53 protein-coding genes and 1 riboswitch (2 of these 54 cut by a window edge) are annotated in these 56,248 nt (G+C 72.6%); of the genes, 38 read left to right on the top strand and 15 right to left on the bottom strand.

What is annotated here, in order from left to right; translation table 11 throughout:
• Window positions 1-222, bottom strand: the 5' end (the start) of a protein-coding gene (locus AB0M43_RS19105; RefSeq protein ID WP_363726370.1) for a LytR C-terminal domain-containing protein. It extends 315 nt beyond the left edge of the window; 222 of the gene's 537 nt are visible here — the first part of the coding sequence; the start codon lies at window positions 220-222; its stop codon lies off the left edge, out of view.
• A 290-nt stretch (window positions 223-512) separates the two neighbouring features.
• Here AB0M43_RS19105 and AB0M43_RS19100 point away from each other — a divergent pair, with 290 nt between their 5' ends.
• Together AB0M43_RS19100 and AB0M43_RS19095 are read left to right on the top strand one after the other, a co-directional pair.
• Window positions 513-815: a DUF4193 domain-containing protein gene (locus tag AB0M43_RS19100; protein WP_197004826.1), complete on the top strand. Its 303-nt coding sequence runs from the start codon at window positions 513-515 to the stop codon at window positions 813-815.
• A 1-nt stretch (window position 816) separates the two neighbouring features.
• A complete protein-coding gene (locus AB0M43_RS19095) occupies window positions 817-1,605 on the top strand; it encodes a hypothetical protein (protein ID WP_363726368.1) in 789 nt (262 codons plus the stop codon).
• Between the two features lie 20 nt (window positions 1,606-1,625).
• Here the strand turns inward: AB0M43_RS19095 and AB0M43_RS19090 are convergent, their stop codons facing one another.
• The gene (locus AB0M43_RS19090; protein ID WP_363726366.1) at window positions 1,626-2,123 is read right to left on the bottom strand and encodes a DUF3093 domain-containing protein; all 498 of its coding nucleotides are present in this window, start codon (window positions 2,121-2,123) and stop codon (window positions 1,626-1,628) included.
• Between AB0M43_RS19090 and dut the strand changes: the two genes are divergently transcribed.
• The 4 genes from dut to AB0M43_RS19070 are packed head-to-tail and all read left to right on the top strand — an operon-like array spanning window position 2,122 to window position 4,386.
• Complete coding sequence (dut, locus tag AB0M43_RS19085; RefSeq protein ID WP_363726980.1) at window positions 2,122-2,568, top strand: dUTP diphosphatase; 447 nt, start codon at window positions 2,122-2,124, stop codon at window positions 2,566-2,568. The genes AB0M43_RS19090 and dut overlap by 2 nt on opposite strands.
• 35 nt (window positions 2,569-2,603) lie before the next feature.
• On the top strand, window positions 2,604-3,278 hold the full coding sequence (locus AB0M43_RS19080; RefSeq protein WP_363726364.1) for a DUF3710 domain-containing protein: 675 nt from the start codon (window positions 2,604-2,606) through the stop codon (window positions 3,276-3,278).
• 41 nt (window positions 3,279-3,319) lie between these two features.
• The gene (locus AB0M43_RS19075; protein ID WP_363726362.1) at window positions 3,320-3,694 is read left to right on the top strand and encodes an OB-fold nucleic acid binding domain-containing protein; all 375 of its coding nucleotides are present in this window, start codon (window positions 3,320-3,322) and stop codon (window positions 3,692-3,694) included.
• Complete coding sequence (locus AB0M43_RS19070) at window positions 3,694-4,386, top strand: DUF3159 domain-containing protein (protein ID WP_363726360.1); 693 nt, start codon at window positions 3,694-3,696, stop codon at window positions 4,384-4,386. The genes AB0M43_RS19075 and AB0M43_RS19070 overlap by 1 nt, the downstream gene beginning before the upstream one ends.
• A gap of 253 nt (window positions 4,387-4,639) precedes the next feature.
• On the opposite strand, the gene AB0M43_RS19065 is transcribed toward AB0M43_RS19070, so the two are convergent.
• Together AB0M43_RS19065 and AB0M43_RS19060 are read right to left on the bottom strand one after the other, a co-directional pair.
• A complete protein-coding gene (locus AB0M43_RS19065; RefSeq protein WP_363726358.1) occupies window positions 4,640-5,302 on the bottom strand; it encodes a TrkA family potassium uptake protein in 663 nt (220 codons plus the stop codon).
• Window positions 5,302-5,967, bottom strand: coding sequence for a TrkA family potassium uptake protein (locus tag AB0M43_RS19060; protein WP_363726356.1), 666 nt, complete (start codon window positions 5,965-5,967; stop codon window positions 5,302-5,304). The genes AB0M43_RS19065 and AB0M43_RS19060 overlap by 1 nt, the downstream gene beginning before the upstream one ends.
• Window positions 5,968-6,076: 109 nt before the next feature.
• Here AB0M43_RS19060 and AB0M43_RS19055 point away from each other — a divergent pair, with 109 nt between their 5' ends.
• The 12 genes from AB0M43_RS19055 to AB0M43_RS19000 all read left to right on the top strand — a co-directional run bounded on the left by AB0M43_RS19055 (window position 6,077) and on the right by AB0M43_RS19000 (window position 23,363).
• Entirely contained in the window at window positions 6,077-8,083 is a 2,007-nt protein-coding gene (locus AB0M43_RS19055; RefSeq protein ID WP_363726354.1) for an APC family permease, read from the top strand.
• Window positions 8,080-9,258: a TRAM domain-containing protein gene (locus AB0M43_RS19050; protein WP_363726352.1), complete on the top strand. Its 1,179-nt coding sequence runs from the start codon at window positions 8,080-8,082 to the stop codon at window positions 9,256-9,258. The genes AB0M43_RS19055 and AB0M43_RS19050 overlap by 4 nt, the downstream gene beginning before the upstream one ends.
• Window positions 9,259-9,420: 162 nt before the next feature.
• Window positions 9,421-11,352, top strand: a complete 1,932-nt coding sequence (gene dxs / locus AB0M43_RS19045; protein ID WP_363726350.1) for a 1-deoxy-D-xylulose-5-phosphate synthase — start codon at window positions 9,421-9,423, stop codon at window positions 11,350-11,352.
• 253 nt (window positions 11,353-11,605) lie between these two features.
• Entirely contained in the window at window positions 11,606-13,405 is a 1,800-nt protein-coding gene (locus AB0M43_RS19040; RefSeq protein ID WP_363726348.1) for a hypothetical protein, read from the top strand.
• 8 nt (window positions 13,406-13,413) lie between these two features.
• Entirely contained in the window at window positions 13,414-15,222 is a 1,809-nt protein-coding gene (locus AB0M43_RS19035) for a hypothetical protein (protein ID WP_363726346.1), read from the top strand.
• A gap of 2 nt (window positions 15,223-15,224) precedes the next feature.
• Window positions 15,225-17,015 (top strand): hypothetical protein, encoded by a 1,791-nt coding sequence (locus AB0M43_RS19030; RefSeq protein WP_363726344.1) that lies wholly within the window; start codon window positions 15,225-15,227, stop codon window positions 17,013-17,015.
• 16 nt (window positions 17,016-17,031) lie between these two features.
• Window positions 17,032-18,828, top strand: a complete 1,797-nt coding sequence (locus AB0M43_RS19025; protein ID WP_363726342.1) for a hypothetical protein — start codon at window positions 17,032-17,034, stop codon at window positions 18,826-18,828.
• A gap of 38 nt (window positions 18,829-18,866) precedes the next feature.
• On the top strand, window positions 18,867-20,606 hold the full coding sequence (locus tag AB0M43_RS19020; RefSeq protein WP_363726340.1) for a hypothetical protein: 1,740 nt from the start codon (window positions 18,867-18,869) through the stop codon (window positions 20,604-20,606).
• Window positions 20,607-20,635: 29 nt separating this feature from the next.
• Window positions 20,636-21,295 (top strand): response regulator transcription factor, encoded by a 660-nt coding sequence (locus tag AB0M43_RS19015; RefSeq protein WP_363726338.1) that lies wholly within the window; start codon window positions 20,636-20,638, stop codon window positions 21,293-21,295.
• A gap of 76 nt (window positions 21,296-21,371) precedes the next feature.
• Window positions 21,372-22,457: a HAMP domain-containing sensor histidine kinase gene (locus tag AB0M43_RS19010; protein WP_363726336.1), complete on the top strand. Its 1,086-nt coding sequence runs from the start codon at window positions 21,372-21,374 to the stop codon at window positions 22,455-22,457.
• A gap of 157 nt (window positions 22,458-22,614) precedes the next feature.
• The gene (locus AB0M43_RS19005) at window positions 22,615-22,989 is read left to right on the top strand and encodes a VOC family protein (RefSeq protein ID WP_363726334.1); all 375 of its coding nucleotides are present in this window, start codon (window positions 22,615-22,617) and stop codon (window positions 22,987-22,989) included.
• A gap of 65 nt (window positions 22,990-23,054) precedes the next feature.
• Window positions 23,055-23,363: a hypothetical protein gene (locus tag AB0M43_RS19000; protein WP_363726332.1), complete on the top strand. Its 309-nt coding sequence runs from the start codon at window positions 23,055-23,057 to the stop codon at window positions 23,361-23,363.
• Between the two features lie 54 nt (window positions 23,364-23,417).
• Here the strand turns inward: AB0M43_RS19000 and AB0M43_RS18995 are convergent, their stop codons facing one another.
• From AB0M43_RS18995 to AB0M43_RS18985, 3 genes are all read right to left on the bottom strand, one after another.
• Entirely contained in the window at window positions 23,418-25,424 is a 2,007-nt protein-coding gene (locus AB0M43_RS18995; RefSeq protein ID WP_363726330.1) for a 3-hydroxyacyl-CoA dehydrogenase NAD-binding domain-containing protein, read from the bottom strand.
• On the bottom strand, window positions 25,421-26,614 hold the full coding sequence (locus AB0M43_RS18990; protein ID WP_363726328.1) for a thiolase family protein: 1,194 nt from the start codon (window positions 26,612-26,614) through the stop codon (window positions 25,421-25,423). Before AB0M43_RS18990 ends, AB0M43_RS18995 begins: the two co-directional genes overlap by 4 nt.
• 140 nt (window positions 26,615-26,754) lie before the next feature.
• Complete coding sequence (locus AB0M43_RS18985) at window positions 26,755-28,023, bottom strand: ribonuclease D (RefSeq protein WP_363726326.1); 1,269 nt, start codon at window positions 28,021-28,023, stop codon at window positions 26,755-26,757.
• A gap of 119 nt (window positions 28,024-28,142) precedes the next feature.
• Between AB0M43_RS18985 and AB0M43_RS18980 the strand changes: the two genes are divergently transcribed.
• The 3 genes from AB0M43_RS18980 (at window position 28,143) to AB0M43_RS18970 (ending at window position 30,640) form a co-directional block, all read left to right on the top strand.
• Window positions 28,143-28,952: a hypothetical protein gene (locus AB0M43_RS18980; protein ID WP_363726324.1), complete on the top strand. Its 810-nt coding sequence runs from the start codon at window positions 28,143-28,145 to the stop codon at window positions 28,950-28,952.
• An 80-nt stretch (window positions 28,953-29,032) separates the two neighbouring features.
• Window positions 29,033-29,830, top strand: a complete 798-nt coding sequence (locus tag AB0M43_RS18975; protein ID WP_363726322.1) for a trypsin-like peptidase domain-containing protein — start codon at window positions 29,033-29,035, stop codon at window positions 29,828-29,830.
• 30 nt (window positions 29,831-29,860) lie between these two features.
• Window positions 29,861-30,640, top strand: coding sequence for a hypothetical protein (locus AB0M43_RS18970; protein WP_363726320.1), 780 nt, complete (start codon window positions 29,861-29,863; stop codon window positions 30,638-30,640).
• A gap of 518 nt (window positions 30,641-31,158) precedes the next feature.
• On the opposite strand, the gene AB0M43_RS18965 is transcribed toward AB0M43_RS18970, so the two are convergent.
• Window positions 31,159-31,719 (bottom strand): DUF3000 domain-containing protein, encoded by a 561-nt coding sequence (locus AB0M43_RS18965; protein WP_363726319.1) that lies wholly within the window; start codon window positions 31,717-31,719, stop codon window positions 31,159-31,161.
• Window positions 31,720-31,778: 59 nt separating this feature from the next.
• Between AB0M43_RS18965 and hemE the strand changes: the two genes are divergently transcribed.
• A complete protein-coding gene (gene hemE, locus AB0M43_RS18960) occupies window positions 31,779-32,789 on the top strand; it encodes a uroporphyrinogen decarboxylase (protein ID WP_363726317.1) in 1,011 nt (336 codons plus the stop codon).
• A 369-nt stretch (window positions 32,790-33,158) separates the two neighbouring features.
• On the opposite strand, the gene AB0M43_RS18955 is transcribed toward hemE, so the two are convergent.
• Entirely contained in the window at window positions 33,159-33,959 is an 801-nt protein-coding gene (locus AB0M43_RS18955) for a HEAT repeat domain-containing protein (protein ID WP_363726315.1), read from the bottom strand.
• A gap of 64 nt (window positions 33,960-34,023) precedes the next feature.
• On the opposite strand from AB0M43_RS18955, the gene hemG reads away from it, so the two are divergent.
• The 3 genes from hemG (at window position 34,024) to hemQ (ending at window position 37,196) form a co-directional block, all read left to right on the top strand.
• Window positions 34,024-35,406: a protoporphyrinogen oxidase gene (hemG, locus tag AB0M43_RS18950; RefSeq protein WP_363726313.1), complete on the top strand. Its 1,383-nt coding sequence runs from the start codon at window positions 34,024-34,026 to the stop codon at window positions 35,404-35,406.
• 23 nt (window positions 35,407-35,429) lie between these two features.
• Complete coding sequence (locus AB0M43_RS18945; RefSeq protein WP_363726311.1) at window positions 35,430-36,368, top strand: MerR family transcriptional regulator; 939 nt, start codon at window positions 35,430-35,432, stop codon at window positions 36,366-36,368.
• 129 nt (window positions 36,369-36,497) lie between these two features.
• Window positions 36,498-37,196, top strand: a complete 699-nt coding sequence (hemQ, locus tag AB0M43_RS18940; protein ID WP_363726309.1) for a hydrogen peroxide-dependent heme synthase — start codon at window positions 36,498-36,500, stop codon at window positions 37,194-37,196.
• Between the two features lie 97 nt (window positions 37,197-37,293).
• On the opposite strand, the gene AB0M43_RS18935 is transcribed toward hemQ, so the two are convergent.
• Window positions 37,294-37,752: a GNAT family N-acetyltransferase gene (locus AB0M43_RS18935; RefSeq protein ID WP_363726307.1), complete on the bottom strand. Its 459-nt coding sequence runs from the start codon at window positions 37,750-37,752 to the stop codon at window positions 37,294-37,296.
• Window positions 37,753-37,808: 56 nt separating this feature from the next.
• On the opposite strand from AB0M43_RS18935, the gene AB0M43_RS18930 reads away from it, so the two are divergent.
• Genes AB0M43_RS18930 through cobM form a run of 4 tightly spaced genes read left to right on the top strand, consistent with a single transcriptional unit; the run spans window position 37,809 to window position 41,687 of the window.
• Window positions 37,809-39,113: an AMP-binding protein gene (locus AB0M43_RS18930; RefSeq protein ID WP_363726305.1), complete on the top strand. Its 1,305-nt coding sequence runs from the start codon at window positions 37,809-37,811 to the stop codon at window positions 39,111-39,113.
• Entirely contained in the window at window positions 39,104-39,493 is a 390-nt protein-coding gene (locus AB0M43_RS18925; protein ID WP_363726303.1) for a TIGR03618 family F420-dependent PPOX class oxidoreductase, read from the top strand. Before AB0M43_RS18930 ends, AB0M43_RS18925 begins: the two co-directional genes overlap by 10 nt.
• A complete protein-coding gene (gene cbiE, locus AB0M43_RS18920; protein WP_363726301.1) occupies window positions 39,490-40,947 on the top strand; it encodes a precorrin-6y C5,15-methyltransferase (decarboxylating) subunit CbiE in 1,458 nt (485 codons plus the stop codon). The genes AB0M43_RS18925 and cbiE overlap by 4 nt, the downstream gene beginning before the upstream one ends.
• Window positions 40,944-41,687 (top strand): precorrin-4 C(11)-methyltransferase, encoded by a 744-nt coding sequence (cobM, locus tag AB0M43_RS18915; RefSeq protein WP_363726299.1) that lies wholly within the window; start codon window positions 40,944-40,946, stop codon window positions 41,685-41,687. Before cbiE ends, cobM begins: the two co-directional genes overlap by 4 nt.
• Before the next feature lie 25 nt (window positions 41,688-41,712).
• Here the strand turns inward: cobM and AB0M43_RS18910 are convergent, their stop codons facing one another.
• Window positions 41,713-42,783, bottom strand: a complete 1,071-nt coding sequence (locus AB0M43_RS18910) for a cobalt-precorrin-5B (C(1))-methyltransferase (RefSeq protein ID WP_363726297.1) — start codon at window positions 42,781-42,783, stop codon at window positions 41,713-41,715.
• Between the two features lie 33 nt (window positions 42,784-42,816).
• Between AB0M43_RS18910 and AB0M43_RS18905 the strand changes: the two genes are divergently transcribed.
• The 7 genes from AB0M43_RS18905 to AB0M43_RS18875 all read left to right on the top strand — a co-directional run bounded on the left by AB0M43_RS18905 (window position 42,817) and on the right by AB0M43_RS18875 (window position 46,432).
• On the top strand, window positions 42,817-43,629 hold the full coding sequence (locus AB0M43_RS18905; RefSeq protein ID WP_363726295.1) for a cobalt-precorrin-6A reductase: 813 nt from the start codon (window positions 42,817-42,819) through the stop codon (window positions 43,627-43,629).
• A gap of 37 nt (window positions 43,630-43,666) precedes the next feature.
• The gene (locus tag AB0M43_RS18900) at window positions 43,667-44,194 is read left to right on the top strand and encodes a phosphoribosyltransferase family protein (protein WP_363726293.1); all 528 of its coding nucleotides are present in this window, start codon (window positions 43,667-43,669) and stop codon (window positions 44,192-44,194) included.
• A gap of 73 nt (window positions 44,195-44,267) precedes the next feature.
• Entirely contained in the window at window positions 44,268-44,690 is a 423-nt protein-coding gene (locus AB0M43_RS18895; RefSeq protein WP_363726291.1) for a YbaB/EbfC family nucleoid-associated protein, read from the top strand.
• Window positions 44,690-45,007: a hypothetical protein gene (locus tag AB0M43_RS18890; protein WP_363726289.1), complete on the top strand. Its 318-nt coding sequence runs from the start codon at window positions 44,690-44,692 to the stop codon at window positions 45,005-45,007. Before AB0M43_RS18895 ends, AB0M43_RS18890 begins: the two co-directional genes overlap by 1 nt.
• Window positions 45,008-45,009: 2 nt before the next feature.
• Window positions 45,010-45,504, top strand: a complete 495-nt coding sequence (locus AB0M43_RS18885; RefSeq protein WP_363726287.1) for a hypothetical protein — start codon at window positions 45,010-45,012, stop codon at window positions 45,502-45,504.
• 3 nt (window positions 45,505-45,507) lie between these two features.
• Window positions 45,508-46,017, top strand: a complete 510-nt coding sequence (locus AB0M43_RS18880; RefSeq protein ID WP_363726285.1) for an EndoU domain-containing protein — start codon at window positions 45,508-45,510, stop codon at window positions 46,015-46,017.
• A gap of 13 nt (window positions 46,018-46,030) precedes the next feature.
• Complete coding sequence (locus AB0M43_RS18875) at window positions 46,031-46,432, top strand: hypothetical protein (RefSeq protein WP_363726283.1); 402 nt, start codon at window positions 46,031-46,033, stop codon at window positions 46,430-46,432.
• Window positions 46,433-46,436: 4 nt separating this feature from the next.
• Here AB0M43_RS18875 and AB0M43_RS18870 read toward each other — a convergent pair whose 3' ends face one another.
• Genes AB0M43_RS18870 through cobG form a run of 3 tightly spaced genes read right to left on the bottom strand, consistent with a single transcriptional unit; the run spans window position 46,437 to window position 49,878 of the window.
• Window positions 46,437-48,023 carry a precorrin-2 C(20)-methyltransferase gene (locus AB0M43_RS18870; RefSeq protein WP_363726281.1) on the bottom strand — a complete coding sequence of 529 codons (1,587 nt, stop codon included), beginning with the start codon at window positions 48,021-48,023 and terminating at the stop codon, window positions 46,437-46,439.
• On the bottom strand, window positions 48,020-48,652 hold the full coding sequence (locus AB0M43_RS18865; protein WP_363726279.1) for a precorrin-8X methylmutase: 633 nt from the start codon (window positions 48,650-48,652) through the stop codon (window positions 48,020-48,022). The genes AB0M43_RS18870 and AB0M43_RS18865 overlap by 4 nt, the downstream gene beginning before the upstream one ends.
• A complete protein-coding gene (gene cobG, locus AB0M43_RS18860; protein WP_363726277.1) occupies window positions 48,649-49,878 on the bottom strand; it encodes a precorrin-3B synthase in 1,230 nt (409 codons plus the stop codon). The genes AB0M43_RS18865 and cobG overlap by 4 nt, the downstream gene beginning before the upstream one ends.
• Before the next feature lie 80 nt (window positions 49,879-49,958).
• A riboswitch (cobalamin riboswitch) is annotated at window positions 49,959-50,053 on the top strand.
• A gap of 49 nt (window positions 50,054-50,102) precedes the next feature.
• On the opposite strand from cobG, the gene cobN reads away from it, so the two are divergent.
• A complete protein-coding gene (gene cobN / locus AB0M43_RS18855; RefSeq protein WP_363726275.1) occupies window positions 50,103-53,702 on the top strand; it encodes a cobaltochelatase subunit CobN in 3,600 nt (1,199 codons plus the stop codon).
• Between the two features lie 76 nt (window positions 53,703-53,778).
• Entirely contained in the window at window positions 53,779-54,855 is a 1,077-nt protein-coding gene (locus AB0M43_RS18850) for a right-handed parallel beta-helix repeat-containing protein (protein ID WP_363726273.1), read from the top strand.
• Between the two features lie 39 nt (window positions 54,856-54,894).
• Here the strand turns inward: AB0M43_RS18850 and AB0M43_RS18845 are convergent, their stop codons facing one another.
• Window positions 54,895-56,248, bottom strand: the 3' portion of a protein-coding gene (locus AB0M43_RS18845; RefSeq protein WP_363726271.1) for an insulinase family protein. 326 nt of this gene lie beyond the right edge of the window; the window shows 1,354 of its 1,680 coding nt (coding positions 327-1,680); its start codon lies beyond the right edge, outside the window; its stop codon occupies window positions 54,895-54,897.

Here is a 56,248-nt window from a genome sequence, read left to right as displayed (position 1 = left end):
CTGGGCGAGCCCGACCTGGTCGGTACCGTTGAAGACGTTGACCTTGATGTCCGCCGGGGCGGGCAGGCTGAGGTCCACCACGACGTAGCCCTTCGGGCAGGCGGTGTTGCTCAGCCCGGACCGGGCCTGCCTGTCGTGGACCAGTGCCCAGGTGACTACGATGACGGCGACCAAGAGCAGCCCACCAAGGACGGCGAGTGCGCGTACTCGGGACAGACTCATGCTCGGCTCCCCGTGCTCAACATGCCGGGTAGGTTAGCGCGTGCCGCGCCCCAAAGAAGTGACCGCCTCGGCGCGCCGACGCCGTAACGGCCATCTTGACCCCTACTTTGATGTCGCCTCGATCACATCGGGAACATCTGACGGGTATTGGACGTACAACTACCCGCGAGGAGAGGTAAGGTACCGCGCTCGTCCGGGTACATTCTGCCGCGGATGGCTGCACGCGAATTGAACACGGCGACGCCCGGTTGCTACTCCGGGCTCGGAACAGATACGGGAGTGTGACACCGATGGCCACCGACTACGACGCCCCGCGTCGGGACGAGGTCGACGCCGACGGGGCCGACAGCCTCGAGGAGCTCAAGTCACGGCGGACCGACGCACAGTCGGGTGCCGTTGATGTTGACGAAGCCGAGGTCGCCGAGAGCTTCGAGTTGCCGGGGGCAGACCTCGCCGACGAAGAACTCACGGTGAAGGTCCTGCCGATGCAGGCCGACGAGTTCCGTTGCTCGAAGTGCTTCCTGGTGCATCACCGCAGCCAGCTGGCCTACGAGAAGAACGGCGAGCTCGTCTGCCGGGAGTGCGCGGCCTGACATGACGCCCGAGGAGCCCGGGGTTTCCTCGGGCGACACCCCTGATCCGGTCCAGCCTGAGCTGGACCGGTCCGGGACGGTCGCGGACACCGTGGCGGAACTCACCGGGGACGATCTCGCCCCCGAGGAGCGCCGCCGCCTGCTGCGCCGGCTCGCCGGCCAGACAGCGAAGACGTGGAAGACCGTCTGGCGGCCCAAGGAGGCCGTCAACTGGTTGACCAGCACGGCGACCGACATCGCGCCGTACATCACGGTGCGCGATCTGGCGACCCTGCGTCGCCACCACCCCGGCCTGACCGGGGACGCGCTGGCCGAGCGGTTGATCCGCAACGCCGCGCGCACCACGGCCGGGATCGGCGCGGCCGGCGGCGGGATCGCCACCGTCGAGTGGGCGGCCCCGCCGACCCTGCTCACGGCGCCGGTGCTGCTCACGGCCGAGACGCTGGCGGTGGTCGCCGTCGAGCTCAAGCTCATCGGCGAGCTGCACGAGGTCTACAACCAGCCCATTCCGGGTACGGGCACCCAGCGCGCGACCGCGATGCTCGCCTCCTGGGCCGGCCGGCGCGGCGTGAACCCGCTGGCCGGGGTCCGGGGAATGGCGGCGGTGCTCGGCACGGGGGCCCGCAAGGAGCTCCGGGACCGGATCGCCAAGCGGTTCGGCCGCAACCTGACGACGCTGGGCCCGTTCCTGTCCGGGGCGGCCGTCGCCGGCTACCTCAACCGCAGGGCCACCCGCCAGTTGGGCGACGCGATCCGCAAGGACCTGGGCCGCCGGGCGATCGAGGGCTAGGTCGTGGCGCGTGGGGCCCGCTAGCGGGCGGCCGTGATGGCCGCGGCCAGGGCCTCGGGCCGGCGGGTGCTGACCACCCAGTACGGCGTGGGGTCGGCCGGGTCGACCAGGGTGACCATGACCGCGCCGCCGATCCAGGGCCGCTGCACGACGAACGCGAGCGGGTGCGCGTGCACGCCGAGGACGTCGCGCCGGGCGGCCGCGTCGAGCGCGGTGACGTCCCCGATGTACTTCACCGGCAGCCGGGCGTCGTCGACCCGCAGTTCGCCCTCGGCCACCGACACCTTCAGTCGGCCCAGCCAGGCCGCGCCGAGGACGGTGAGGGGCAGGACGACCGCGTACGGCAGCCACTCGCGCAGGCCGGGGGCGCCCATGTGCAGCTCCGCCGCGAGAATCGTCGCGAGCCCGAGGGCCGCGACCCATAACCACCAGGGTAGGAAGAGCCGTTCAACGTAGGGGGATCTTGACGCCACCCTGCGAGAGTACTGCGTGACGAGACGAGGGTTTTTCGTGACCATGGAAGTCCGGTTGAGGCAGCTCGACGCCGACCTGCCCGTGCCCGCCTACGCCCACCCGGGCGACGCGGGCGCCGATCTGCTGGCCGCCGAGTCCGTGGAGCTGCCCCCGGGCGGCCGGGCCGTGATCCCCACCGGGATCGCGATCGCACTGCCCGACGGGTACGTCGGCCTGGTGCACCCGAGGTCCGGGCTCGCCGCCCGGCTGGGGGTCACCGTGGCCAACGCGCCGGGCACCGTCGACGCGGGGTACCGGGGCGAGATCAAGGTCTGCCTGATCAACCACGGTCAGGAACCGGCGAAGATCGAGCGGGGCGACCGGATCGCCCAGCTGCTGGTCCAGCGGGTCGAGCGGGTCAGCTTCGTGGTCGTGACCGACCTCGACGACACCGCCCGGGGCGCGGGTGGGCACGGGTCCACCGGCGGGCACGCGGCTCTGGCAGAGTAGAGGCCGGTAACGACCACAGGACGGGAGCATCGATCATGTTCGGACGGCGCGACAAGGACGCGGTGGCGGAGTCGGCGGCGGTGGAGGCCGTGACCCCCGGCACCGGCCCGTACGACGCGGCGCACGCCCCGACCGATGACGGCATCCAGCGTCTCGACCTGGGCAGTCTCCTGCTGCCGGCCCTGCCCGACCTCGAACTGCGGATGCAGGCCAACGACGACGGTTCCATCGCCGCGGTGATCATCGCGAGCCCGGACAGCGCCCTGCAGCTCGGCGTGTTCGCGGCCCCGCGGACCGAGTCGATCTGGGACGACGTCCGCGCGGACATCGCGGAGTCGGTCGTCGGCGACGGCGGCAAGTCCGAGGAGGTCGACGGGGAGTTCGGCACGGAGCTGATCGCCCGGGTGCCCACCCCCGAGGGGGAGGCGGAGCTGCGCTTCATCGGCGTGGACGGGCCCAAGTGGTTCCTGCGCGGCCTGTTCCAGGGCAAGGCGGTGACCGACGACGCGGCCGCCGAGCCGCTGGTGGAGGCGCTGCGGCACCTGGTCGTGGTCCGCGACCGCGAGGCCCGGCCGGTCCGCGAGCCGCTGCCGCTGCGGCTGCCGAAGGAGTTCGCCGAGCAGGCGGCCCAGCAGCAGGCCGCCCAGCAGGAGGCCCCGGCCACCGGGGGCACCGAACGCCGGCCTTCGCCGAACCCGCGGAACGCGTGACTCCGGGTACCCTTGGGGCTCCGGGAGGTGTTACGTAGGTCATGGCGACCAGTGCTCAGGAGTCTGGATTCCGGCGGTTCCTCCGCCGGTTGACGGCGAGCGAGGCAGAGCTCGACGCCGAGGAGTTGCAGCGCGAGTCGGCCGAGTCGGGCGCCCACCACGTGGGCGACTGCCGGCGCGGCCAGCTCGTGACGGTCACCGGCCGGCTCAAGACCGTGGTCTACACCCCCCGGACGAACCTGCCGACCCTGGAGGCCGACCTCTACGACGGCACCGACGTGGTCACGCTCGTCTGGCTGGGCCGGCGGCACATCGTCGGCATCGAGCCGGGCCGGCAGCTGGAGGCCCGGGGGCGGATCGCCGTCCGGGACGGACGTAAAGTCATTTACAACCCGTTCTATGAGATTGAGATGTAATGACCGATACGTCTGAGAAGGAAGCCGCCGAGAAGGAGCTCCCGCCCTTCTCCGAGCAGCTCGCCGGCCAGCTCGGCGGCGTCCGTGGTCTCATCGAGTCCGGCATCCCGGTCGTGGTGTTCGTCCTCGGCAACGTGCTGTTCGGCTACTTCAAGACCCCGCACGCGCTGAACTGGGCGATCGGCTCGGCCGTGGCCAGCGCGCTCCTGATCGCCGGCTACCGGTTGTACCGCAAGGAGACCGTCCGGCACGCCGTCAACGGCCTGGTCGGGATCGGGATCGGCGCGTTCCTCGCCTACCGCACCGGGGACGCGAAGAACTTCTACCTCCCCGGCATCATCACCAACGGCGTCTACGCGGCGGCCCTGCTCGGCTCGGTGCTGGTGAACAAGCCCATCATCGGGTACCTGTGGTCGGTCGTCGCCAACGGCGGCAAGCAGGACTGGATCGGCCGCCCCGAGCTGACGCGCACCTTCCGCTGGCTCACCTGCTTCTGGGCCGGCATCTTCCTGTTCAAGGGCCTCGTGCAGTACCTGATCTACCTCGACGGCAACGCCACGTACCTCGGCGTGGCCCGGCTCGCGCTCGGCTACCCGCCGTGGCTGCTGGGCCTGGCGATCACCGGCTGGGCGGTGCGGCGGACCACCCGGCGCGCGCAGCCGGACCCCGACCCGGTGCCGGACCCGGCCTGACATCCGGCCGCAACCGAATCGACCAGCGGGAACCTGACGCGCGGACCACCACCCGGTGGGCCGCGCGTCGTGTCGTGCACCGGGGACTCGCCCAGGGAGCCGCGAGGATGCCCGGCGGCCCGGCCGGGAGGCGAGCCCGACGGGGGAGAAGGCGTTGTGCGCCGGTGCCGGGAAACGACCCGGAGTCGCGGGTGGACTCCGGGTCGGGACGGCGCCGATCGGGCCGGGTGTCCCCGGTACCCGTCGGAGGGTTCTAGTCGAGGCCCAGGATGACGTGCCGGACCGCGTCCTCGACATCGGCGGTGCACACGAAGACCGCCTCGTCGCCGGCCTCGAGCGGATCGTCGGGGCTCGGCGCGATCACCCGGCTGCCGCGCACGATCGCCACCAGGGCGCTGTCGTGCGGCAGCGGGATGTCGCGGACCGGCCGGCCGACGTAGGGCGCGTCCGGCGGCAGGGTGATCTCGACCAGGTTCGCCTGGCCCTGGCGGAACGTCATCAGCCGGACCAGCTCGCCGACGGTGACGGCCTCCTCGACGAGGGCGGCCATCATCCGCGGCTTGGACACCGACACGTCGACGCCCCACTGCTCGGTGAACAGCCACTCGTTCTCGGCCCGGTTGACGCGGGCCACCACCCGGGGCACCGCGAACTCGGTCTTCGCCAGCAGCGACACGACCAGGTTCGTCTTGTCGTCGCCGGTGGCCGCGACCACGACGTCGCAGCTGGCCAGCTCGGCGTTCTGCAGGCTGGACAGCTCGCAGGCGTCGGCCAGCACCCACTCGGCGTCGGGCACCCGCTCCGGGCGCAGCATGTTGGGCTGCTTGTCGATCAGGAGCACCTGGTGCCCGTTGTCGATCAGCTCCGTGGCGATGGACCGGCCGACGTTGCCCGCTCCGGCGATGGCGATCCGCATCAGTGCGCTCCCTCGGGGGCGGTGCCGGTGATCTTCGAGATCGTGGGGAACATGGTGTCGGTGAGCAGCATGAACACCTGGTCGCCGTCCTGGAGGGTCATCGACGCGGTCGGCAGGGTGCCGATCCCGAACCGCATGACGTACGCGACCCGGGTGCCGGTCGTCTCCTCCAGCGTCCGCAGCGGCTTGCCGACCCAGCCGGCGTGCAGCGGCACCTCGACCATCGCGAGGGTGCTCGTCGGGTCGCGCCACAGCTCGGGGCTGGACTCGGGGACCAGGTGCCGGAGCATCCGGTCGGCCGTCCAGCGCACGGTGGCGACGGTGGGGATGCCGAGCCGCTCGTACACCTCGGCGCGCTTGGAGTCGTAGATCCGGGCGACGACCCGCTGGACGCCGAACGTCTCCCGCGCCACCCGGGCCGAGATGATGTTGGAGTTGTCGCCGCTGGAGACGGCGGCGAACGCGTCGGCCCGGTCGATGCCGGCCTGGCGCAGGACCTCCTGGTCGAAGCCGACCCCGGTAACAGTCAGCCCGCCGAACTCGGGGCCCAACCTGCGGAAGGCCTCGGGATTCTGGTCGATGACGGCCACCTCGTGGCCGCGGGTTTCCAGGCTCTGGGCGAGAGTCGATCCGACCCGTCCGCAACCCATGATCACGATGTGCACTCGGGTCCTCCCACGAACACGCCTACTGTCCGGGACGGTACACGATGCCCGTCGTGATGATCGGCCGGTCGGTCCGCACGGGTGGCGGTGTCCACGTACGCTGTCGGGCGTGCCCAGCCCGACTTCGCTCCTGAAACGCCTGCTTGTCGGTCGCCCCGTCAAGTCCGACCACCTCGCGCACAGCCTGTTGCCGAAGCGGATCGCGCTCCCCGTGTTCGCCTCGGACGCGCTGTCGTCGGTCGCCTACGCGCCCGACGAGATCCTGCTGACCCTGTCGATCGCGGGCGCGGCGGCGTTCATCTACTCCCCGTGGGTCGCCCTCGCCGTGGCGCTGGTGATGGTCGTCGTGGTGGCCAGCTACCGGCAGAACGTGCACGCGTACCCGTCGGGCGGCGGCGACTACGAGGTCGCGACGGTGAACCTGGGCCCGAAGGCCGGCCTGGGCGTGGCCAGCGCCCTGCTCGTCGACTACGTGCTGACGGTCGCCGTGTCGGTGTCCTCGGGCGTGAAGAACTTCGGGTCGGCCGTGCCGTGGGTGGCCGAGCACAAGGTGCTGATCGCGGTCGCGGCCGTGGTGATCCTCACCGCGATGAACCTGCGGGGCATCCGCGAGTCGGGCAGCGCGTTCGCCATCCCCACCTACGGGTTCATGATCGTGATCATCGGCATGATCGGCTGGGGCTTCTTCAAGATCTTCGTGCTGGGGGAGCCGATCACGGCGGAGAGCTCCGAGGCGCACGGGGTCAAGGTGCTCGCCGAGCACGACACCATGACCCAGGCCGCGTTCGCGTTCCTGCTGCTGCGGACCTTCTCCTCCGGGTGCACGGCGCTGACCGGCGTCGAGGCCATCTCCAACGGCGTGCCCGCGTTCAAGACGCCGAAGAGCAAGAACGCGGCCACGACCCTGGCGCTGCTCGGCGGCATCTCGATCGCCATGCTGCTCGGCATCGTGGTGCTGGCCCGCAAGATCGGGCTGCAGTACGTGGAGGACCCGGACAAGCAGATCGTGGCCCCGGCGGGGTACGAGCAGAAGACGGTCACCACCCAGATCGCCGACGCCGTGTTCGGCACCGACTCGATCGGCCTGTACATCGTGGCCGCCATGACCGCCCTGATCCTGTTCCTCGCGGCCAACACCGCGTTCAACGGCTTCCCGGTGCTCGGCTCGATCCTCGCCCAGGACCGCTGGCTGCCCCGCCAGCTGCACACCCGGGGCGACCGGCTGGCGTTCTCCAACGGCATCGTGTTCCTGTCGGTGTTCGCGATCGTGCTGATCGTGGCGTTCGAGGCGGAGCCCACCCGGCTGATCCAGCTGTACATCGTGGGCGTGTTCGTGTCCTTCACCCTGTCCCAGACGGGCATGGTCCGGCACTGGAACCGGCTGCTGCGCACCGAACGCGACCCGGTCGGCCGGCGGCGGATGTTCCGGTCCCGCACGATCAACATGATCGGCCTGATGCTGACCGGCGTCGTGCTGGTCATCGTGCTGATCACCAAGTTCCTCGCCGGGGCCTGGATCGCCCTGGCCGCGATGGCCGCGCTCTTCCTGATCATGATGGGCATCCGCCGGCACTACGACCGGGTCGCCGCCGAGCTGGTGCCCACCGAGGAGCACTACACCCTGCCGGCCCGCAACCACGTGGTCGTCCTGGTCAGCAAGGTGCACCTGCCGGCCCTGCGCGCGGTGGCCTACGCGCGGGCGATGCGGCCCGACAGCATCACCGCCGTCACGGTCAACGTGGACGAGAAGGACACCCGGGCGTTGCAGGCCGACTGGGAGGCGCACAACATCCCGGTGCCGCTGACCGTGGTCGACTCGCCGTACCGGGAGATCACCAAGCCGATCGTCGACTACGTGAAGTCGCTGCGCCAGGACGCGCCCCGCGACATCGTGACCGTGTTCATCCCGGAGTACGTGGTCGGCCGGTGGTGGGAGAACCTGCTGCACAACCAGAGCGCCCTGCGGCTCAAGGGCCGGCTGCTGTTCGAGCCGGGCGTCATGGTCACCAGCGTGCCGTGGCAGCTGCACTCCAGCGAGACCAAGAACCTGAACAAGCTCGACCAGCGGCTCGGTGCCGGCGTGGTCCGGGGTCCGCGGAACGAGGGCGAAGAGTGAGCGTCGGCGACCTGGTGGTCCTGGACGTCGGGGCCGTCGCGCACGGCGGGCACTGCGTGGCCCGGCTCGACGAGCTCGTGGTGTTCGTCCGGCACTCGCTGCCCGGCGAACGGGTCCGGGCGAAGATCACCGAGGAGCGCAAGGGCTACCTGCGCGCCGACGCCGTCGAGATCCTGGAGGCCTCGCCCGACCGGGTGGAGCCGCCCTGCTTCTACGCCGGCCCCGGCGCGTGCGGCGGCTGCGACTTCCAGCACGCCACCCCGGCCGCGCAGCGCAGACTCAAGGCCGACGTGGTCCGCGAGCAGCTCACCCGGCTCGGCGGGCTGCCCGACCACCCGGTCGAGGTCGAGGAGCTGCCCGGCGGGCCGCTCGGCTGGCGGACCCGGGTGCAGTACGCGGTGGCCCCCGACGGCCGGCTCGGGTTCCATCCGGCCCGGTCGTCGCGGGTGCTGCCGATCGCGGAGTGCCTGATCGCGGCGCCCGCCGTCCGGGAGTCCGGGGTCACGGAGCGCCGGTGGACCGGGGTGGACGCCGTCGAGGTCGTGGCCCCGTCGATCGGGGACGTGTCGATCCTCACCCGGCGCGGCCGGGGCCGGCCCCGGGTGGTCGCCGGGCCCTCGACCGTCCGGGAACAGGCCGCCGGCCGGACCTGGAAGCTGCCCGCCGAGGCGTTCTGGCAGGTGCACCCGGCCGCCGCCGACACCCTGGTCGAGGCGGTCCTCGACCTGCTCAAGCCCCAGCACGGCGAGCGGGCCTTCGACCTCTACGGCGGCGCGGGCCTGTTCGCCGCGCCGTTGGCCGAGGCCGTGGGCATCACCGGCTCCGTGGTGCTGGTCGAGGCCGACCCGGCGGGCACGGCCGGCGCGGTGAAGGCCCTGGTCGACCTGCCGCAGGTCAGCGTCGTGACCAACCGGGTCGAGCGGGCCCTGACGGAGCTCGGCGAGGCCGACATCGTGGTGCTCGACCCGCCCCGGGCGGGGGCCGGCGCGGCCGTGATCGAGGAGATCGTGGCCACGGGTGCCCGGGCCGTGGCGTATGTCGCGTGCGACCCGGCGGCGCTCGCCAGGGACGTGAGGACGTTCCGGTCGTTCCGCTGGGAGCTGGCCGGGCTGCGGGCCTTCGACGCGTTCCCGATGACCCACCATGTGGAGTGCGTGGCCCTGTTCGTGCCGTAGGACACCTTTCGACGGGTACGCGGTCCCGCGATCCGGGACGGTTCCGGCAGCCCGTCGAACGCGTCACATATCCGACGGCTGAGCGCGGGGAATGTAGCGGATCCTGTGAAGGATCCCCGCTCGACGGAGTCCGGACCCGCCCGGTCGATAGACTGGCCCGTTATGAGCACCAGTGAAGGCACCGGCATCCTCGCGTCCGTCACCGGCCCGCACGATCTGCGCGGCCTGACCACGGAGCAGCTGGCCGTGCTGGCGACCGAGATCCGCGATTTCCTCGTCGACAAGGTGTCGAGGACGGGCGGGCACCTCGGGCCGAACCTGGGCGTGGTCGAGATGACCATCGCCATGCACCGCGTCTTCGACTCGCCGAAGGACCGGGTCCTGTTCGACACCGGGCACCAGGCGTACGTGCACAAGATGCTCACCGGCCGGCAGGCGGGCTTCGACCAGCTCCGCCAGCGCGGCGGCCTCACCGGCTACCCGTCGCAGGCGGAGAGCGAGCACGACCTCATCGAGAACTCGCACGCCTCCACCGCCCTGTCCTACGCCGACGGCCTGGCCAAGGCCTTCGAGCTGCGCGGCGAGCACGACCGGCACGTCGTCGCGGTCGTCGGGGACGGCGCGCTCACCGGCGGCATGTGCTGGGAGGCGCTGAACAACATCGCCGCCGGCCGGGACCGGTCCGTGGTGATCGTGGTCAACGACAACGGCCGCTCCTACGCGCCGACGATCGGCGGGCTCGCCGACCACCTGGCCACGCTGCGGCTCAACCCGTCCTACGAGAAGGTGCTCGACCTCGTCAAGGACGCCCTCGGCCGCACGCCGCTGGTCGGCGCCCCGCTGTTCGAGGCCCTGCACGCCGTCAAGCGCGGGCTGAAGGACGCCATCGCCCCGCAGGCCATGTTCGAGGACCTCGGCCTGAAGTACTTCGGCCCGGTCGACGGCCACGACCTCGCCGCCATGGAGAAGGCCCTGGAGCGGGCCAAGCGGTTCGGCGGCCCCGTGATCGTGCACGCGGTCACCCGCAAGGGCTACGGCTACCGGCCGGCCGAGGACGACGAGGCCGACATGATGCACGGCCCGGGCGCCTTCGACAAGATCACCGGCAAGCTGACCGCCGCGCCCAGCCTGAAGTGGACCTCCGTCTTCGGCGACGAGCTGGTCGAGCTGGCCGGCGAGCGCCCCGACATCGTCGGCATCACGGCCGCGATGGCCGAGCCGACCGGGATCGCGAAGCTGATGCGCGCGTACCCGTCCCGGGCCTACGACGTGGGCATCGCCGAGCAGCACGCCGTCACCTCGGCCGCGGGCCTGGCGATGGGCGGCGCGCACCCGGTCGTCGCCGTCTACGCCACGTTCCTCAACCGCGCGTTCGACCAGGTCCTCCTCGACGTGGCGATGCACAAGCTGGGCGTGACGTTCGTCCTCGACCGGGCGGGCATCACCGGCCCGGACGGCCCGAGCCACTACGGCATCTGGGACATGTCCGTCTTCGGGGTGGTGCCGGGCCTGCGCCTGGCCGCGCCGCGCGACGCGCAGACCCTCCGCGAGGAGCTCCGCGAGGCGGTGGCCGTGACCGACGGGCCGACGATCGTGCGCTTCCCGACCGGTACGGTGCCGGCGGCCCTGCCCGCGCTGCGTTCCGTGGGCGGCGTGGACGTGCTCGCCGAGGCCTCCCGCAAGGACGTGCTGCTCGTCGGCGTGGGCTCCTTCGCGCACCTGGCCGTGGAGGCCGCCACCCGGATCAGCGAGCACGGCTACGGCGTGACCGTGGTCGACCCGCGCTGGGTCCGCCCCGTGCCGGAGGTCCTGGCCGAGCTGGCCGCCGGGCACCGGCTCGTCGTCACCGTCGAGGACGGGGTGCGCACCGGCGGCGTGGGCGAGGCCGTGGCCACCAGCCTGCGCGAGGCCGGGGTCACCGCCCCGGTGCACGTGCTGGGCGTCCCGGCCGACTGGCACCCGCACGGCACCCGCAACGAGATCCTCGCGGACCTGGGCCTCACCGCCCAGGACGTCGCCCGGGACGTGACGGGCTGGCTGTCGGAACTCGACGAGCGCGCCATCCCCGGCGAGCTGAGCAACTTCACCGCCTGACCGACCGGGAGGGGACGACAGCGCGCTGTCGTCCCTTTTCCGCGCGCGTGGGCGATAGCGGGACGTACATGTCGGGTGTCCGGCCCGCGTAAGGGTGGCTCCGGGCGTGAAGCACCAGGTGTCGTATCATGTTGTCCGTCCAGCGCCTGGCCTTGGTTGCCGAGGTGGAACGCCCTGCGGGTCCGCACGGTTCGCGTGTGTGGGCGGGCGCCGATGCGCGTGGAAGCGCAGCGATCGGGAGGGGAAGCGCCAGATGGCGACGCTTGCGTCGAGTGTTGATGCCCGGACGGAGTCGACGGACGGGCAGGTCGACAGCGGCGCGCGCCGCCGGCGGTTGTACGACCTCGGCGCGGTCCTGGTCTACGTGCTGGGCGCGTTCTACGTGACCTCCCGGCTCTGGCTGGACCTGGACAAGCGGATCCAGGCGAGCAACGAGCAGGACCACGGCTTCTTCCAGTTCGTGCTGACGAACGCCGCGCGGTCCCTCGTACACCTCGAGAATCCGCTCTTCAGCTCGCAGGTCAACGTGCCCGACGGCGTGAACATGATGGCCAACACGTCCATCCTGGGCCTGGCCATCCCGCTGGCCCCGGTCACCCTGCTGTTCGGGGTGAACGTCTCCTACGCGCTGCTCGTCGTGATCGCGCTGTCGGGGACGGCCATCGCCTGGTACTGGCTGTTCTCCCGGCACCTCGTCACCTCGCGGGCCGCGGCCTTCGTCGCAGCCCTGTTCTGCGGCTTCGCCCCGGCCTTCGTGTCCCAGGCCAACGGGCACCCGAACATCGCGGGCCAGTTCATGGTCCCGATCATCCTGTACTGGGTGGCCAAGCTCCGGACCACCGAACGCCCCGTGCGCACCGGGCTCGTGCTGGGCCTGCTGATCACCTACCAGGCGTTCATCAACGAAGAGGTGCTCCTCTTCATCGCGATCTGCGGCCTGATCATGACCCTGGTCTACGGGGTCTCGCACCGGGCCGAGTTCCGCGCCGCGTTCAAGCGCGCCGCCACCGGGCTGGGCGTCGCGGCGGGCCTCGCGTTCGCGCTGCTCGCGTACCCGCTGTGGTTCCAGTTCTTCGGCCCGCAGCACTACGGCGCGGTGCCCGCCCTCTCGGTGACCTACTACAGCGACCTGGGCTCCTACTTCGCCTACGCGTCCGAGTCGCTCGCCGGCGCGCCGTTCCGCGACCGGGGCCTGCACGCGCACCCGGCCGAGGAGAACGCCTACTTCGGCTGGCCGCTGATCCTGCTGTGCCTGGCCACGCTGGTGCTGCTCTGGCGCAACACGCTGGTCCGGATCGCCGCCGCCGTCGCGCTGGTCTTCGGTTCGCTGTCCCTCGGCCCCGTCATCAAGATCTACGGGTACAACACGGGCCTGCACAGTCCGTTCAGCCTGATCAACGAGATCCCGGTGCTCGAGTCGGTCGTGCCCGTCCGGTTCGCGGTCATGGTGACCCCGGCGCTCGCGGTGCTGCTCGCGATCGCGCTGGACAAGGTGATCACCGCGCCCCGGCTGGCCGGCACGCCGCGCCTGCTCTGGTACGCGGGCTTCGCCGCCGCGCTGCTGCCGATCATGCCGACCCCGCTGCCCGCCCGGGAGGTCCCGCCCGCCCCGGCGTTCGTGACCCAGGGGCTGTGGAAGCAGTACGTCGGGCCCGGCGACAGCATCGTGACCGTGCCGCTGGGCAACATCGGCAACCTCGAGGCCCAGCGCTGGTCCGCCCAGGTGGACCTCGACATGCCCGTCGCGGGCGGCTACTTCCTCGGCCCCGCCCAGAGCGACGACCCCCGGGCCCGCGCGCTGTACGGCCAGCCGTCCCGGCCCACCTCGGACCTCCTGAACACCGCGTCGATGACGGGCAAGGCCCCGGTGATCACCGACCAGAACCGGCGCGACGCCGTCACGGACCTCAAGCACTGGCACGCCGGCGCCGTCATTCTCGGCCCCGTCAAGAACAAGGACATCCTGCTGCCCATCATGCGGGAGCTGCTCGGAGAGCCGCGGTTCATCGGCGGCGTGTGGGTGTGGGACGTACGGTCAATGGTCAAGGGCTGAGGACGGTCATGGCAGTGAAGTCAGTCGCCACGACGGAAGACACCGTGGCGCCGGAGTCGCGGGCGCGGGGGATCAGCGGGCTGCGCGGGTGGGCGGCCCGGCACCGGTTCGGGCTCCTCGCGAGCCTGGCGTACACCCTCGGCGGGATCTGGGTCTACGCCCGGCTGTGGGTGAACCCGCAGGTCCGGCTCGTCGGCGACGGCCAGGACCACCAGCTGTTCATCTGGATGCTGGGGCACGCGGCCCGTGCGGTCACGCACCTGGAGAACCCGCTGTTCAGCACCCGGCTCAACGCCCCCGAGGGCGTCAGCATGATGGCGAACACCTCGGTGCTCGGCCTCGGCATCCCGATGACCCCGATCACGCTGCTGTTCGGCGCGACGGTCAGCTTCGGGGTGCTCGGCGTGCTGTCCCTGGCCGGCACCGCCGCCGCCTGGTACTACGTGTTCTCCCGGCACCTGGTGTCGTCGAAGGTCGCGGCGGCCGTGGCGGGCGCGCTGTGCGGGTTCTCGCCCGGCCAGATCTCGCACTCGCCGGGTCACCTGCACATCATCGCCCAGTTCGTGCTGCCGTTCATCGTGCTGTACGTGCTCCGGCTGGCGAAACCCGGCGCGCGGACCGTGCGCGACGGGGTGATCCTCGGGCTGCTCATCACCTACCAGGTGTTCGTCAGCGAGGAGATGCTGCTCCTGACGGCCATCGGCTGCGCCGGACTCGCCGCCGTGTACTCGATCCTGCAGCGCAAGGACGCGCGCGCGGCGTTCATGCCCATGTTGCGCGGGCTGACCGTGGCCGGGCTGGTGTCGCTGGCGTTCCTCGCGTACCCGCTGTGGCTGCAGTTCTTCGGCCGGCAGTACTCCCGGGGCCTGCCCTTCAACGCCGTCAACTACATCTCCAACGCGCTGGCCTACTTCACCTACCCGGGCCAGTCCGTCGCGGGCGACCAGCTCCAGGCCGTGCGCCTCGCCTCGAACTACGGCGAGCAGAACTCGTTCTTCGGCTGGCCGCTGATGTTCCTGACGTTCGCGATCGTGATCTGGCTGTGGAAGAAGAACCCGACGGTGCGGCTGCTCGCGGTGACCGCCGTCGGCTTCGTGCTGCTGTCGCTCGGCAAGCAGGTCGTGGTCGGCTCGCACGGCACCGGCATCCCGATGCCCTTCCGGGTGCTGCAGCACGTGCCGGTCCTCGACATGGCCCTGCCGACCCGGTTCTCGCTGATCGTCGTCCCGCTGATCGCGGCGCTGCTCGCCATCGCCGGTGACAAGCTCGTCGCGGCGAAGGACGGCGGGCTGCCGGTCCGCTGGCTGTGGGGGACCGCGCTCGCGATGGCGCTGATCCCGATCGCGCCGATCCCGCTGCCCGGGTTCGACCCGAAGCCGGTCCCGGAGTTCATCACCTCGGGCCAGTGGCGCGGGTACGTGCCGGAGGGCCGGACCCTGGTGCCCGTGCCGCTGCCGCGCAACGACGCGATGGACGGCATGCGCTGGGCCGCCGCCGAGAACGTGGCCTTCGCGGTGCCCCGGGGCTTCTCGATCGTCCCGGACGGCACCGAGAAGCGCTCCGGCGTGTTCGACGCCCGGCCCCGGCACACCTCCGACCTGCTCCGCTCGGTGGCCAGCACCGGCACCTCGGCGGTCGTGACCGACGTGGACAAGCGGGAGGTCGTCAACGACCTGCGGTACTGGAAGGGCTCCGTCGTCGTCCTCGGCGAGCACAAGCACCAGGCGGCGTTGAAGACGACCCTCGACGCGCTCCTCGGCCCGGGCCAGCTGATCGGTGGCGCCTGGGTCTGGGACGTCCGGACCCTGGTGGGTTGAGGGTGACTGTGGACAGTGTCGACGCGGGAGCGCCGACCACGCCCGACGGCCCGGCCACCGTGCCGCCGCCGGTACGGGAGAGCTTCGCCCAGCGGTGCGTGGACCGGCTCGGTACGCTGCCGACCCCGCTCGTGGCGGCGGTCGCGTACCTGGTGGGCGCGGTGTGGATCATGTCGCGCCTGTTCACCGGTACCCAGCGGATCTCCGGTGTCGCGGGCCGCGAGCAGGCCTACGGCGAGTGGATGATGCTGCACGGCGCGCGGATCCTCACCGAGGGCGTGTCGCCGTGGACCGAGTCGCAGGTGGCGTTCCCCCAGGTCGTCAACACGTTCAGTGACCAGGGCATCCTCGGGCTCTCGGTGCCGTTGGCCCCGCTGACCCTGCTGCTCGGCCCGAACCGGGCGTTCGTCCTCACCGCGGTCCTCGTGCTGGCGGCCACCGCCTTCGCCTGGTACTGGGTGCTGTCCCGGCACGTCGTGACCAGCCGGCTCGCGGCCGTCCTCGGCGGCGCGCTGGGCGGCTTCGCCCCGGGCGTCGTCGCGCACGCGCAGGGCGACCTCGGGTTCGCGGCCCAGTTCCTGGTGCCGTTCATCATCTGGCGGGTGCTGAAGCTCCGCGAGGGGCGGGCGCTGCGCGACGGCACCATCCTCGGGCTGCTGTGCGTCTGGCAGGGCTTCATCGAACCCGAGATGCTCATCCTGCTCTCGGTCGGGTTCGTCCTCTTCTTCGCGGCGTACGCCACCCAGCGGTTCTCCGAGGTGCGCGCGTACGCCCCGGCCGTCCTGCGCGGGCTGGCCGTCGCGGCCGTCATCACGCTGGTCGCGCTCGCGTACCCGCTGTGGACGCAGTACTTCGGGCCGCACCGCGACCACCCGTCGCGCGCGCTGCGCACCATGGGCGCGGACCTGGTGTCGTTCGTCCGGTTCGCCACCCCGTCGCTGGCCACCCACCCGGTCGGCCGGGTGCACTACGCGCAGTCCGGCATCGAGCAGAACACGTTCTGGGGCTGGCCGCTGCTGACGCTCCTGGTCGCCGCCGCCTGGTGGCTGAAGACCCCGCTGTCGCGGACGATCGCCCTGACCAGCGGTGTGCTGTGCCTGCTGGCCTGCGGCGCGACGTTCACGATCAAGACCTCCTCCACCGGGGTACCGGGACCGTGGCGGCTGCTCGCCGACCTGCCCGTCCTGCGCGGCGTCGCCCCCGGGCACCTCGCGCTCATGGTCGTCCCGATGATCGCGGTGCTCTTCGCGGTGGCCGCCCAGCGCGCCGCCGAGGAGGTCACCCTGCTGCGGGCCGAGCGGCCGGGCACCCGGATGGCGTTCCTCTGGTACGGGCTGGTGGCCGCCGCGCTGCTGCCCGCCGCGCCCGCCCCGGTCCGGGTCGCCGACCTCCACGTGCCGGCGTTCGTGTCGGCGGGCACCTGGCGCGCGTACGTGCCGGCGGGCAGCAGGCTGGCCATCGTGCCGACCACCGGCTCGTCCGACCCGACCGAACGGCGCTGGGCGCTGGCCACCGACCTGGAACTGCCGGTCACGGACGCGCACCTCGCGCCCACCCTGGACCGGGCGCGGATGGCCACCCTGCGCGGGGCGCGGGTCGCCGAGGCCGACAAGGCCGCCGCCCTCAAGGCCCTCGCCGACGGCCGCGCCTCGGTGCTGGTCATGCAGTCGGAGCGGGTCATGCCGGAGGGCAAGAACGAGGAGACGCTGTGGCGGATGACCACGGCACTGGTCGGCACCGAACCCGTCTGGGTCAGCGGTGTGTGGGTGTGGGATCTACGGACGGTGAATTAGGGTGAAGGTTCGAGACGTGCCGTCCACCGAGAACCCCACCGAGGAGACCGCTCCGGCGCAGACGGGCAAGCGCCCGCGCCGGATCCGGTACGACCTCGGGGTGCTGTTCGCCTACCTGCTCGGCGCGCTCGGGCTCACCGCCCGGCTGTGGATCGACCTGGACAACCGGGTGCTGGCGAGCTTCCCGCCGGACCAGTACCTGTTCGAGTTCTTCCTGTCGCACTCCGCCCGGGTCGTGACCCACCTCGAGAACCCGCTGTTCACGAACCAGTTGAACTTCCCCGACGGCGTGAACGTCATGGCCAACACGGCCACGTTCGCGATCACGATCCCGCTGATCCCCGTGACGATGGCGTTCGGGCCGCACGTGTCGTTCGCCGTGATGGTGACGCTCGCGCCGTTCCTGACGGCCTTCGGCTGGTACATGCTGTTCTCCCGCAAGCTCGTCGAGTCCCGGCTCGCCGCAGCGATCGGCGGCGCGTTCTGCGGGTTCGCCCCCGGCATCGTCGCCCAGGACAACGTGCACCCGAACCTGGCCATGCACTTCGTGGTCCCGTTCATCATCTGGCAGGTGCTCCGGCTCCGCGAGGGCGCGAACCCGGTGCGCACCGGCCTGCTGCTCAGCGCGCTGATCGTCTACCAGTTCTTCATCAACGAGGAGATCCTGCTGTTCACGGCGCTCGGCCTCCTGGGCTTCACCGGGATCTGGGCGCTGTACAACAAAGCGGAGGCGAAGCGGGTGCTCAAGCGCTTCGTCGGCGGGCTCGCGGTGGCGGCCGTGGTCTCGTTCGCGCTGCTGGCGTACCCGATGTGGTTCCAGTTCTTCGGACCGCAGCACTACCACGGCTTCGGCGACTTCGTGCACCTGTTCGGCGCGGACGTGTACTCGTTCACCGCGTTCCCCACCCACTCGCTGGGCGGCAGCCCCGACAGCGTCCTGCTCGCCAACAACGTGGTCGAGGAGACGACGTTCTTCGGCTGGCCGCTCATGGTGATGTCCGTCGTGTGGGCGGCGATGCTCTGGCGGCGCACCGACGTGAAGGCCGCGACCATCACGGCGGCGGCGTTCGCCGTGGCGTCGCTCGGCAGCCACCTGCACATCGGCGGCCAACTGACCAAGATCCCCGCCCCGTGGTACCTGTTCGCGAAGCTCCCGCTCCTCGACTCGGTGATCGCCAGCCGGCTGACCCTGGTCATGATCCCCTGGTTCGGGATGCTGATCGCCCTGGTCCTGGCCCGGATCCTGCGCGCGGACAACACCGTCGGCGCGGCGTCCCGGATGCGGATCTTCATGCTGGCCGGCGTCGCCGTCGCGCTGATCCCGCTGATCCCCACCCCGCTGGGCGCCGTGCACCGGCCGGCCGTGCCGAGCTTCATCACCTCGGGGGAGTGGAAGACCTACGTGGACGACCAGCACTCGCTGGTCCTGCTGCCGGTGCCGTACGCCTCCGTCGGGATCGCCGCCGTGCAGTGGAACGCCGCCGCGCGCGCCGAGTTCGCCATCACCGGCGGCTACTTCCTGGTGCCCAACCCCGACACCCCCGACGACGAGGGCATGTTCGGCCCGCCGCTGCGGCCCACCTCGAAGATCTTCTACAAGATGGCCACCGACGGGAAGACCACGGTCATCACCGACAAGGAACGGGCCGACGCGATCGTGGACCTCAAGTTCTGGAAGGCCGGGGCCGTCGTGCTCAGCCCGAACGAGAAGAAGGCGGCGCAGTACAAGGCGACGATGGTCGACCTGCTGGGCGTGGAACCGGAGTGGAAGGGCGGGGTCTGGCTGTGGGACGTCCGGGAACTGACCCGTTGACCAGGCCGGCGGCCGAACCCGACGCCCGGGAGGCCCCCGTGTCGGGGCCCACCCGGGCCTGGCGGTTCGCCCGGGGCGCCGTGCCGCACCTGAGCTACCTGGCGATCGCGCTCTACGTCACCGCCCGGATGTGGGTGCACCGCGACGTGCGGCTGTCCGCCGTCAACCCCACCGACCACGAGCAGTTCCTCTGGTTCCTCGGGCACGCCGCCCGGGTGGTCAGCCACGGGGAGAACCCGTTCGTCACCGACCGGCTCAACGTGCCGGACCAGGCGAACATGATGGCGAACACCAGCGTGCTGGGCCTGGGCGTGCCGCTGTCGCCGATCAGTCTGGTCTTCGGGGTGCAGACCACGTTCGTCGTGGCGCTCACCCTGACCCTGGCCGGGACCGCCTCCGCCTGGTACTGGCTGTTCAGCCGGCACGTGGTGAAGTCCAAGCTCGCCGCGTACGTCGCCGCCGGGTTCCTCGGCTTCGCCCCCGGCATGGTCGCCCAGGCCGCCGGCCACCCGAACCTGACCGCCCAGTTCCTGGTACCCCTCATCGTCTGGCGGGTCATCAAACTCCGCGAGGGCCGGCCGGTCCGCAACGGGATCATCCTCGGGCTGCTCATCGTCTACCAGGTCTTCCTCAACGAGGAGGTCCTGTTCATGGTGGCCATGGGCTGCGGCATCTTCGTCGCGGTGTACGCGCTCCAGCGCCGCCAGGAGGTCCGCGCCCAGTTCAAGCCGTTCGTCCAGGGCCTGGCGGTCGCGGCCGGCTTCTCGTTCGTGCTCCTCGCGTACCCGCTGTGGACGCAGTTCTTCGGACCCGCGCACTACCGGGGACTGCCGGAGGGCCTGGACAAGTACTCCACCGACGTGGCCTCCTTCACCGGGTTCGCCCGCCGCTCGCTGGCCGGCAGCGACGCCGCCGCCGACAAGCTGACCCTGAGCGCCAACGAGGAGAACGCGTTCTTCGGCTGGCCGCTGGTGCTGTTCGTCCTCGGCGCGCTCGCCGTGTACTGGCGGCGCCCGATGGTGCGCTCGCTCCTCGTCGTCGGCCTGTTCTTCGCCGGGCTGTCCCTGGGCAAGACCGTCGTGTTCAACGGCGAACTGACCGGCATCCCGGGGCCGATCCGGCTGCTCCAGCACGTGCCGCCGTTCGACCTGGCCACGGCCACCCGGTACACCCTGATGGTCATTCCGGTCGTCGGGGTGCTGCTCGCGCTCGGCTGCGACGGGCTGGCCCGGTGGGCCGGGACCGAGAGGTGGCGCTGGGCGGTGGCCTCCCTGGTCGTCGCCGGGGTGCTGCTGCCGATCGCGCCGACCCCGCTGACCGTGCGGGACCGGCCGATCCCGGCGTTCGTGACCAGCGGCGCCTGGAAGGCCTACGTGGACGACGACCACACCCTGGTGTCCGTCCCCGTGCCCCGCAACGACCGGATGACGGGCATGCGCTGGTCCGGGGTGACCAACCTGGGCTTCAAGGTGCCGCGCGGCTACTTCATCGGCCCGACCGGCCCGGACGACCCGACGGCCACCTGGGACCCGGCGCCACGGCCCACGTCCTCGATGCTCCGCGACGTCGCGGCCGGCGGGAAGGTGCCCACGGTCACCGACGCCGACCGGGCGAACGCGGTCGCCGACCTGCGGTACTGGAAGGGCGCCGTGGTGGTCCTCGCCGCCACCGAGCACAACGCCCAGCCCCTGCTGCAGACCGTCACCGCCCTGCTCGGCGCGCCCACCTGGGACGAGGCCGGCGGAGTGTGGCTGTGGGACGTGCGGAACCTGCACTAGTCTCGGTGGGCTGACGAAGGGGCGTGTCCATGCGGGTACTCGTGGTCGAGGACGAACGGCACCTCGCCGACGCGATCGCCCGTGGCCTGCGCCGGCAGGGCATGGCCGTCGACGTCGCCTACGACGGCAAGGACGGCCACTTCCAGGCCATGACCACCCGGTACGACGTGTGCGTCCTCGACCGGGACCTGCCCGGCATGTCCGGGGACGACCTGTGCGCCGACCTGATCGCGTCCGGCGCGCTGACCCGGGTGCTGATGCTGACCGCCAGCGGCAGCGTCGCCGACCGGATCGAGGGCCTCGAACTCGGCGCCGACGACTACCTCGGCAAGCCGTTCGACTTCGACGAGCTGGTGGCCCGGATCCGGGCGCTCGGCCGGCGCGCCACCCCGGCCGCCCCGCCCGTGCTGCGCGCCGGGGACGTCACCCTCGACCCCGCCCGGATGCACGCCGACCGGGCCGGTCGGCCGCTGGAGCTGACCCGCAAGGAGTTCGGGCTGCTCAGCGTGCTGATCAAGGCCGGCGGGGCGGTGGTGTCCAGCGAGGAGCTGCTGGAGCGGGTCTGGGACGCCAACGCCGACCCGTTCACCACGACCGTGCGGGTCACGATGATGACGTTGCGGAAGAAGCTGGGTGAGCCGGCGCTGATCGAGACGGTGGTCGGCGCCGGGTACCGGATCTCGGCGTGAGGCCGGGGGACGGTCCGTGCCTGCGGCCCGGGCGCGGTGCGGGCGTGCGGCCCGGGCGCGCGGCAGGGGGCCCGGCGTGAACTCGCCCCGGCCGACCCTGCGCCGCCGGATCACCCTCCTCAACGGTGTACTGCTGATCGCCTCCGGCACCGGCGTCCTCATCGTCATCTGGCTGATGGTCCAGGCGGGTGCCTCCTCGACCGAGGCCCTGGTCGCCGGACTGGCCGCCCTGGCCGTCCTGAGCACCCTCGGCGTCATCGGCGGGTACTGGATCACCGCCCGGGCCTTGCGCCCCCTCCAGCAGGTCACCACCACGGCCCGCCGGCTGTCCACCGAGACCCTCGACCAGCGGCTGCGCTACTCCGGCCCCGACGACGAGATCGCCGAGCTCGCCGCCACGTTCGACGCGATGCTCGACCGGTTGGCCGGGGCGTTCGACAGCCAGAAGCGGTTCGTGGCCAACGCCTCGCACGAGCTGCGCACCCCGCTCGCCGTGATGCGCACCGAGGTCGACGTGACGCTGACCGACCCGGAGGCGGACCTCGCCGAGTACCAGCGGATGGCCCGGGTGCTGCGGGACGCCTCCGTGCGCGCCAACAGCCTCGTGGACGCGCTGCTGCTCCTGGCCCGCACCGAGGCCCAGGCCGGCCGGCGGCTCGCCCGCAAGGCCCCCGTGGACCTCGCCGTGGCGTGCAGCACCGCGCTGTTGCCCGTGGGCCGGGACGTGGCCCGGATGGGCATCGTGGTGAACACCGACCTGCGGCCCGCGCCCGTCGTCGGCGACCCGAGCCTGCTCGACCGGCTCGCCGGCAACCTGGTGGAGAACGCCGTCCGGTACAACGAGCCCAACGGGCACCTGTGGGTCAACACCGGCATGACCGCCGAGCAGGCGTGGCTGGTGGTGGCCAACACGGGCGCCGAGCTGGACCCGTCGGAGGTGCCGGCCCTGTTCGAACCGTTCCGGCGCGGCGGACTGGAACGGACCGGGTCCCGGGGCGCCGGCCTGGGCCTGTCGATCGTGCGGGCCGTGTGCGACGCGCACGGCGGGAGCGTGCGGGCGGCGGCGCGGGCCGGCGGCGGGCTGGAGGTCACCGTGCTGCTCCCGGCGGCGGCGACCACGCCGGTCAACCGGGGCGCGGCGAGCGTGCCCCAGCGCCTCTGACGGCCCCGGGCGGCGGCGGGGCGGTGCACGCGGTCCCGGGCCGGTGGGAGGCGTTGTGGCGGGCCGCGTACCCGGAAAAGGGGTATTCGGGTTGCGGGGTGGCGGTCTCGGTCACAGACTGGCCGCGACACATCCTCTTGCGAACGGAGCTCCACCTGTGGTTTCCGCTTTGGCCCACATCACGATCGACAGTGCCGACCCCTATGAGCTGGGTACGTTCTGGAGCCAGGTCCTCGGCCTGCCCCTGAACGACGACGACCACCCGGGTGATCCGGAGGCCGTGATCCACCTCGACAAGGACCGGGTGATCCTGTTCGTCACCGTGCCCGAGGCCAAGTCGATCAAGAACCGGATCCACTTCGACATCCAGCCCACCGACCGGACCCGGGACGAGGAGGTCGCCCGGCTGCTCGGCCTCGGCGCGACCCAGGTCGATGACCGCCGGCGCCCGGACGGCTCCGGATGGGTGGTCATGGCCGACCCCGAGGGCAACGAGTTCTGCGTCGAGCGCAGCCAGGCCGAGCGGGCCTGACCTGCTACTTCACACTCGGCCAGCCTGCCGGGGCCGGGGCTCGAAACGCTCGGTAGGCTTTCGCCATGACTGCTGAAACGACGCAAACCCGATACGTCCGTATTCCGGCCGAGATCGTGGTCGAGGTAACCGACGAGGCCGCCGTTCGGGCCGCCGCCCGGGCTGCGGTGGACGCCGCCGAGGACATGCCGGCCGACGAGCGGGCCGAGGCCCTGGAGCGGATCGCCGACGAGGACATCGCCGACGCGGTGGCCCTGGTCGTCAACCTGGAGGGCCTGCTCGAAGGGGTCTCCGGGCTGGAGATCGTCGAGGCGACCTGGTCCGCGGAAGAGGACGACGAGTACGAGCCGTTCGACGACGAGGACGACGAGTAAAGAAGGCATGGAAAAGGGGCGGCTCCCACGGGAGCCGCCCCTTTTCGTCGGTGCCTACAGCTTGCCCACACTCCGCAGGTACGGGGTGATCCCGCCCAGGTGGAACGGCCAGCCCGCGCCCAGGATCATGCACAGGTCGATGTCCTTGGCGTCGGCCACGACCCCCTCCTCCAGCATCAGCCGGATCTCCTCGGCGACGGCCGTCAGAGCGCGCTCCTTCAGCTCCTCGCCGGTCGGGCCGCCCTCGCGGGGGCCGTAGATCTCCACGACCCGGGGGTCCAGCGCGCCGTCGGCGGTGTGGAACCCGGTCAGGCCGGCGGCCACCAACGACCCGAGCTTCTCCGACACCTTGAACCGGTCCGGGAACGCCCCGTGCAGCGTCTCGGCCACGTGCAGCGCGACGGCCGGGCCGACGAGCCCCACGAGGGTCAGCGGACGCATCGGCATGCCGAGGGAGTCCACGGCCCGGTCGGCGACCGCGAAGTCGGTACCCTCCTCGACCGCGCCGAGGATCTCGCCCAGGAACCGGGTGAGCAGCCGGTTCACGACGAACGCCGGCCGGTCCGCGACGAGGACGCAGGACTTGCGCAGCGACTTGCCCACCCCGAACGCGGTGGCCAGCGTCTCCTCGTCGGTCTTCTCGGCCCGGACGATCTCCAGCAGCGGCATCGCCGCGACCGGGTTGAAGAAGTGCAGGCCGACGACCCGCTCCGGGTGCTTGAGGTCCGCGGCCATCTCGGTGATCGACAGCGAGGACGTGTTCGTGGCCAGCACGCACGACTCGCTCACCACGGCCTCGACCTCGGCGAACACCTGCTTCTTCACGGCCAGGTTCTCGAACACGGCCTCGATCACCAGGTCGGCGTCCGCGAACGCCTCCTTGGTCACCGAGCCGCTGACCAGGCCGCGCAGCTTGGCGGCCTTGCCCGGCAGCATCTTCTTCTTCGCGACCAGCTTGTCGATCTCGGCGTTGACGTACGCCACGCCCTTGTCGACCCGCTCCTGGTCGAGGTCGGTCAGCACGACCGGCACCTCGAGGCGGTTGGCGAACAGCAGCGCGAGCTGGCTGGCCATCAGACCGGCGCCCACGACGCCGACCTTGTTGACGTCGCGGCCGTCGTCCGGGTCGGGCGCGCCGGCCGGGCGCTTGGCGCGCCGCTGGACGAGGTCGAACGAGTACAGGCCCGCCCGCAGCTCCGGCGAGAAGATCATGTCGGCCAGGGCCTCGTCCTCGGCCGCCGTGCCGTCCTCGAAGCTCGCCGTGCGGGCCAGCTCCATCAGCTCGAGGGCCCGGTACGGGGCCGGGGCCGCGCCGTGCAGCTTCTCGTCGAGCATCTTCTTCGCGAACCCGATCACGGCCGACCACGCGGGGCCCCGGTCGATCTCGGCGCGCTCGACGGTCGTGGTGCCGGCGACGACGGAGGCCGCCCAGCCCAGGGACCGCTCCAGGAAGTCCGCCGGCTCGAACAGGGTGTCGGCGATGCCCAGCTCGAGGGCGTCGGCCGGCTTGAGCATCCGGTTCTGGCTGAGCGGGTTCTCGATGATGACCTTGGCCGCGTTGGCCGGGCCGATCAGGTTCGGGAGCAGTTGGGTGCCGCCCCAGCCCGGGACCAGGCCCAGGAAGCACTCCGGCAGGGCCAGGGCCGCGGCCCCGGTCGAGATGGCCCGGTAGTGGCAGTGCAGGGAGAGTTCGAGGCCGCCGCCCATGGCCGCGCCGTTGACGAACGCGAACGTCGGTACCGCGGAATTCTTGAACTTCGCGAAGACGGCGTGGCCGAGCCGGCCGATCTCCAGCGCCTGGTCACGGCTGGTCACCTGCGGGATGCCGGTGATGTCCGCGCCGACGGAGAAGATGTACGGCTTGCCGGTGACGGCGATGAACGCCGGGCTCTCGGCGACCGCCGCGTCGAACGCCTCCGACAGCGACGCCAGACCCTCGGGGCCGAACGTGTTCGGCTTCTTGTAGTCCAGCCCGTTGTCGAGGGTGATCAGCGCGGCTTTGCCGGCCTGGCCGGGAACCGAGATGAAGCGCAACAGCGCCTTCGTGACGACCTCGCTCACTTGCCACCCTCCCAGTGCGGGTTCTCCCAGATCACAGCCGCGCCCATGCCGATCCCGATACACATCGCGTTCATGCCGTACCGCACGTCGGGGCGCTCGGCGAACTGCCGGGCCAGCTGGGTCATCAGCCGGATCCCGGAACTCGCCAGCGGGTGCCCGATCGCGATCGCGCCGCCCCACGGGTTGACCCGGGGGTCGTCGTCACTGATGCCGAAGTGGTCGAGGAACGCCAGCACCTGCACGGCGAACGCCTCGTTCAGCTCGAACAGGCCGATGTCGGCGATCGTCAGGCCGGCCTTCTTGAGCGCCTTCTCGGCGGCCGGCACCGGGCCGTAGCCCATGATCTCCGGCTCGACGCCGACGTAGGCGTACCCGACGAGGCGCATCGCGACGGGCAGGCCCAGCTCGCGGGCGGTCTCCTCGTCGGCGATGATCGCGGCGGTCGCGCCGTCGTTGATGCCCGCGGCGTTGCCGGCGGACACCTTGCCGTGCGGCCGGAACGGGGTCCGCAGGGTGGCCAGCTTCTCCAGGGAGGTGCTCCGGGGAGCCTCGTCCACGGTCGCCAGGCCCCAGCCGCCCTCGTCGTCGCGGGTGGCCATGCTGACCAGGTCGGGCTGGAGCTTGCCGTCGGCGTACGCCTTGGCGACCCGCTCCTGGCTGGCCAGCGCGAACGCGTCGCAGCGCTCCTTGGTCACGCCCGGCACCCGGTCGTGCAGGTTCTCGGCGGTCGCGCCCATCACCAGGGCGGACGGGTCGACGAGCTTCTCGGCGAGGATCCGCGGGTTCGGGTCGACGCCCTCGCCCATGGGGTGCCGGCCCATGTGCTCGACGCCGCCGGCGATGGCGATGTCGTACGAGCCCATGGCGATGCCGCCGGCGACCGAGGTCACGGCGGTCATGGCGCCGGCGCACATCCGGTCGAGGGAGAAGCCGGGCACGGTCTTGGGTAGCCCCGACAGCAGGGCGGCCGTCCGGCCGAGGGTCAGGCCCTGGTCGCCGATCTGGGTGGTCGCGGCGATGGCGACCTCCTCGACCCGCTCCGGGGGCAGCTCGGGATTGCGGTGCAACAGTTCGCGGATGCAGCGGATGACCAGGTCATCGGCGCGGGTCTCCGCGTACATCCCACCGGCTTTGCCGAAAGGGGTACGGACACCGTCGACGAAGACGACATCCCGGACAGAACGGGGCACGCGAGCCTCCTTGGATCGGCCTACGCGCCCAATGCTACCCGTCAGTAACCTGACTTGTCCCGGGGGTCTTCGTCACTCCCCGGGACCCCGACGCGGGGCCCGCCCCGCGCTCCGGCCGGCGGTCGACCCGCCGCCCCGCGTCACTCCGCCGCCGGCTCGCCTTCCGGCGCGCTCGGCTCCGACAACGCCCCCAGCAGCGCGGACGCCGTGATCGAGATCTGCCACTCCCGGGCACCGTGCCGGCGCAGGAACCCGGCGACGTCCCCGTCCTCCGGCGGTGACCAGCACAGCCGCCGCACGGTGTCCGGGGTCAGCAGGTTCTCCTGCGGCAGCCCGAACTCCGTCGCCAGCGCCGTCACCGCCTCCCGGGACCGGGCCAGCCGCGCGGCCGCCTCGGGCTCCTTCTCCGCCCACCGGTGCGGGGGCGGCGGGGCGTCGCTCGGCGCCGAGGACGTCGGCAGCTCCTTCTCCGACAGCGCCCGGACCTCGGCGAGGGCGTCCAGCCACAGCTTCGACAGCCGCCGCGTCGACCGGCCGCCGAACATCGGCAGCACGAACAGCTCCGCCTCGTCCTTCGGGTCGGCCTGGGCCGCCGCCACGATCGCGGTGTCCGGCAGGATCCGGCCCGGGGCGGTGTCCCGCTTCGAGGCCAGGCCGTCGCGGACCGTCCACAGTGCGCGCACCCGGGCCAGGGCGCGCGAGCCGCGCACCTTGTGCATGCCGGACGTGCGCCGCCACGGGTCGACCCGGGGGGCCGGCGGCGCGGCGTTGACCAGCGCGGCGAACTCCTCCTCGGCCCAGCCGAGCTTGCCCTGGCGCTCCAGCTCCGTGCCGAGGGCGTAACGCAGTTCGATCAGGAGTTCCACGTCCAGGGCGGCGTAGGTCAGCCAGGACTCCGGCAGGGGCCGGCTGCTCCAGTCGGCCGCCGAGTGGTGCTTCTCCAGCGTGAAGCCGAGCAGGCTCTCGGTCAGCGCCGCCAGGCCCACCCGCTCGAAGCCCGCGAGCCGCGCGCCCAGCTCCGTGTCGAACAGCAGCGTCGGCCGCAGCCCGATCTCCGCGAGGCACGGCAGGTCCTGGCTCGCCGCGTGCAGCACCCATTCCGGGCCCGTGAGAGCCTCGGCGAGCGAGGAGAAATCCTCGAGGGGTACGGGGTCCACCAGCGCCGTCCCCGCGCCCACCCGGCGCAGCTGGATCAGGTACGCCCGCTGCCCGTAGCGGTAACCGGACGCGCGTTCGGCGTCCACCGCGATCGGGCCGGTGCCCGAGGCGAGCCGGTCGGAGTACGCGCGCAGGCCGTCCGTGTCCACGATCGGCGCCGGCGTGCCGTCCCTGGGCTCTACGAGCAGGGCGGTGTGCTGCGGGGGTTCGGCGTCGTGCGGGTACGTGGGGGACGGGCGATCATCGGCCATCCGACCACCGTACGGGGCGCGACCCGCTGCCCGTCGAGCCCCCCGGCGGGCGTGTTGCCCGCCTCCTCGCCGCGTGACGGTTTCCTGATGGTTTCAGCGGCTTGCGCATCGTCGCTACGGTGAGGGTCCGCGATGTGTGTCTGGAGAGCATGATGTCGAACCCCCAGGGCCCAGGAGAATACGGCCAGGAGCCGCCGCCGGTCTACCGGCCCGACGACTCCGACCAGCCCACGCTCAACGTCGACCAGCCCACGCTGTTCCAGCCGCAGTTCCTCCAGTCGGAACAGGCCACCCAGCAGACCCTGCCCCGGGCGGTCCCCGCGCGGCCGGTCGTGTCCCCGCCGGCCCCCACCCGGGTGGTGTTCCCGCAGGTCGAGTTCCCGCCGGACCCGCCGGGCGCCTACCCGGCCGACCCGCCCGGCGTCTTCCCGGTCACCCCCCGGCACGACCCGGTCCCGGTCTACTCGGGCCCGCCGATCTCCGGCACCCCCGTCACCGGCTACGGCCTCGACCGCCCCCGGCCGGCCCGCCGTTCGAAGGCCGTCCCGCTGCTCGCGGCCCTCTCGGTGCTCCTGTTCCTCGCCGCCGCCGTCATGACCGGGCTGTACGTCTCCGGCACCTCCGAGTCCGACGCGGTCCGGAAGAAGGCCGACTCGGTCGCCGGCAAGGACCAGAAGATCTCCGAACTCAACGCCACCGTCGCCGCGCAGAAGTCGGAGTTGGAGAAGACGAAACAGCAACTCGCGGGTTCGCAGAGCGCGGGCAAGGACCTCGAGGAACAGAAGAAGGTCGTCGCCACCTGCCTGCGGCTCACCTTCGACTTCCTCAACACGTTGTCGGCCGGCGACGAGGCGAGTAAGGCCAAGGCGCAGGAGATCCTGGGACAGATGCGGACACCGTGCAACCAGGCGGAGCCGTATATCAAATAGAGACGGATATCAGCTAGGGCGAATCGCGCCCAGATCTGTATGGTGAGCACTCGCAGTTGCATTACGGGGGAGTCACAACAATGTCAGTGGTACACGAGGAGTCTGCGCGCGCCCAGGTTCCGCTGACCCGGGACCGGCGCAACTGGCCGGCCGTCCTGGCCCTCGTACTGGTCGTCGGACTCACCGTTCTCGTGAGCCTCCAGGCCTTTCAGATCCACACCCTCAACCGCAAGGTCGCCACCGCCGGGGACAGGGCGTCAGCGCTCGACCAGCGGCTGGTGGAACTCGAACGCCGGGCCGGCAACACCATCGACACCGCCGCGGTCGCCAAGAAGGTCCGCCCCAGCGTGTTCACCGTCGTCGCCGGCCGCTCCCAGGGCACCGCCTTCGCGTTCGGCAAGCCCGGGCCCGCCGGCGGCACGTACCTGATGACGAACTACCACGTCGTGGCCGACGTCGTCGACAAGGGCGGCTCCGAGGTCAAGCTCGAACGCGAGAGCGAGCTGTACCCGGCGACGATCGTCCACAAGGACAAGGAACGCGACCTGGCGGTGCTCCTCGCCACCCAGGTCTTCCCGAAACTGGAGATCCTCGGCGTGGACGTCACCCCGGGATCCCCGGTGGTGGTGGTCGGCGCGCCCAAGGGCCTGATGGACAGCGTCACCTCGGGCGTGGTCAGCGCGATCCGGGAGTTCCCCGGCGAGAGCCGGAAGATCATCCAGTTCGACGCGCCCATCAACCCCGGCAACTCCGGCGGACCGGTCGTCGACAAGGACGCCCGGGTGATCGGGGTGGCCACGGCCAAGGTGACCAACGCCGAGGGCATCGGATTCGCCGTCGCGATCGCGGAAGCGTGCACCGCCTTCTCCCTCTGCTAGAAACCCCTGAACAACACGTTGGAGCAGCACATGTCCCACCCCAATTCCCCGTACCCCCACGACCCCCAGCGCCCCGCGGACGCCCCCACCGAGGCGGTCCCCTACGGCCAGCCCTACCCGGCCCCCGGCCACGACGCCGCCCCGGCGCACACCGCCCCCGCCCCGGCCGGGTTCGACCCCGCCGCCCCGGCGCAGGACGGCTACGCCCCGGCACAGCCCGGCTACGGCCAGCCCGCCCCGGCGTACGCCGCCCCGACCGGCCACGAGGCCCCGACCTCCGGCGTCCCCGCGGCCTTCGAGCCCCCGGCGCACGTCGACCCGCCCGTCCACATGGAGCCCCCGGCCGCGCCGACCTCCCAGTACCCGACCTCCGGCGGCCCCGGCTTCCCCGCCCCCTACGGCGCGCCCGACGTCCTGCTCGGCGCCCCGAAGAAGAGCAAGGCCGTCCCCGTACTCGCCGGCCTCCTCGCCGTCGTCGTCATCCTCGCCGCCGTCATGACCGTCCTGTTCGTCTCCAAGAGCGGCGACTACAGCAAGTCCCAGCGCGAGGTCGCCGCCAAGGAGAAGTCGCTCAGCGAGGCCAACACCAAGGCCTCCTCCCTGAAGACCGAGCTCGACGGCGTCAAGCAGCAGCTCACCGGCTCCCAGAACAAGACCAAGGAAGCCGAGAAGGCGCAGCAGGCGCTGGCGACCTGCCTGAAGCTGGTGGACGAGTTCTTCGACGCCCTGGGGAACAAGGACTCGGCCAAGGCGACCCAGCTCGCCAAGGACATGAACAAGCCCTGCGACGAAGCCGACAACTACTACTAGGCCGTTTGGACCCGTTGAGGACGGCGCTGGACTGCGCGAATGGCCCAGACGCAGGGCGCTGCCCTGGCGTCTGGGCCATTCGCTTGCCAGCCCCGCCCTCAACGGGCCACTTCGCGTTAGATCAAGAGCTCGATCAAAAGACAGATCACATGCTTCTGTTGGTTACGCCGCGTTTCTTTTGCGGCGCGCATCGGCACTTCTGCGGGAAGGTTGCCGGCGGCGTATCCGGATGGGTCGGGCCGATATTCCGGGTACCAGGATCTGTAAAGGCCGGAATTCGGAGTGTCGGGAGACGTCGCCGTGTGTGGCGGGATTCTGGCGGCGGGGCCGGGGTGGAATGGCGGCTCGTGTGGTCACGGATCGCCTGGTGTGACGCGCCCGACTGTGGTGGGAGTGGCCGGCGGAGGCCTTCCGGTCGGCGTGACCGTGCCCGTCAGGAGGAGCGGCACGGCGGACCCTGGACAAGGCGCGGTGGGTCCTGGGCAAGGCGCGGTGGGCCGGCGGGTGTGGGTGGGCGCTCAGCCGGCGGTGGGGAGGAGGGCCACGCCGGGGGGTGGGAGGCCCGCTGTGGAGGCCAGGAGGACGCACCAGGCTTCGAGGTGGGCGGCCAGTTCGTCGGGGTCCAGGGGGGTCCAGGAGGCGCGGAGTTCGACGTCGGCGGCGGCGGGTTCGCCCGCGAGGCCGCCGAAGCGGGTCGACAGGGTCTGGGTGACGGTGCCGCCGGCGGCACAGTGGCCCGCGCCGGCCGCGGTGAGGGCGTCGATCAGCCAGCTCCAGCTCACCTCGGGGAGCATCTGGTCGGCGGCGATCTCCGGTTCGACGTCGGCGGTGACGTAGGTGACGAGGCGGAGGGTGCCCTCCCAGGCGTCGTGGCCCGCCGGGTCGTGCAGCAGCACCAGGCGGCCCGTGGCGACCTCGTCGTCGTGGCGCAGCACCGTGGCTCCGAGCGCGAACGCGTACGGCGCCAGGCGTTTGGGCGCGGTGATCTCCTCGAGCAGGATCTCGGCACGAGGGTGGACCGATCTCAGCCCCTCGACCGCTCTGCGGAACGGATCGGGGGGCACACTCGTTGGCCCCATGAGTCGCAGCATAGGACCGGGGACGGCCGCGCACGGGCGCGCCGCGCCGACATGCGACGATGGGCGGGATGAGTGCTTTCCTCGCCGCCGTGCGCCGTGAACCCACCCCCCACACCCCGGTCTGGTTCATGCGCCAAGCTGGCCGTTCGCTCCCGGAGTACCGGAAGATCCGTGCCGGAATCGGCATGCTGGAATCGTGCCGGACACCCGATCTGGTGACCGAGATCACTCTCCAGCCCGTCCGGCGGTACGGGGTCGACGCCGCCATCTTCTTCAGCGACATCGTGGTGCCGGTCGCCGCCGTGGGCGTGCCGATCGACATCAAGGCCGGGGTCGGCCCCGTGCTGGACACGCCGGTGCGCACCGCCGCCGACGTGGCCGCGATCCGCGACCTGACGCCCGCCGACGTCCCGTACATCACGGAGGCCGTGCGGCAGCTCGTCGGCGAGCTCGGTGACACCCCGCTGATCGGGTTCGCGGGCGCGCCGTTCACCCTCGCCAGCTACCTGGTCGAGGGCGGCCCGTCGCGCAGCTACACGAACACCAAGGCCCTGATGTACGGCGAGCCGGACGTCTGGCACGCCCTGTGCGCCAAGCTGGCCGGGATCGCCCGGGTGTTCCTCGAGGTCCAGATCGCGGCCGGGGCGCGCACGGTGCAGCTGTTCGACTCGTGGGCGGGCGCGCTGTCGGAGGCCGACTACCGGCGGTACGCGATGCCGCACTCCACCGCCGTGCTCGCCGGGCTGACCGTGCCCCGGATCCACTTCGGCGTCGGTACCGGCCACATGCTCGAAGCCATCGCCGAGGCCGGCGCGGACGTGGTGGGCGTCGACTGGCGCACCCCGCTGGACGTCGCCTCCGCCCGGCTCGGCGCCGGGTACGCGGTGCAGGGCAACCTGGACTCGACCGTGCCGTTCGCCCCGGTGGAGGTCATCGGGCGGGAGGTCCGCCGGGTGCTCGCCGAGGGCGCCAAGGCCCCCGGGCACGTGTTCAACCTCGGGCACGGCGTCATGCCGGAGACCGACCCGGACGCCCTCAAGCGCATCGTCGACCTGGTCCACGAGGGCTGACCCTCCGGCGGCAGGGGCCACCCGGTCGGGCGTCGGGACATGTCACACCTGACGTTGCCGGTCGGTGACCTGCCGCCCCGGGCCCGGACGGCGGGAGCCTCACGTCGCCGGAGACAGGTCACACCTGACGTTGCCGGCGACGCGGCACTCCGTACCCGGATGAATGGTTTCGCGGGGTGTCGAGCCGGGGTCGTCACGGCGTCGGGTCCGCTGTCCCGGCATGGTCTGTGCCGCGTGGAGGTCGTCCACGGCCGGGAGGTCCTCCGCGGACCACACCGTCCGCGGGCAGTACGTCATCGGGGGGCGGCCCACCAGCGCCGGGCACGTCCCTCCTGGTCCCGTCGCGGAGGGCTCCGCGCGGGGGTGGTGCTAGGTCCAGCCGTGTTCCCGGGCGTCCTGGGCGAGACCCGAGCCGTACAGCGCCGCCAGCGCGGTCTCGTCGCCGACCAGCCGGTCCCGCACGGCGGAGGCCAGGTCGACGGACCGGTGGGCCGCCAGGTTGAGCATGGTGAGGGCGACCCCCCACCAGTACGGCTTGGGGTCCTTGGCGCTCGGGCCGCCGTGCCGGAACCAGTCGCAGAGGCCCTCGATCAGGTCCTCGCCGAGCCCGTCGGGGTCCGTGAGCCGGAGCGCGGCGCACACCCGGGGCACGTCGGCGGCCTGCCAACCGTCGAGGTGACCCCTGACCAGGGTGTGCAGACTGGGGTCGCCGAGCGCGCCGGCGGCCTCGATCTCCATCAGCCAGACGTTCTCGTGGGCCAGGGCGCGGGCGACGGCGGGCAGGGCCCGGGGGTCGCGCCGTTGGGCCAGCCCGAACAGCGCCTCGCATCTGGTCTCGTTGTCCGGGTCGGCCAGCCGGGCGGCGAGCGCGTCCCGTAACTCGGGGGTGTCGATGTCGGGGCACTGGGTGCCGAGGGCGAAACACGCCCAGTCGCGCACGTCCGGGAACGGGTCGCACGTGAGGCGCAGCAGCGCGGCGATCACCGCCTCCGGTTTCGGGTCGGCCAGCAGTGGCAGTTGTGCGGCCACCGCCTGGCGGACCTGAGGGTCGTCGTGGTCGGCGAGTGCGAGGATCACGGGCAGCTCGAGTGGGTCCTCGCACGAGTAGACGGCGGCGGCCAGTTCGGCGGCCGGCGTCAATGGATCATGGGCAAGAGCTGCGATGTTCACGTTTTGAGTCTGACTTGTCGGGGCGCACTCTGCTAGTGGCTTTTCGTTACGGGAGGATGTGGGCGTGGCACATATCGTGATCGTCGGCGGGGGAGTGGCCGGGCTGACCGCGGCGTACCGGCTCCGGAGGCGCCAGCCGGAGATCCGGCTCACCGTCGTGGAGCAGGCACCCGAGCTCGGCGGCAAACTCCGGCCCGCGACGCTCGCGGACCTGCCGGTGGAGGCGGGGGCCGAGGCGTTCCTGTCCCGGGACCCCACGGTGCCCCAACTGGCCGCTGAGCTGGGACTTCAGGTGGTGCATCCCTCCGGCGCGCCCGCCGCGATCGCCCTCGGCGGCCGGTTGCACCCGATTCCGCGCGGCACCCTGGTCGGCGTGCCGGGGGACCTGGCTGCCCTCGCCGGGCTCGCGGCGGTCACCCCCGAACCGGCCACCCACGGCCCGCTACTCGGCCCCGGAGCGGACATTTCGGTCGGCGAGCTGGTCAGGGCCCGGTTCGGCGCGGAGGTCGTCGATCGGCTCGTGGATCCGATGCTCGGCGGCGTGTACGCCGGGCGCGCCGACCAGCTCTCCCTCGCCGCCACCCTGCCCACCCTGGCCGCCGCCGCCCGCCGGTGCGACACCCTGGTCGGCGCGGTCCGCGCGGCCCTGGGCGGGGCGGGCGGCCCGGCGACCGGTCTGGCGGCGGGCGCGGGCGCCCCGGCGGACCCCCGGCCCGTGTTCGGCACCATCGTCGGCGGGATGACCGCGCTGGTCAACGCCCTGGCCAAGGCCTCGGGGGCGGAGCTGCGGCTCGGGCTGCCCGTCCGGGAGCTGTTCCGGACCCCGACCGGCTGGCGGCTCGTGATCGGGTCGACCCGTTCGCCCGAGGTGGTCGAGGCCGACGGGGTGGTGCTCGCGCTGCCGGCCCGGCCCGCCGCGCGGCTGCTGCACGAGTACTCCCCGGCCGCCGCGAACGAGATCGGCGTTCTGGACTACGCGAGCGTGGCGTTGGTCTCCCTGGCGTTCCCCGGCATCCGGATGCCCGAGATGTCGGGGTTCCTGGTGCCGGCCTCCGAGGGGTACGCCACCAAGGCCGTCACTTTCATCGACCGCAAATGGCCGCACCTGGCCGCCCCGGACCTGAGCCTGGTCCGCGCCTCCCTCGGCCGGTACGGGGACGAGCGGGTGCTACAGCGCCCCGACGGCGAGCTGGTCGACCTGGTCCGCTCCGAGCTGGCGTCCCTGCTCGGCCACGACCTGCCCGTACCCGTGGACGCCTATGTGCGGCGGTGGGGCGGGGCGCTGCCGCAGTACACCCCGGGGCATCTCGACCGGGTGCGGCGCGCGCGGGCGGCACTCGACGGCGACCCCACGATCAGTCTGGCCGGGGCCGGCTACGACGGGGTCGGCATCCCGGCGTGCGTGCGGTCCGGGACGGCCGCCGCGGAGCACTTGACTCTCCACTAACGGGAGACCCGAGGGTTACGGACATGGACGACGGACACCCGCTGTACGGCATCGGAGACCTGGCCCGCCGGACCGGACTGACGGTCAAGACGATCCGGTACTACTCCGACGCCGGGCTGGTGCCGCCGACCGACCGCAGCCCCACCGGCTACCGGCTGTACGACCTCGACGCGCTCGCCCGCCTCGACCTGGTGCGCACCCTGCGCGACCTGGGCGTGGACCTCGCCACCATCCGGCGGGTCCTCGACCGGGAGTTGGGGATCGCCGAGGTCGCGGAGATGCACGTCGACGCCCTGGACGCGCAGATCGCCACGCTGCGCCTGCGCCGGGCCGTACTGCGCGCCGTCGCCCGGCGGGGCTCTGACCCGAAGGAGATGAGCCTCATGCACAAGCTCGCCCGCCTGTCCGACGCCGAACGCCGGCAGATCCTCACCACCTTCCACGACGAGGTGTTCGCGGACCTCGACATCAACCCCGAGTTCGCCGCCAAGATGCGGTGCGCGATGCCCGAACTGCCCGACGACCCGACCACCGCCCAGGTGGAGGCCTGGATCGAGCTGGCCGAACTGGTCCAGGACCCGGACTTCCGGGCCCGGACCCGCCGGATGGCCGAGGCGCACGCGGCCGACCGGGCCTCCCAGGACCACGCCCGGTCCTACGCCGGCTGGGAGCAGGCCGGGATGGAGTTCAGCAACCGGGGCGTGGCCGCCGCCGAGGCCGGGGTCGACCCGGCGTCCGCCGAGGGCCGGGCGATCATCGACGAGCTGGTCGGGCTGTTCGTCGCCGGGCACGGCGGGCCGGACACGCCCGGCTTCCGGGCCTGGCTCGTCGAGCAGATCGAGGTCGGCTCCGACGTCCGGGTCGAGCGGTACTGGCAGCTGATCGGCGCCGTCAACGGCTGGCCGGCCTGGCCGAGCCGGATGCACGGGTTCGCGTGGCTGGCGGCGGCGCTGCGGGCCTGACCGGGCCCGGGGCGCGGCCCGCCCCACCGACAGGGCGGTTGGCCGTGGCCCGTGTGCCGCACGTGTGAGCCGTCCCCGACTCCCGGGGGCGGCTCGTCGCCGGCCGCGACCCGACGGCAAGATGGGGGTATGAGCAACCCGAACGCCGCCCGGATCAACGAACTCAACGACACCATCCGGTACACCGCGTGGTCGGTGTTCCGGGCGGCCGAGAAGCTGCCCGCGATGCGGGGCGACATCGCCGCCGAGGTCGAGGACGTGTTCGCCCAGTTCGGGGCGAAGGACCTGGTCGTGCGCGGCACGTACGAGGTGTCGGGCCTGCGCGCCGACGCCGACCTGATGATCTGGTGGCACGCCCCCGACAGCGACATCCTCCAGGACGCGTGGGCGGCGCTGCGGCACACCAAGCTGGGCCGGGTCCTCGAACCGGTGTGGTCGCAGTTCGCGCTGCACCGGCCGGCCGAGTTCAACCGGAGCCACATCCCGGCGTTCCTGTCGGGCGAGGAGGCGCGCAAGTACATCTGCGTGTACCCGTTCGTCCGGTCCTACGAGTGGTACCTGCTGCCCGACGAGGAGCGGCGCGGGATGCTCGCCGAGCACGGCAAGATGGCCCGGGAGTACCCGGACGTGCGGTCCAACACCGTGGCCAGCTTCGGGCTCGGCGACTACGAGTGGATGCTCGCGTTCGAGGCCGACGAGCTGTACCGAATCGTGGACCTGATGCGCATCCTGCGCGCGTCGGGGGCCCGGCGGCACGTCCGCGAGGAGGTCCCGTTCTACACGGGGCGCAAGCGGGAGCTGAGCGAGATCCTCGCGGCGCTGCCGTAGGCCCGGGTCGACGGGGCACCGGCTCCGGCCGCCATCGCTGGGCGTCAGCCCTGGTAGAAGCGGAGCGGCGCCGGTCCCGGACCGGAACGTCGCCGCGCTAGGCCGTGGCCGGTCCGGTGCTCGACGGGGCCGGCCGGGACATCGGGGTGTGCGGGATGCCGTCCTCGACGTAGTCCGGCCCGCAGACCGTGAAGCCGTGCCGCGCGTACAGCGCGGTCACGGCGCTCTGCGACTCCAGGCGCGCCGGCCGGTCCCCGATCGCGGTCAGCGCGGCGGCCACCAGCCGGTCGGCGAGCCCCGTGCCGCGCCAGGCCGGGGCCACCACGACCCGGCCGATCCGGGCGGCGCCGTCGGGCTCGGTCAGGACCCGCAGGTACGCCGTCACCCGCTCGCCCTCGGCCAGCCACACGTGCAGCGTGCCGGGTTCGGAGTCGCGGCCGTCGAGATCCGGGTACACGCAGTTCTGCTCGACGACGAAGACCTCGGCGCGGAGCTGGAGCAGCGAGTACAGGATGGTGTTCGAGATCTCGGCGAAGCCGGCCGTTCTGAGGATCATGGCCGCAGCCTAGTCTGGCGGCGGGAGCACGACCCACGAACCAGCGAGGAGGACCCGTGACCGACCTGCTGCCCGCCCTGAGCGGGGCGTTCGGCGACCGGCCCGACGCGGTCGTCATCGACGGCGAGGCCACGAGCTGGGAGAACCTGCGCGACCGGGCCCAGCGGCTCGCCGACGCGGCGAAGGGCGCACCGGCGTTGGCGGTGCACGCGACGGCGTCCCTGGACACGGTGGTGGCCGTCGTGGCAGGGCTCCTTTCGGGGGTACCGGTGGTGCCGGTCGCCCCCGACGCCGGCCCGCTGGAGCGCGACCACATCCTGGGCGACTCGGGCGCGGTGCCGGTCGCGGACCTGCTCTCCGGCTCCCGGACCACCCCCGGCGGCGCCCCGGGCCCCGAAGCCGCCCTGATCCTCTACACCAGCGGCACCACCGGCGCCCCCAAGGGCGTCCTGCTCTCCGCCGCCGCGCTGGCCGCCGACCTCGACGCGCTCGCCGACGCCTGGGACTGGACCCCCGACGACACCCTCGTGCACGGCCTGCCGCTGTTCCACGTGCACGGCCTGGTCCTCGGCGTCCTCGGCGCGCTGCGCACCGGCTCCCGGCTCGTGCACACCGGCCGGCCGACCCCGGCGGGGTACGCGGCGGCGGGCGGCACCCTCTACTTCGGAGTACCCACCGTGTGGTCCCGGATCGTCGCCGAGCCCGACGCGGCCCGGGAGCTGCGGACCGCCCGGCTGCTGGTGTCCGGCAGCGCGGCCCTCCCGGTGCCCGTGTTCGGCGCGCTGGCGGAGCTGACCGGTCACCGGCCGGTGGAGCGGTACGGCATGACGGAGACCCTGATCACCGTCAGCGCCCGGGCCGACGGCGAGCGCCGCCCCGGCCACGTCGGCGCGCCCGTCGCCGGGGTCGAGGCCCGCCTCGCCGGCGAGGACGGCGAACTCCAGGTCCGGGGCGTGACCCTGTTCGACGGGTACCTGCACCGGCCCTCCCCGTTCACCGACGACGGCTGGTTCCCGACCGGGGACATCGCGGAGCTGGTCGACGGGCAGTACCGGATCGTCGGGCGGGCCTCCACCGACCTGATCAAGTCCGGCGGCTACCGGATCGGGGCCGGCGAGGTCGAGAACGCGCTGCTCGCGCACCCGGCCGTCCGGGAGGCCGCCGTGGTCGGGCTGCCCGACGACGACCTGGGCCAGGAGGTGGTGGCGTTCGTGGTCGCCTCCGGGGTGCAGGCCCGCGAACTGATCGAGTTCGTCGCGAAGGAGCTGTCGGCGCACAAGCGGCCCCGGCGGGTCGTCTTCGTGGGGGAGCTGCCGCGCAACGCCATGGGGAAGGTACAGAAGAAGCTGCTATGCAGGTGAGTGACGCTTTTCGCGAGTTCTGGACCGAGCGGCACCTGTGCACGCTGACCACGCTCCGCCGCGACGGCAGCCCGCACGTCGCCCCGGTCGGGGTGACCCTCGACGTGGAGTCGGGCGTCGCGCGGGTGATCTCCTCGGGCACGTCGTTCAAGGCGCGCCGGGTCCGGCAGGCCGGGGCCGAGGGGGTCCGGGTCGCGGTGTGCCAGGTCGACGGCGCGCGGTGGTCCACCCTGGAGGGTGTCGCGGTGCTGCGGGACGACCCGGAGTCGGTCGCCGACGCGGTCCGGCGGTACGCGGCGCGGTACAAGCAGCCCCGGGTCAACCCCGAGCGGGTGGTCCTGGAGATCGCGGTGACCCGGATCCTCGGGAACGTCCGGTGATCACGGTCGTGGGGATCGGGGCCGACGGCTGGGATGGGCTGGCCCCCGGGTCCCGGGCGGCGATCGGGGCGGCGGACGTGCTGGTCGGCAGCCCGCGCCAACTGGACCTGGTGCCGCCGTCCGCCGAGGTGGCCCCCGACGGCACGGTCTCGGGCGTCGAGCCATTGTCCGACGACAACGGGTGGACCCCGGGCGACGACGTGTTCCCCGAAGGCCAGCCGCCGATCGTGCGGGGAGACGGGCCCGCTGACCGGGCTCCCGACGACAGCGCGTCCCCGTGCCTGGGGGTGGGTCCGGCCCCGCGCGGCGCGGACGGTGACGCGGCCCCGACTCTTGGCTCCGGCTCCGCCCTGGACGGTGACCCCGCCCCGTGCCGGGGCGTCGTCACCGGCACGGGTGCGCCCGTCGCCGAACGGATCGTGCTGCCCAGCCCCCTGCTGCCCGGCCTCCCGGCCCTCCTCGACCGCCTCGCCGGCCGGAACGTCTGCGTCCTGGCCAGCGGCGACCCGCTGTTCTACGGCATCGGCTCGACGCTGATCCGGCTGCTCGGGGCCGACGCGGTCCGGGTCCTGCCGCACCCGTCCTCGGCCGCGCTGGCCTGCGCCCGGATGGGCTGGGCCGTGCAGGACACCCCCGTGTACTCCGTCGTCGGCCGCCCCGTGGAGGCCGTCCAGCCCGGCGGGCGCTTCCTGGTGCTCAGCGCCGACGGCCGCTCACCCGCCGCCGTGGCGGAGTTCCTGACCCGCCACGGGTACGGGGACAGCCGGCTCACCGTGCTCGAACAGCTCGGGGGGCCGGTGGAACGGCGGCTCACCAGTACCGCCGAGAGCTGGTCCTTCGACGATCTTGATCCGCTGAACGTGATCGCCGTCGAGTGCGCCGAACCGCCCGCGTCCCGGGTGCCCGGCCTGCCCGACGACCGCTACCAGCACGACGGCCAGCTCACCAAGCGCGAGATCCGGGCCGTCACCCTGGCCCGGCTCGCCCCCCGCCCCGGCGAACTCCTCTGGGACGTCGGCGCGGGCAACGGCAGCATCGCCGTGGAATGGATGCGCAGCCACCCGTCGTGCCGGGCGCTGGCCGTCGAGTCGCACCCCGAACGCCTGACCCGGATCACCGCCAACGCCGCCCGGCTGGGCGTGCCCGGCCTGCGCACCGTCGCCGGCCGGGCCCCCGGGGCGCTCGCCGGCCTCGACACCCCCGACGCGGTGTTCATCGGCGGCGGGCTCACCGTGCCCGGCGTGGTCGAGGCCTGCTGGGCGGCGCTGCGGCCCGGCGGCCGGCTGGTCGCCAACGCGGTCACCCTGGAGACCGAGGCCGCCGTGGCGCACTGGTTCGGCGCGCTCGGCGGGGACCTGACCCGGATCGCGGTGTCCCGCGCCGTCCCGGTCGGCGGATTCACGGGCTGGCGCCCCGCCATGCCCGTCACACAGTGGACGGTGGACAAGCAATGACAGTGCACTTCATCGGGGCCGGGCCCGGGGCGGCGGACCTGATCACCGTCCGGGGCCGGGACCTGATCGCCGCCTCGCCCGTCTGCCTGTACGCCGGCAGCCTGGTCCCCGTCGAGCTGCTGGCGCACTGCCCGCCCGGCGCGCGCCTCGTGGACACGGCCAACCTGAACCTCGACCAGATCGTCGGGGAGCTGGTCGCCGCGCACGCCGCCGGCCTCGACGTCGCCCGGCTGCACTCCGGCGACCCGTCGGTGTTCTCCGCGATGGCCGAACAGCTCCGCCGGCTCGACGCGGCCGGCGTGCCCTACGACGTGACCCCCGGGGTGCCGGCGTTCGCGGCGGCGGCGGCCGCCCTGGGCCGCGAGTTCACCGTGCCCGGGGTCGGGCAGACCGTCATCCTCACCCGGACCGCCGCGCGCGCCACCCCCATGCCGCCCGGGGAGGACCTGCCGTCGCTGGGCCGGTCGGCGTCCACGCTGGTCCTGCACCTGGCCGTGCAGCGGCTGCGCGAACTCGTCGACGAGCTGGTGCCCAACTACGGGGCGGACTGCCCGGTGGCGGTGGTGGCCCGGGCCTCGCGGGCCGACGAGCTGATCGTGCGCGGGACGCTCGCCGACATCGCGGGGCAGGTCGAGGCCGCCGGGATCGTGCGGACGGCGGTGGTCGTGGTGGGGCGGGTGCTGACCGCCGGGGAGTTCCCGGACAGCCACCTGTACTCGGTGGCGCGCTGCCGGGACTGACGGTGGGGCGGTGCGGAGCGCCGCCCTACGCCCGGCCCACGATCACGCCCGCCCGGTCGATCACGATCACGTCCACCTCGACGGGAGCCCCGCGGAGCGTCTCCAGGGCCACCACACGGGCCTGCGCCGCGATCACGTCACCCAGCGGCAACCCCTCCGCCTGGCACAGCCGGAGCGCCTCCAGGGCCGTGTTCGCGCCGTGCACCGCCGCCACCAGTTCCGGAGCGCCGCCCGCGGCGCGCACCGTCTCCGCCAGGACGGCGAAGTCCACCTGCGAGCGGCCCGAGTGCAGGTCCAGGTGCCCGTTGGCGAGTTTGCACAACTTGCCGATCCCGCCCGACACGGTCAGCCGGGGCACCGGGTGCCGGCGCAGGTACTTGAGCACCGCGCCCGCGAAGTCCCCCATGTCCAGCAGCGCGTCCTCGGGCAGCCCGTACACCTCGGCGGCCACCCGCTCGGAGGTGCTGCCCGTGCACCCGGCGACGTGCGTGCGACCGGCGGCCCGGGCCACGTCGATGCCCCGGCGGATGCTGTCGATCCACGCGGAGCACGAGTAGGGCACGACGATGCCGGTGGTACCGAGGATCGACAGGCCGCCGAGGATACCCAGCCGGGGGTTCCAGGTCTTCTTCGCCAGCTCCTCGCCGTGCTCGACGGAGATCTCCACGACCACGTCGCCGGTGCCGCCGTGCGCCGCCGCGACCGCGAGGACGTGCTCGGTCATCATCTTCCGGGGCACCGGGTTGATCGCGGGCTCGCCCACCGCCAGGGGCAGGCCGGCCTTCGTCACGGTGCCGACGCCGGGGCCGGCCCGGAACGTGACCCCGCTGCCGGGCGCGCCGTGCGTGACCGTCGCCGACACCAGCGCCCCGTGCGTGACGTCCGGATCGTCCCCCGCGTCCTTCACGATCCCCGCCATGGCCGACTCCGCCCGGAGCTCCTCCCGGGCCAGCGCGAACGCCGGGGTCTGCCCCTTGGGCAGGGTGATCTCGACCGGGTCGGGAAACTCCCCGGTCAACAGGGCCGTGTACGCGGCGGTCGTCCCGGCGGTGGCGCACGCCCCCGTGGTCCAGCCGTACCGCAGACTGGTGCTCATCGCTTTCCAGCATTCCAGCAGGAGGTCAGGGGCATGACAGCGCGGGTACTCGTCCTCGGCGGCACCGGCGAGGCCCGTCGGCTCGCGGAGGCGCTGGTCGGCCGCGTACACGTCGTGTCCTCCCTCGCCGGCAGGGTCGGCGAGCCCCGGCTGCCCCCGGGCGAGGTCCGGATCGGCGGGTTCGGCGGACCGGAGGGCCTGGCCGCCTGGCTCCGGGAGGCCCGGATCGACGCGGTGGTCGACGCGACCCACCCCTTCGCGGCGGTGATCAGCCGGTCGGCGGCGACCGCGACCGCCGAGCTGGGCGTGCCGCTGCTGGCCCTGCGCCGCCCCGGCTGGACCGAGGCGCCCGGCGACGACTGGCGCCGGGTGCCGTCGCTGACCGCCGCCGCCGACGCCCTGCGCGCCACCCCGGACGCCCGGGTGTTCCTCACCACCGGGCGCAAGGACCTCGCCGCCTTCGCGGACCTGCCGCACCGGTTCCTGCTCCGCTCCGTCGACCCGCCCGAGGACCCGGTCCCGGCCCGGCTGACGGTCGTCCTGGCCCGGGGGCCGTTCACCGTCGCCGGGGAGCTGGAACTGCTCCGGGGGTACGCCGTCGACGTGCTCGTCACCAAGGACAGCGGCGGGGACCAGACGGCCGCCAAGCTCACGGCGGCCCGGGAGCTGGGGATCCCCGTCCTGATGGTGGACCGGCCGGCCGCCCCCGGGACGGAGGCCGTCGGCACCGTCGCCGAGGCGGTCGCCTGGGTGGAACGCGCGGCGGGGAACGGTCGGGAACGTTCGGCGGGGAACAGCGGGGAACGTTCGGCGCGGAATGGTGGGGAACGTTCAGAGGGGGAATGATTCAGCCCGGAAATGGAGCATGACAGGATCGGGCTTTGTGACAACTCTTGATCTCGCCCGCCAGGTCGACGCCACCTGCCGGATCCGTGGCCAGTTCACCCTCCGGTCGGGCCGGCTCGCCGACGAGTACTTCGACAAGTACCAGTTCGAGGCCGACCCGGTGCTCCTCGACGCCCTCGCCGCCGCCATGGTCCCGCTGGTCCCCGTCGGCACCGAGGTCCTCGCCGGCCTGGAGATGGGCGGCATCGCGGTGGTCACCGCCCTGGGCCGGCACACCGGGCTGCCGTGCGCGTTCGTCCGCAAGGAGGCCAAGGCGTACGGCACCGCCCGGCTGTCCGAGGGCGCCCCGCTGGCCGACCGCCGGGTACTCGTCGTCGAGGACGTGGTCACCTCCGGCGGCCAGATCGCGCTGTCCACCGGCCAACTGCGCGCGCTCGGCGCGACCGTCGACCACGCGCTGTGCGTGATCGACCGGCAGGAGGGCGGCGCGGCGGCCCTCGCGGACGCCGGCATCGTCCTGGCCAGCCTGCTGACCCGCGCCGAACTGGAGGCGTCCCGGGGGTAGTTCGCCCCGGTTCGGGTTGTCGGGCCCTCCTATGATGGCAATCGGTAGTCCGACCTCTCCCCGGGAGACCTGTATGGATCCGCTGGCAGACCCCGCCGGCCTCGGCCGGATGCTCGCCGAGGCCACGTCGATGCTCGACCGGTTCCAGGCCCTGCGGCCCGCCGCCGGGGACGCCGCCGTCGAGGGGGTCGGCGAGGCCGCCAACGGGCTGATCACCGCGAAGGCCGTCGCGCCCGGCCAGGTGTCGGAGCTGGTCTTCAACCCGAGGGTGATGCGGATGGACTCGCAGACCCTGGCCGAGGAGACCCTGGCGGCGGTCAACGCGGCCCTGGCGGACCTGCGCGCCCAGAGCCCGCAGCCCGCCGGCCCGACGGACTTCGGCACCCTCACCGAGGATCTGCGCGCGATCCAGGACGACGCGACCCGGCAGATGACCTCCTTCGCCGACGCCCTCGTCGACGCGCAGGCCCGGATCGCGGCCCAGGGCGGCCGGTGATGGTGGACATCGACCCGGACAAGCTCGCCGCTTCGGGCCAGGGCCTGGGGGCGGTCGCGACCCGGTTTACCACCGCACTCGCCGCGTTTCGGACGGAGATCGCCGCCTACGGCCAGCCGTGGGGCGCCGACGACATCGGCGGGCTGATCGGCGCCGCGCACGACGAGGTGTCCTCGTTCGCGTTCGAGTGCTACCAGGCGGCCCTGGACGAGATCGGGGTGGCCGGCGAGGACCTGGTCGGCATGGCCGGCACCCACCGCACCACCGACAAGGGCATCGACGACCACTTCACCGGAGTCCGCGAGGGGCTGGTCTGACCGTGGGCCTCCAGATTCCGGGCGAGCTGCGTTCCCTGCTCGAGGTCATCGGCTACTCGTGGCCCGAGGCCGACGAGACCAAGCTGTTCGAGATGGGGAAGACCTGGATCGGCTTCTCCGGCACCATCCACGGCGTGGTCGCCGACGCGCACGCGGACGCGGGCTCCGTGTGGGCCGAGCACCAGGGCGGGGACATCGAGGCGTTCCGCGACTGGTGGTCCAACGAGGACAGCCCCGCGAAGAACCTGTCGAACGGGGCCACGGCCGCCGTCCTGACCGGTACCGGGCTGATCATCTGCGGCATGATCGTGCTCGCCCTGAAGATCATGGTCATCGTGCAGCTGGTGATCCTGGCCATCCAGATCGCCCAGGCCATCGCGACGGCGTTCGTGACGTTCGGCGCGACCCTGCTGGAGATCCCGGTCTTCCAGCAGCTGTGCCGCACCGTCGTCGGCAACCTCGTCCAAGAGGTCCTCTTCACCCTGATCGACGGGTAGCCGGTGGCCACCCACAGCCAGCGCAAGAAGTCCGGCAAGCTGCTCCGGGCCGCGCTGCGCTACCTGAAGAAGCAGGACGGCCGCGCCGCCAAGCGGGCCCGGCCCGACCGGATGTCCCCCGACCGGCTGCGGCACACGTTCGAGGGCGAGAACCGCAAGGGCTACCACTACCGGCCCGGCGGCGAGGACTTCCCCGACCGCCGCGTCGGCCAGGTGCTCCGCCGCGACCCCACCACCGGGGTCTACGAGGCGAAGGTCGAGTTCTGGAAGCCGCCGTCCCCCGGCCCGCCGCCCACCCCGGGCCAGTGGCAGAACAAGGTCGGTCAGGGCCGCAGCACGTTCTTCCCCGACCACTGGACCCCGCAGCAGTGCGACGACGCGGTCACCAACGCGTTCCACGGCGCGACCAAGAACGCGGACGGCACCTGGACGGGCTCACACAACGGCGTCGCGATCATGGGCTACTACGATAATGCGACGGGCGCGCTCAAGCACGGATTCCCGTTCCTGTGACAAGGAGACACCTGTGAGCTTCCTCAGTTTCTACACGGACGGGGACGGCTTCCCGAGGTACCGGGCGAGCGACGACAGGTACGTCCCGCTGGGCGTGTGGTTCGTGATGGAGCTGCGCAACTCCCCGTACCAGGCGCTGGACCTGCTGGGCATCGTCGACGAGGTGGTCAGCGGGCGCTCGGCGGGCGAGGACTGGGACGGCGAGGCGTTCCAGGTGCGGGTCGCCCCGTCGGGGGTGTCGGTGCGCAACACGATCCTGGACGGCCAGGCCGGCACGTTCCCGCTGGACGAGGTGCGCCGGGCCGCCGAGGACTACTGGCGCTACCTGTCGACCCGTCCGGAGGTCGCCGCGGACCTCGCGGACTGGGAGAGGACGTGGGGCCGGGCGCACCCGTACCGGGGAAGGCTGTTCTAGGTTCTCAGCCCGGGTAGTGCCGGGGCGTGAAGACGACCCCGTCCTTCGCCCGGGTCTGCGAGGAGCCGATGATCAGCAGGCAGCGCATGTCGATCGTCGCCGGGTCCAGGTCCGCCAGCCGGACCACCCGGACGGACTCCTGCGCCCCGCCCACGTCGCGGCCGATCACGACCGGGGTGTCCGGCGACCGGTGCTCCAGGAGCAGGTCGCGGGCCCGTTCGACCTGCCAGGTGCGGGTCTTCGACGCCGGGTTGTAGATCGCGAGCACCAGGTCGGCCCGCGCGGCGGCCTCCAGGCGGCCCTCGATGACCTCCCACGGCTTCAGGTAGTCCGACAGGGACAGCACGCAGAAGTCGTGCCCCAGGGGCGCCCCGGCCCGGCTGGCGACGGCCTGGGCGGCGGTCAACCCCGGCAGGACCCTGACGGGTACGTCCCGCCAGCGCTCCCCGGTCGCCACCTCCAGCACGGCGCTGGCCATCGCGAACACGCCCGGGTCGCCGGAGGACACCACGGCCACCCGGCGGCCGGACAGCGCCAGGTCCAGGGCGAACTCGGCGCGCTCGGCCTCGACCCGGTTGTCGGAGGCGTGCCGGCGCTGCCGGGGGTTGACGGGCACCTTGGCGACGTACGGCGCGTACCCGACCAGGTCGTCGGCCCCGGCGAGCGCGGCGGACGCCTCGGGGGTGAGCCAGTCGCGCCCGGCGGGCCCGAGCCCGACGACGACCACCTCGCCCCGGGGCACCGGAACAGCCTGCGTCGCCCCTGCCAGCGGGCCGTTCCCCGTGTCCGTCGGGAGGCCCACGGTGGTGTCGGCACCCGCGACCACCGACGGTGCACCCGTCCGTGGCGGGGCCACCCGGCACTCCTCCGCCGACGTCGCCGGCGAGGGCAGCAGCGCCAGCGAGAAGTACGGCACGGTCGTCGGGTCCACGTCCGCGAGCGGCGCGATCCGCTGCTGCCCGGTGCTGGCCCGCTCCACGTACCAGGCGCTGTCGAGCTTGCCGGCCCGCTCGAACGCGTCGCGGACCTTGCCGAACGTCCGGCCGAGCTTCATGACGGCCGCCGCGTCGGTGCCCGCGAGCTGGGCGGTGAGGGTGTCCGGGTCCAGGGTGCCGGGCAGGATCGTCAGCACCTCGTCGCGCTCCACGAGCGGCCGGCCCAGCGCGGCGGACGCCCCGCTGACGGAGGTCACCCCGGGCACGACCTCGGCGACGTAGCGGCCCGCGAGCCGCTTGTGCATGTGCATGTAGGAGCCGTAGAACAGCGGGTCGCCCTCGGCGAGCACGACCACGTCGCGGCCCGCGTCGAGGTGCGCGGCGAGCCGGTCGGCCGCGTCGGCGTAGAACTCGTCCATCGCGCCCTGGTAGCCGCCGGGGTGGTCGGTGGTCTCCGTCGTCAGCGGGTAGACGAGCAGCTCTTCGATCTGGCCCTCGCGCAGGTAGGGGGCCGCGACGGAGCGCGCGATGCTCCGGCCGTGCCGGGCCGCGTGGTAGGCGATGACGTCGGCGGCCCCGATCAGCCGGGCGGCCTTCACGGTCACCAGTTCGGGGTCGCCGGGGCCGAGCCCCACGCCGTACAGCCTGCCGGTCATGCCTGGATCTCCCTCTCGTGCGCGATGGCGTTGATCGCCGCCGCCGTGATCGCGCTGCCGCCCCGCCGGCCCCGCACGATCAGGAACTCGATTCCCGGGTACGCGGCGAGCGCCTCCTTGGACTCCGCCGCCCCGATGAACCCGACCGGGATGCCCAGGATCGCGGCCGGCCTCGGCGCGCCCCGGTCCAGCAGGTCGAGCAGGTGGAACAGGGCCGTGGGCGCGTTGCCGATCGCGACGACGGAGCCTTCCAGCCGGTCGGCCCACAGCTCGACGGCGGCGGCGCTGCGGGTGGTGCCCAGGTCGGCGGCCAGGCCGGGGACCCGGGGGTCGGACAGCAGGCACAGCACGTCGTTGTCGGCGGGCAGCCGCTTGCGGGTCACCCCGGAGGCGACCATCGTCGCGTCGCACAGGATCGGCGCGCTGGCCTCCAGCGCCGCCCGGCCGGCGGCGACGACCCCGGGGGAGTACGCGATGTCGGCGGCCAGGTCGACCATCCCGCACGCGTGGATCATGCGGACGGCCGTGGTGGCCACGTCGGCGGGGAAGCCGTCGAGGTCGGCCTCGGCGCGAATCGTCGCGAACGACTGGCGGTAGATCTCCGCACCGTCGCGCTCGTACTCCGTCACGCCGTCCTCCGCGCCTTCTCGATCACATCCCCCGGGTCCACGGTGGACCAGGTGTGCGCACCGGCCGTCACCCGGTACCCGTCGCCGGTGGCCAGCACCTCGACGTGTTCGCCGCCGGGCGCCCCGCACCGCCGCCCGCAGCCGACCCAGTGCACGGGCAGGCCGGCCAGGGTGGCTCCGGCCAGCGTCGACGCCGCGTCCGCCCGCACGTCGGCGAGGGACTTCGCGCAGCCCGGCAGGCCGGTGCACGCCGTCACGCCGAGCCACGGGGAGGCCGGGTCGACGATCAGGCCGTGGGAGCTTAGCGTGGCCAGGACGCCGGGTGCCTCGGCCCCGGGAACGTCCGGGACGATCACGCCGCGCCACGGGGTGATCACCAGCGTGCCCCGGGAGGCGGCGGCCAGGGCGTCGGCCTGGGCCCGGGTGAGCCGGCCGAGCGGGGCGCCGACGGCCACCGCGGCCAGCCCCTCCGCCTGGGGGACCACGCCGATCGGATGGTCGGTGAGCAGCGGGAACGGCTCGCCGCCCGGTTCGCTCCACCGGAGTGCGGGATGGCGCAGCCGCGCGAGTACCCGTCGGGGTCCGTCGTGGAGGTCCGTCAGCCGCCAGGCCGTCGAGCCCTGGGCGGCCCGCTCGTCGAGGAACGCCGCCGCGACCGCGAGCAGGCCGTCCACGGCTGCGTCGAGGGTCGTGCACAGGCTGTGGTCGACGCCGGCGAGGGGCAGCAGCACCTGGTCGGCGGTGACAGGGATCACGCCCGCGTCGCCGCGCAGTCCGACGATGTCACCCCGGCCGTCGTCGAGCGTGAACAAGAACCTTCCAGACAATTCCGACAGGTACGGGGTGCCGCACAGCCGCCGGTCCAGCTCCGCCACGAGCGGCCGGACATCGACCAGCCCGCGACCGTCCCGCCCGGACAGCGGCGACGCCAGGATGTTGCGGACCCGCTCGTGGCTCACCGACGGCAGCAGGCCGACCTCGGTCAGCCGGGCCCCCAGCTCGGCCTCCGCTCCGGCTGGTAACCCCCTGACCTGCACGTTGCCCCGGGAGGTCAGCTCCAGGAGCCCGTTGCCCAGCTCGGTGGCGGCGCCCGCGAGAGCCTTCCACTGGCCGGTGCCGAGGTGCCCGCCCGGCACCCGGACCCGGGCCAGCCCGCCGTCCGCCGCCCGGTGCACCTGGATCGCACCCGGGCACAGGTCGGGCCGGGAACGGAGGGGCTCGGTCATGCCGGCGATCCTACGGCGGGTGACTTGACGCGACCTCGCATGACTCGGGAGAGTGGGCACGCCATATGGGGCGACGTGTGGAGGAAGCCGGTGCGAGTCCGGCGCGGTCCCGCCACTGTCACCCGGGTGGGTGGTGCCGACGCGCCGCCCAGGGGTCCCGGGAAGCCAGGAACTCCTGTCGCCGAACGACTACCCGGGGCGCGGACCCCGAGGGGGAGCGCCCGATGATCCTGCTGTTGTCGACCTCGGACACGGACCTGCTGAGCGCTCGCGCGAGCGCCGCCGCGTACCGGCTGGCCAACCCGTCCCGGACGTCCGTGGAGGACCTGCCCGCGCTGCTGGACGGGGTCGCGCTGGTCGTCGTGCGGATCCTCGGCGGCAAGCGGTACTTCGACGAGGGGCTCGACGCGGTGCTCGCCAGTGGGCTGCCGGTCGTGGTGCTCGGCGGGGAGCAGGCGCCCGACGCGGAGCTGATGAAGTGGTCGACGGTGCCGGTGGGGGTGGCGACCGAGGCGCACGCGTATCTGGCGCACGGTGGGGGCGCGAACCTCGGCGCGTTGTACAACTTCCTGTCCGACACGGTGCTGCTCACCGGGTTCGGGTTCGAGCTGCCGGTCGCCACGCCGGCGTGGGGGATTCTCGACCGGGTCGGTGCCGATCTGAGCGGTGCCGAGCAGGGCGGTGCTGGTCGGGGCACCCGGCCGACCGTGGCCGTTCTGTACTACCGGGCGCATCATGTCGCCGGGAACACCGCCTTCGTGCACACGTTGTGTGACGCGATCGAGAACGCGGGCGGCACCGCCCTGCCGGTGTACTGCGCCTCGCTGCGGGCCGCCGAGCCCGCGTTGCTGGAGACCCTGAAGCGGGCCGACGCCCTCGTCGTGACCGTGCTCGCGGCGGGCGGCACCAAGCCGGCCACGGCGGGCGCGGGCGAGGACGACGGCGCGTGGGACGTCAGCGAGCTCGCCGCCCTCGACGTGCCGATCCTCCAGGGCCTGTGCCTGACCAGCTCGCGCGCCGACTGGGAGGCCAACGACGACGGCCTGTCCCCGCTGGACGCCGCCACCCAGGTCGCGGTGCCCGAGTTCGACGGCCGGATCATCACGGTGCCGTTCTCCTTCAAGGAGGTCGACCCCGACGGGCTGACCGTCTACGTCGCCGACCCCGAGCGGGCGGCCCGGGTCGCGGGCACCGCCGTGCGGCACGCGGCGCTGCGGCACATCCCGAACGCGGACAAGAAGATCGCGATCATGCTGTCGGCGTACCCGACGAAGCACTCCCGGATCGGCAACGCGGTCGGCCTGGACACCCCGGCGAGCGTCGTCCGGCTCCTCCGAGCGCTGGGGGAACGCGGCTACCGGATCGGCGACCTGCCCGGCGTGGCGAACCTGGACGGCGACGCGCTGATCCACGCGCTGATCGCGGCCGGTGGCCAGGACCCGGACTGGCTGACGGCCGAGCAGCTGGCGGGCAACCCGGTGCGCATCCCCGGCGTACAATATGAGCAGTTTTTCGCAAAGCTCCCCGATGACCTCCGCGAGGGCGTCGAGGGCGCGTGGGGCCCCGCCCCGGGCACGCTCTACGTGGACAACGGCGACATCGTGCTCGCCGCGCTGCGCTCCGAGAACGTGGTCGTCATCGTCCAGCCCCCGCGCGGCTTCGGCGAGAACCCGGTCGCGATCTACCACGACCCGGACCTGCCGCCGAGCCACCACTACCTGGCCGCGTACCGCTGGCTGGCCGACTCCTTCGGCGCCGACGCGGTCGTGCACGTCGGCAAGCACGGCAACCTGGAGTGGCTGCCCGGCAAGACGGTCGGCATGTCCGCCTCCTGCGGCCCGGACGCGGCCCTGGGCGACCTGCCGCTGATCTACCCGTTCCTGGTCAACGACCCGGGCGAGGGCACCCAGGCCAAGCGCCGCGCGCACGCCACCCTGGTCGACCACCTGGTCCCGCCGATGGCCCGCGCCGAGTCCTACGGCGACATCTCCCGCCTGGAGCAGCTCCTCGACGAGCACTCCAACATCGCGACCCTGGACCCGGCGAAGCTGCCGGCGATCCGGGCCCAGATCTGGACCCTGATCCAGGCCGCGAAGCTCGACCACGACCTGGGCATGGAGGACCGGCCGCACGACGCCGAGTTCGACGAGTTCATCCTGCACGTCGACGGCTGGCTGTGCGAGATCAAGGACGTCCAGATCCGCGACGGCCTCCACATCCTCGGCGAGGCCCCGGCCGGCGAGGCCCGGGTCAACCTGGTGCTCGCGATGCTGCGGGCCAAGCAGATGTGGGGCGGACAGGTGGCGGCCCTGCCGGGGCTGCGCGAGGCCCTGGGGCTCACGGAGGACGGCTCCGCCGGTCGCCTGGAGGTCGACGACGTCGAGGAGACGGCGAAGGCCCTGGTCGCGGCCATGGAGGCCCGGGGCTGGTCCGTGGAAGCCGCCGAAGCGGTCTGTGCGGAGATCCTCGGCGTCACCGACGACCTGGTGGCCAGCGTGCTCCGGTTCGCCGCCGAGGAGGTCGTGCCCCGGCTCGACCGGACCACCGACGAGATGGCGATGGTCCTGCACGCCCTCGACGGCGGTTACGTCCCCGCCGGGCCGAGCGGGTCGCCCCTGCGCGGCCTGATCAACGTGCTGCCCACCGGCCGCAACTTCTACTCCGTCGACCCGAAGGCCGTGCCGAGCCGGCTGGCCTGGGAGACCGGGCAGGCGATGGCCGAGTCCCTGCTGGCCCGGTACCGGGCCGACCACGGCGAGTGGCCGTCCTCGGTGGGCCTGTCGGTGTGGGGCACCAGCGCCATGCGCACCTCCGGCGACGACATCGCCGAGATCCTCGCCCTGCTGGGCGTCCGCCCCACCTGGGACGAGGCGTCGCGGCGGGTCAACGGCCTCGAACCCGTCGACCTGGCCGAGCTGGGCCGGCCCCGGATCGACGTGACCGTCCGGATCTCCGGCTTCTTCCGGGACGCGTTCCCGCACGTCGTGGCCATGCTCGACGACGCCGTCCGGCTCGTCGCGGCCCTGGACGAGGCCCCGGAGGACAACTACGTCCGGGCGCACGTCCAGGCCGACCTGGGTACGCACGGCGACGAGCGGCGCGCCACCACCCGGATCTTCGGCTCCAAGCCCGGCGCGTACGGCGCGGGCCTCCTCCAGCTGATCGACAGCCGGAACTGGCGCGACGACGCCGACCTCGCCGAGGTGTACGCGGTCTGGGGCGGCTACGCCTACGGCCGCGACCTCGACGGCGTACCCGCGCGGGGCGACATGGAGACCTCGTACCGGCGGATCGCGGTGGCCGCCAAGAACATCGACACCCGCGAACACGACATCGCGGACTCCGACGACTACTTCCAGTACCACGGCGGCATGATCGCGGCGGTGCGCGCGCTGACCGGTAAGGCCCCGGCCGCGTACATCGGCGACAGCACCCGGCCCGACGCGGTGCGCACCCGCACCCTGTCGGAGGAGACCGCGCGGATCTTCCGGGCCCGGGTGGTCAACCCGCGCTGGCTGGCCGCGATGCGCCGGCACGGGTACAAGGGCGCGTTCGAGCTGGCCGCGACCGTGGACTACCTCTTCGGGTACGACGCGACGGCCGGCGTGGTCGCCGACTGGATGTACGAGAAGCTCGCCGCCACCTACGCGCTCGACGAGGAGAACCAGAAGTTCTTCGCCGAGTCCAACCCGTGGGCCCTGCACGGAATCACCGAAAGGCTACTGGAGGCCGCGAACCGGAAGATGTGGGAGCACCCGGACCCCGCGACCCTGGCGGCCCTCCAGGAGCTGTACCTGCGCACGGAGGGTGACCTGGAAGAGTAGTGGTCTCTTGCACTTCTGTCGTAGGCTCGGCCGCGGAGACGCGTCCACATCGGGGTCACCTGAGGAGCCACGCACCATGGAAGACCAGCCCATCGACCCGGAAACCCCGGAGATCCCGCACCATGCGCGGAAGAACCGGTTCCTTCGGATCGGCCTGATCGCCCTGGCCGTCGTCACGGCGGTCGGCGTCATGGCCGGGGTGGTGGTGTACGTGACGGGCACCGAGAAGCCCGTCAGCTTCCCGATCACCGAGGGCTCGACCACCCCGGGTCCCGACACCGAGGACCCGGGGGACACCGGCGCGATGGCCACCGCCTCGCCCTCGCCGTCCGCCAAGGCCTCGCCCAGCGGCCCGGCCGTCAAGCCCGACGGCCTGGGCTACTGGCCGTCCGAGGCCAACACGGGCGTGCCCAAGGGCACCAAGCTCAAGGCGTCCGGCAGCATCACGGTCACCAAGCCCGGCACGGTGATCGAGGGCGTCGAGGTCGTCGGCTGCATCGTGATCAAGACCAGCAACGTGACCATCCGCAAGTCCCGGATCAAGGCCGTGGGCTGCGGGGTGAAGACGGACCTCGAGGGCACGTACAAGAACATCCTCATCGAGGACGTGGAGATCGACGGCCAGGGCGACCTGAAGGTCATCATCCTGGGCTGGACCGGCTTCACCTGCCGCCGCTGCTACCTGCACAACGCGTTCAGCGGCGCGCACCCCCGCTCCAACACGGTGATCGAGGACTCCTACATCAACACCGTGATCGAGGGCGGCTCCTCCGAGGGCCGGCACCTGTCCGGGATCGGCTTCCACGGCGGCTCGGGCATGGTCCTGCGGCACAACCGGGTCGAGTGCTCGGTGAGCGGCTGCTCGGCGGCCCTGTCGCTGTACGGCAACTTCGAACAGGTCGCCAACGTCACCGTCGAGGACAACTACTTCAGCGGCGGCGGGTACTGCGTCTATGCCGGCAGCCTGAAGAGCAAACCCTTCCCGCTGGCCCTGAACACCAAGTTCTTCCGCAACGCCTTCGCCCGGACCGGCACGGGGGAGTTCCCCAAGTGCGGGCGGTTCGGCCCGGTGGTCTCCTACGAGGCCGGCAACGGCAACGAGTGGAAAGACAACTACTGGTTCGACGCGAAGAAGACGCCGATCGTCCTGTAGGTCCCGGGTGCCCGGCCGGTCGGGCCGGGCACCGCGCGCCTAGCGCCGCCGGTAGAGGAACACGCAGCCGGCGAACGCGCCGAGGGTCAGTACCCCGACGAGGCTCGTGGATACCCAGCCCGCCGCCCCGGGCTCACCCTCCAGGGTTGACACGAGCGCGCCCAGCGTGAGGGCGCCCAGCGTGAGGGTGACCAGGATCAGCCCGACGAGCAGCAGTGTCTCCCAGTACGGCACCGCGCGCGGGACGGTCCGGACCGTTTCCCTCGGCCGGTCCGGCGGGATGGGGATGTTCCCGGCGGGCCTGGCCGGCATCGGGACGACGGCGGAAGCCGGCACCGCGGCGTCGATCGGGGCCAGGGCACCCGGTGCCAGCGTGAACAGGGTCGGCTCGATCCGGACCGAGATGCCGTCGTGCCCGAACAGGTGGCGGGCGCCGTCGGGGTAGACCAGGAGCGCGGCGCACTCGTCGTAGCGGACCGTCGAGGGCTGCTCCCGGACCAGGCTCACGCCCGCCCCGCCGACGACCAGGGTCTCGGACGTCTCCACCAGCGACCGGTGGGACCTCCCGGAGACCTTCCCGGTCGAGTGCGTCGGCGCCGCCACGAACCCGGCCCCGTCCGCGCCGTGCCCGTGCGGGACCATCAGCAGGCCGGCGTCCATGGCGCGTTCGGCGACGGCGTGCACGTCGGCGGGGGTGACCGCCCGCAGTTCGGCGAGCAGCTCGTCCACGGTGTGGTTGGGCTGCCCGGTGACCAGGTTCATCGCGTACGTCGGGAGCCGGGCCGCGTCGAGTTCCGGGAGCTGGAAGTACTCCTCCGCCTTGGTCCGGGTCGCTGCCAGGTCCTCGGCCTCGATCCGGCCGACCCGGAGCTTCCACAGCACGTCGAGGAAGCCGCCGAGCATGGCGCCCCGCTTCTCCGGCAGCGCGTCGGCCACCGCCGTGACGACCGCGTGGCCGTCCCCGCGCGGGTCGTAGGCCGCGCCCGCCGTGTAGGAGTAGCCGCCCTCCTGGCGCAGGCTGCGGAACAGTTCGCGGTCGAGCACGCCGGCGTACACGGAGGCCGCCGCGGAACGCTCCACGACGGTGTCGAACACGACCACGTTGTCGGGGCCCGCGAAGTAGGCGGGGGTGGCGGGCAGGGCCGAGGACGCGACGGGTACGGGGCGCCGGACGCCCTCGCGCAGCCGGAGCTTCAGCCCCGCCGGTACGGCGTTCCCGGTGATCCACAGGACCGCGTTGTCCCGGGTGAACCACGCGTCGGCCCACGCGCGCACGTCGTCGGCGCCGAGCGCGGGCAGGCCCAGCTCCTGGTAGCTCCGCAGGCCGTGGTCGCGGGCCCCGTACCGCCACAGGCCCATCGACTCGTTCACGGCGCGGTTGCGCCCGGCGGCC

Source organism: Longispora sp. NPDC051575 (assembly GCF_040681875.1).
Taxonomy (GTDB): Bacteria; Actinomycetota; Actinomycetes; order Mycobacteriales; family Micromonosporaceae; genus Longispora.
The sequence above is the reverse complement of the archived record's forward strand: the minus strand, read 5'-3'. Positions and strand labels throughout refer to the sequence as shown.

Coding starts and splice junctions, on each gene's coding strand:
- cobN (WP_363726275.1), top strand. CDS start 50,103: ATGATCCTGCTGTTGTCGACCTCGGACACGGACCTGCTGAGCGCTCGC.
- AB0M43_RS18925 (WP_363726303.1), top strand. CDS start 39,104: ATGCAGGTGAGTGACGCTTTTCGCGAGTTCTGGACCGAGCGGCACCTG.
- AB0M43_RS18850 (WP_363726273.1), top strand. CDS start 53,779: ATGGAAGACCAGCCCATCGACCCGGAAACCCCGGAGATCCCGCACCAT.
- AB0M43_RS18970 (WP_363726320.1), top strand. CDS start 29,861: ATGTCCCACCCCAATTCCCCGTACCCCCACGACCCCCAGCGCCCCGCG.
- AB0M43_RS19090 (WP_363726366.1), bottom strand. CDS start 2,123: ATGGTCACGAAAAACCCTCGTCTCGTCACGCAGTACTCTCGCAGGGTG.
- AB0M43_RS19100 (WP_197004826.1), top strand. CDS start 513: ATGGCCACCGACTACGACGCCCCGCGTCGGGACGAGGTCGACGCCGAC.
- AB0M43_RS19065 (WP_363726358.1), bottom strand. CDS start 5,302: ATGCGGATCGCCATCGCCGGAGCGGGCAACGTCGGCCGGTCCATCGCC.
- AB0M43_RS19000 (WP_363726332.1), top strand. CDS start 23,055: ATGACTGCTGAAACGACGCAAACCCGATACGTCCGTATTCCGGCCGAG.
- AB0M43_RS19095 (WP_363726368.1), top strand. CDS start 817: ATGACGCCCGAGGAGCCCGGGGTTTCCTCGGGCGACACCCCTGATCCG.
- dut (WP_363726980.1), top strand. CDS start 2,122: ATGGAAGTCCGGTTGAGGCAGCTCGACGCCGACCTGCCCGTGCCCGCC.
- hemE (WP_363726317.1), top strand. CDS start 31,779: ATGGGCGGGATGAGTGCTTTCCTCGCCGCCGTGCGCCGTGAACCCACC.
- AB0M43_RS19040 (WP_363726348.1), top strand. CDS start 11,606: ATGGCGACGCTTGCGTCGAGTGTTGATGCCCGGACGGAGTCGACGGAC.
- AB0M43_RS18890 (WP_363726289.1), top strand. CDS start 44,690: ATGGTGGACATCGACCCGGACAAGCTCGCCGCTTCGGGCCAGGGCCTG.
- AB0M43_RS19035 (WP_363726346.1), top strand. CDS start 13,414: ATGGCAGTGAAGTCAGTCGCCACGACGGAAGACACCGTGGCGCCGGAG.
- AB0M43_RS18945 (WP_363726311.1), top strand. CDS start 35,430: ATGGACGACGGACACCCGCTGTACGGCATCGGAGACCTGGCCCGCCGG.
- cobM (WP_363726299.1), top strand. CDS start 40,944: ATGACAGTGCACTTCATCGGGGCCGGGCCCGGGGCGGCGGACCTGATC.
- cobG (WP_363726277.1), bottom strand. CDS start 49,878: ATGACCGAGCCCCTCCGTTCCCGGCCCGACCTGTGCCCGGGTGCGATC.
- AB0M43_RS18965 (WP_363726319.1), bottom strand. CDS start 31,719: ATGGGGCCAACGAGTGTGCCCCCCGATCCGTTCCGCAGAGCGGTCGAG.
- dxs (WP_363726350.1), top strand. CDS start 9,421: ATGAGCACCAGTGAAGGCACCGGCATCCTCGCGTCCGTCACCGGCCCG.
- hemQ (WP_363726309.1), top strand. CDS start 36,498: ATGAGCAACCCGAACGCCGCCCGGATCAACGAACTCAACGACACCATC.
- AB0M43_RS19015 (WP_363726338.1), top strand. CDS start 20,636: ATGCGGGTACTCGTGGTCGAGGACGAACGGCACCTCGCCGACGCGATC.
- AB0M43_RS18905 (WP_363726295.1), top strand. CDS start 42,817: ATGACAGCGCGGGTACTCGTCCTCGGCGGCACCGGCGAGGCCCGTCGG.
- AB0M43_RS19070 (WP_363726360.1), top strand. CDS start 3,694: ATGACCGATACGTCTGAGAAGGAAGCCGCCGAGAAGGAGCTCCCGCCC.
- AB0M43_RS18910 (WP_363726297.1), bottom strand. CDS start 42,783: ATGAGCACCAGTCTGCGGTACGGCTGGACCACGGGGGCGTGCGCCACC.
- AB0M43_RS19075 (WP_363726362.1), top strand. CDS start 3,320: ATGGCGACCAGTGCTCAGGAGTCTGGATTCCGGCGGTTCCTCCGCCGG.
- AB0M43_RS18935 (WP_363726307.1), bottom strand. CDS start 37,752: ATGATCCTCAGAACGGCCGGCTTCGCCGAGATCTCGAACACCATCCTG.
- AB0M43_RS18870 (WP_363726281.1), bottom strand. CDS start 48,023: ATGACCGGCAGGCTGTACGGCGTGGGGCTCGGCCCCGGCGACCCCGAA.
- AB0M43_RS19080 (WP_363726364.1), top strand. CDS start 2,604: ATGTTCGGACGGCGCGACAAGGACGCGGTGGCGGAGTCGGCGGCGGTG.
- AB0M43_RS18895 (WP_363726291.1), top strand. CDS start 44,268: ATGGATCCGCTGGCAGACCCCGCCGGCCTCGGCCGGATGCTCGCCGAG.
- AB0M43_RS18975 (WP_363726322.1), top strand. CDS start 29,033: ATGTCAGTGGTACACGAGGAGTCTGCGCGCGCCCAGGTTCCGCTGACC.
- AB0M43_RS18985 (WP_363726326.1), bottom strand. CDS start 28,023: ATGGCCGATGATCGCCCGTCCCCCACGTACCCGCACGACGCCGAACCC.